This window comes from Albidovulum denitrificans (assembly GCF_002973535.1).
GTDB lineage: Bacteria > Pseudomonadota > Alphaproteobacteria > Rhodobacterales > Rhodobacteraceae > Albidovulum > Albidovulum denitrificans.
Window position 1 is genome coordinate 1 of record NZ_PVEP01000012.1, and the last position, 56,776, is coordinate 56,776.

Annotated in this window: 54 protein-coding genes and 3 pseudogenes (1 of these 57 cut by a window edge); 36 read left to right on the forward strand and 21 right to left on the reverse strand. The window is 66.1% G+C overall.

The genetic code is table 11. From position 1 onward, the window contains the following. On the forward strand, positions 1 to 294 hold a 294-nt coding region (locus LX70_RS18475), incomplete at its 5' end, for an integrase core domain-containing protein (RefSeq protein ID WP_146111612.1). 30 nt (positions 295 to 324) lie between these two features. Then, a pseudogene (locus LX70_RS18480) lies at positions 325 to 780 on the forward strand (IS66 family transposase); the annotation flags it as partial. Here the strand turns inward: LX70_RS18480 and LX70_RS18485 are convergent. From LX70_RS18485 to LX70_RS18525, 9 genes and pseudogenes are all read right to left on the reverse strand, one after another. Then, positions 774 to 1,340: pseudogene (locus LX70_RS18485) on the reverse strand (IS6 family transposase); the annotation flags it as partial. The pseudogenes LX70_RS18480 and LX70_RS18485 sit on opposite strands and share 7 nt — an antisense overlap. Before the next feature lie 146 nt (positions 1,341 to 1,486). After that, positions 1,487 to 2,227, reverse strand: coding sequence for a Ni/Fe-hydrogenase, b-type cytochrome subunit (cybH, locus tag LX70_RS18490; protein WP_105516280.1), 741 nt, complete (start codon positions 2,225 to 2,227; stop codon positions 1,487 to 1,489). A gap of 9 nt (positions 2,228 to 2,236) precedes the next feature. Continuing rightward, positions 2,237 to 2,431 (reverse strand): hypothetical protein, encoded by a 195-nt coding sequence (locus LX70_RS18495; protein ID WP_105516281.1) that lies wholly within the window; start codon positions 2,429 to 2,431, stop codon positions 2,237 to 2,239. A gap of 16 nt (positions 2,432 to 2,447) precedes the next feature. Beyond that, positions 2,448 to 2,936, reverse strand: a pseudogene (locus tag LX70_RS18500) (nickel-dependent hydrogenase large subunit); the annotation flags it as partial. A 128-nt stretch (positions 2,937 to 3,064) separates the two neighbouring features. Further along, positions 3,065 to 4,150: a hydrogenase small subunit gene (locus LX70_RS18505; RefSeq protein WP_105516282.1), complete on the reverse strand. Its 1,086-nt coding sequence runs from the start codon at positions 4,148 to 4,150 to the stop codon at positions 3,065 to 3,067. A gap of 190 nt (positions 4,151 to 4,340) precedes the next feature. After that, positions 4,341 to 6,596: a carbamoyltransferase HypF gene (hypF, locus tag LX70_RS18510; RefSeq protein ID WP_245885135.1), complete on the reverse strand. Its 2,256-nt coding sequence runs from the start codon at positions 6,594 to 6,596 to the stop codon at positions 4,341 to 4,343. A 31-nt stretch (positions 6,597 to 6,627) separates the two neighbouring features. Then, the gene (locus tag LX70_RS18515; RefSeq protein ID WP_105516283.1) at positions 6,628 to 8,040 is read right to left on the reverse strand and encodes a nickel-dependent hydrogenase large subunit; all 1,413 of its coding nucleotides are present in this window, start codon (positions 8,038 to 8,040) and stop codon (positions 6,628 to 6,630) included. Then, positions 8,037 to 9,023, reverse strand: a complete 987-nt coding sequence (locus LX70_RS18520; protein WP_245885136.1) for an NADH-quinone oxidoreductase subunit B family protein — start codon at positions 9,021 to 9,023, stop codon at positions 8,037 to 8,039. Before LX70_RS18520 ends, LX70_RS18515 begins: the two co-directional genes overlap by 4 nt. Next, positions 9,020 to 10,360, reverse strand: coding sequence for a sensor histidine kinase (locus LX70_RS18525; protein WP_425430605.1), 1,341 nt, complete (start codon positions 10,358 to 10,360; stop codon positions 9,020 to 9,022). The genes LX70_RS18520 and LX70_RS18525 overlap by 4 nt, the downstream gene beginning before the upstream one ends. A gap of 282 nt (positions 10,361 to 10,642) precedes the next feature. Between LX70_RS18525 and LX70_RS18530 the strand changes: the two genes are divergently transcribed. From LX70_RS18530 to hypE, 12 genes are read left to right on the forward strand one after another with little or no spacing between them, the layout of a single operon-like run. Then, positions 10,643 to 11,257 carry a HyaD/HybD family hydrogenase maturation endopeptidase gene (locus LX70_RS18530; protein ID WP_245885137.1) on the forward strand — a complete coding sequence of 205 codons (615 nt, stop codon included), beginning with the start codon at positions 10,643 to 10,645 and terminating at the stop codon, positions 11,255 to 11,257. A 31-nt stretch (positions 11,258 to 11,288) separates the two neighbouring features. Continuing rightward, positions 11,289 to 11,609, forward strand: coding sequence for a HypC/HybG/HupF family hydrogenase formation chaperone (locus LX70_RS18535; protein ID WP_105516286.1), 321 nt, complete (start codon positions 11,289 to 11,291; stop codon positions 11,607 to 11,609). 3 nt (positions 11,610 to 11,612) lie between these two features. After that, positions 11,613 to 12,029 carry a thioredoxin domain-containing protein gene (locus tag LX70_RS18540; RefSeq protein ID WP_105516287.1) on the forward strand — a complete coding sequence of 139 codons (417 nt, stop codon included), beginning with the start codon at positions 11,613 to 11,615 and terminating at the stop codon, positions 12,027 to 12,029. Between the two features lie 7 nt (positions 12,030 to 12,036). Continuing rightward, positions 12,037 to 12,870, forward strand: coding sequence for a hydrogenase expression/formation protein (locus LX70_RS18545; protein ID WP_105516288.1), 834 nt, complete (start codon positions 12,037 to 12,039; stop codon positions 12,868 to 12,870). Then, a complete protein-coding gene (gene hybE, locus LX70_RS18550) occupies positions 12,867 to 13,661 on the forward strand; it encodes a [NiFe]-hydrogenase assembly chaperone HybE (RefSeq protein WP_105516289.1) in 795 nt (264 codons plus the stop codon). Before LX70_RS18545 ends, hybE begins: the two co-directional genes overlap by 4 nt. After that, a complete protein-coding gene (locus LX70_RS18555; RefSeq protein ID WP_105516290.1) occupies positions 13,658 to 14,527 on the forward strand; it encodes a hypothetical protein in 870 nt (289 codons plus the stop codon). The genes hybE and LX70_RS18555 overlap by 4 nt, the downstream gene beginning before the upstream one ends. Further along, positions 14,520 to 14,861: a hydrogenase maturation nickel metallochaperone HypA gene (gene hypA, locus LX70_RS18560; protein WP_105516291.1), complete on the forward strand. Its 342-nt coding sequence runs from the start codon at positions 14,520 to 14,522 to the stop codon at positions 14,859 to 14,861. The genes LX70_RS18555 and hypA overlap by 8 nt, the downstream gene beginning before the upstream one ends. Then, a complete protein-coding gene (gene hypB, locus LX70_RS18565) occupies positions 14,861 to 15,736 on the forward strand; it encodes a hydrogenase nickel incorporation protein HypB (RefSeq protein WP_105516292.1) in 876 nt (291 codons plus the stop codon). The genes hypA and hypB overlap by 1 nt, the downstream gene beginning before the upstream one ends. Further along, entirely contained in the window at positions 15,733 to 17,211 is a 1,479-nt protein-coding gene (locus LX70_RS18570; protein ID WP_105516293.1) for a sigma-54-dependent transcriptional regulator, read from the forward strand. Before hypB ends, LX70_RS18570 begins: the two co-directional genes overlap by 4 nt. A gap of 1 nt (position 17,212) precedes the next feature. Next, positions 17,213 to 17,494: a HypC/HybG/HupF family hydrogenase formation chaperone gene (locus tag LX70_RS18575; RefSeq protein WP_105516294.1), complete on the forward strand. Its 282-nt coding sequence runs from the start codon at positions 17,213 to 17,215 to the stop codon at positions 17,492 to 17,494. Then, a complete protein-coding gene (hypD, locus tag LX70_RS18580; RefSeq protein WP_105516295.1) occupies positions 17,491 to 18,627 on the forward strand; it encodes a hydrogenase formation protein HypD in 1,137 nt (378 codons plus the stop codon). The genes LX70_RS18575 and hypD overlap by 4 nt, the downstream gene beginning before the upstream one ends. Further along, positions 18,624 to 19,646 carry a hydrogenase expression/formation protein HypE gene (hypE, locus tag LX70_RS18585; RefSeq protein ID WP_105516296.1) on the forward strand — a complete coding sequence of 341 codons (1,023 nt, stop codon included), beginning with the start codon at positions 18,624 to 18,626 and terminating at the stop codon, positions 19,644 to 19,646. The genes hypD and hypE overlap by 4 nt, the downstream gene beginning before the upstream one ends. 73 nt (positions 19,647 to 19,719) lie before the next feature. On the opposite strand, the gene LX70_RS18590 is transcribed toward hypE, so the two are convergent. The 7 genes from LX70_RS18590 to LX70_RS18620 are packed head-to-tail and all read right to left on the reverse strand — an operon-like array spanning position 19,720 to position 26,474. Then, positions 19,720 to 20,340 (reverse strand): hypothetical protein, encoded by a 621-nt coding sequence (locus LX70_RS18590; RefSeq protein WP_105516297.1) that lies wholly within the window; start codon positions 20,338 to 20,340, stop codon positions 19,720 to 19,722. An 8-nt stretch (positions 20,341 to 20,348) separates the two neighbouring features. Beyond that, complete coding sequence (locus tag LX70_RS18595; RefSeq protein ID WP_105516298.1) at positions 20,349 to 21,026, reverse strand: hypothetical protein; 678 nt, start codon at positions 21,024 to 21,026, stop codon at positions 20,349 to 20,351. 28 nt (positions 21,027 to 21,054) lie between these two features. Then, positions 21,055 to 21,999 carry a carbohydrate kinase family protein gene (locus tag LX70_RS18600; protein WP_105516299.1) on the reverse strand — a complete coding sequence of 315 codons (945 nt, stop codon included), beginning with the start codon at positions 21,997 to 21,999 and terminating at the stop codon, positions 21,055 to 21,057. Positions 22,000 to 22,030: 31 nt separating this feature from the next. Then, entirely contained in the window at positions 22,031 to 23,080 is a 1,050-nt protein-coding gene (locus tag LX70_RS18605; RefSeq protein WP_105516300.1) for an ABC transporter ATP-binding protein, read from the reverse strand. A gap of 5 nt (positions 23,081 to 23,085) precedes the next feature. Beyond that, a complete protein-coding gene (locus tag LX70_RS18610) occupies positions 23,086 to 23,931 on the reverse strand; it encodes a carbohydrate ABC transporter permease (RefSeq protein WP_105516301.1) in 846 nt (281 codons plus the stop codon). A gap of 3 nt (positions 23,932 to 23,934) precedes the next feature. Continuing rightward, positions 23,935 to 24,879, reverse strand: coding sequence for a carbohydrate ABC transporter permease (locus tag LX70_RS18615; RefSeq protein WP_105516302.1), 945 nt, complete (start codon positions 24,877 to 24,879; stop codon positions 23,935 to 23,937). A 41-nt stretch (positions 24,880 to 24,920) separates the two neighbouring features. After that, on the reverse strand, positions 24,921 to 26,474 hold the full coding sequence (locus tag LX70_RS18620) for an ABC transporter substrate-binding protein (RefSeq protein ID WP_105516303.1): 1,554 nt from the start codon (positions 26,472 to 26,474) through the stop codon (positions 24,921 to 24,923). Positions 26,475 to 26,706: 232 nt separating this feature from the next. Here LX70_RS18620 and LX70_RS18625 point away from each other — a divergent pair, with 232 nt between their 5' ends. The 15 genes from LX70_RS18625 (at position 26,707) to LX70_RS18695 (ending at position 43,601) form a co-directional block, all read left to right on the forward strand. After that, positions 26,707 to 28,038 carry an NAD(P)H-dependent oxidoreductase gene (locus LX70_RS18625; protein ID WP_105516304.1) on the forward strand — a complete coding sequence of 444 codons (1,332 nt, stop codon included), beginning with the start codon at positions 26,707 to 26,709 and terminating at the stop codon, positions 28,036 to 28,038. Then, positions 28,031 to 29,047: a thiamine pyrophosphate-dependent dehydrogenase E1 component subunit alpha gene (locus LX70_RS18630; RefSeq protein ID WP_105516305.1), complete on the forward strand. Its 1,017-nt coding sequence runs from the start codon at positions 28,031 to 28,033 to the stop codon at positions 29,045 to 29,047. The genes LX70_RS18625 and LX70_RS18630 overlap by 8 nt, the downstream gene beginning before the upstream one ends. After that, positions 29,044 to 30,054, forward strand: coding sequence for an alpha-ketoacid dehydrogenase subunit beta (locus LX70_RS18635; RefSeq protein ID WP_105516306.1), 1,011 nt, complete (start codon positions 29,044 to 29,046; stop codon positions 30,052 to 30,054). The genes LX70_RS18630 and LX70_RS18635 overlap by 4 nt, the downstream gene beginning before the upstream one ends. After that, on the forward strand, positions 30,054 to 31,337 hold the full coding sequence (locus LX70_RS18640) for an acetoin dehydrogenase dihydrolipoyllysine-residue acetyltransferase subunit (protein WP_105516307.1): 1,284 nt from the start codon (positions 30,054 to 30,056) through the stop codon (positions 31,335 to 31,337). Before LX70_RS18635 ends, LX70_RS18640 begins: the two co-directional genes overlap by 1 nt. A gap of 26 nt (positions 31,338 to 31,363) precedes the next feature. After that, a complete protein-coding gene (locus tag LX70_RS18645) occupies positions 31,364 to 32,365 on the forward strand; it encodes a sugar-binding transcriptional regulator (protein ID WP_245885139.1) in 1,002 nt (333 codons plus the stop codon). Between the two features lie 177 nt (positions 32,366 to 32,542). Continuing rightward, entirely contained in the window at positions 32,543 to 33,298 is a 756-nt protein-coding gene (locus tag LX70_RS18650) for a DNA alkylation repair protein (protein WP_211301753.1), read from the forward strand. Positions 33,299 to 33,351: 53 nt separating this feature from the next. Beyond that, positions 33,352 to 34,290 carry an N-acyl amino acid synthase FeeM domain-containing protein gene (locus tag LX70_RS18655; protein WP_105516308.1) on the forward strand — a complete coding sequence of 313 codons (939 nt, stop codon included), beginning with the start codon at positions 33,352 to 33,354 and terminating at the stop codon, positions 34,288 to 34,290. Continuing rightward, the gene (locus LX70_RS18660) at positions 34,280 to 35,146 is read left to right on the forward strand and encodes a class I SAM-dependent methyltransferase (RefSeq protein ID WP_105516309.1); all 867 of its coding nucleotides are present in this window, start codon (positions 34,280 to 34,282) and stop codon (positions 35,144 to 35,146) included. Before LX70_RS18655 ends, LX70_RS18660 begins: the two co-directional genes overlap by 11 nt. Then, positions 35,143 to 36,777: an FAD-binding oxidoreductase gene (locus tag LX70_RS18665; RefSeq protein WP_105516310.1), complete on the forward strand. Its 1,635-nt coding sequence runs from the start codon at positions 35,143 to 35,145 to the stop codon at positions 36,775 to 36,777. The genes LX70_RS18660 and LX70_RS18665 overlap by 4 nt, the downstream gene beginning before the upstream one ends. Beyond that, positions 36,774 to 38,552, forward strand: a complete 1,779-nt coding sequence (locus LX70_RS18670) for an NAD(P)/FAD-dependent oxidoreductase (RefSeq protein WP_146111657.1) — start codon at positions 36,774 to 36,776, stop codon at positions 38,550 to 38,552. The genes LX70_RS18665 and LX70_RS18670 overlap by 4 nt, the downstream gene beginning before the upstream one ends. Continuing rightward, a complete protein-coding gene (locus tag LX70_RS18675; protein ID WP_105516312.1) occupies positions 38,552 to 40,042 on the forward strand; it encodes an amidase in 1,491 nt (496 codons plus the stop codon). Before LX70_RS18670 ends, LX70_RS18675 begins: the two co-directional genes overlap by 1 nt. A gap of 44 nt (positions 40,043 to 40,086) precedes the next feature. Continuing rightward, positions 40,087 to 40,713 carry an FMN-dependent NADH-azoreductase gene (locus LX70_RS18680; protein WP_170076254.1) on the forward strand — a complete coding sequence of 209 codons (627 nt, stop codon included), beginning with the start codon at positions 40,087 to 40,089 and terminating at the stop codon, positions 40,711 to 40,713. 19 nt (positions 40,714 to 40,732) lie between these two features. After that, positions 40,733 to 41,605, forward strand: coding sequence for a sulfite exporter TauE/SafE family protein (locus LX70_RS18685; RefSeq protein WP_170076255.1), 873 nt, complete (start codon positions 40,733 to 40,735; stop codon positions 41,603 to 41,605). Positions 41,606 to 41,627: 22 nt separating this feature from the next. Then, on the forward strand, positions 41,628 to 42,095 hold the full coding sequence (locus tag LX70_RS18690) for an Rrf2 family transcriptional regulator (protein WP_105516315.1): 468 nt from the start codon (positions 41,628 to 41,630) through the stop codon (positions 42,093 to 42,095). A 138-nt stretch (positions 42,096 to 42,233) separates the two neighbouring features. After that, positions 42,234 to 43,601: a hypothetical protein gene (locus LX70_RS18695; protein ID WP_146111658.1), complete on the forward strand. Its 1,368-nt coding sequence runs from the start codon at positions 42,234 to 42,236 to the stop codon at positions 43,599 to 43,601. 17 nt (positions 43,602 to 43,618) lie between these two features. On the opposite strand, the gene LX70_RS18700 is transcribed toward LX70_RS18695, so the two are convergent. Then, positions 43,619 to 45,181 (reverse strand): glycerol-3-phosphate dehydrogenase/oxidase, encoded by a 1,563-nt coding sequence (locus LX70_RS18700; protein WP_105516317.1) that lies wholly within the window; start codon positions 45,179 to 45,181, stop codon positions 43,619 to 43,621. Further along, entirely contained in the window at positions 45,174 to 46,211 is a 1,038-nt protein-coding gene (locus LX70_RS18705) for a zinc-dependent dehydrogenase (RefSeq protein WP_105516371.1), read from the reverse strand. Before LX70_RS18705 ends, LX70_RS18700 begins: the two co-directional genes overlap by 8 nt. Before the next feature lie 215 nt (positions 46,212 to 46,426). Here LX70_RS18705 and LX70_RS18710 point away from each other — a divergent pair, with 215 nt between their 5' ends. The 7 genes from LX70_RS18710 to LX70_RS18740 all read left to right on the forward strand — a co-directional run bounded on the left by LX70_RS18710 (position 46,427) and on the right by LX70_RS18740 (position 55,453). Then, entirely contained in the window at positions 46,427 to 47,395 is a 969-nt protein-coding gene (locus tag LX70_RS18710; RefSeq protein ID WP_105516372.1) for a carbohydrate kinase family protein, read from the forward strand. Positions 47,396 to 47,455: 60 nt separating this feature from the next. After that, the gene (locus tag LX70_RS18715; protein ID WP_245885140.1) at positions 47,456 to 48,409 is read left to right on the forward strand and encodes a substrate-binding domain-containing protein; all 954 of its coding nucleotides are present in this window, start codon (positions 47,456 to 47,458) and stop codon (positions 48,407 to 48,409) included. A 95-nt stretch (positions 48,410 to 48,504) separates the two neighbouring features. Further along, a complete protein-coding gene (locus LX70_RS18720; RefSeq protein WP_105516318.1) occupies positions 48,505 to 49,998 on the forward strand; it encodes a sugar ABC transporter ATP-binding protein in 1,494 nt (497 codons plus the stop codon). Positions 49,999 to 50,018: 20 nt separating this feature from the next. After that, a complete protein-coding gene (locus LX70_RS18725) occupies positions 50,019 to 51,011 on the forward strand; it encodes an ABC transporter permease (protein ID WP_105516319.1) in 993 nt (330 codons plus the stop codon). Between the two features lie 77 nt (positions 51,012 to 51,088). Further along, on the forward strand, positions 51,089 to 52,039 hold the full coding sequence (locus LX70_RS18730) for a sugar-binding transcriptional regulator (RefSeq protein ID WP_245885141.1): 951 nt from the start codon (positions 51,089 to 51,091) through the stop codon (positions 52,037 to 52,039). Positions 52,040 to 52,244: 205 nt separating this feature from the next. Further along, on the forward strand, positions 52,245 to 53,648 hold the full coding sequence (locus tag LX70_RS18735) for an aldehyde dehydrogenase family protein (protein WP_105516374.1): 1,404 nt from the start codon (positions 52,245 to 52,247) through the stop codon (positions 53,646 to 53,648). An 86-nt stretch (positions 53,649 to 53,734) separates the two neighbouring features. Beyond that, positions 53,735 to 55,453: an AMP-binding protein gene (locus LX70_RS18740; RefSeq protein WP_105516321.1), complete on the forward strand. Its 1,719-nt coding sequence runs from the start codon at positions 53,735 to 53,737 to the stop codon at positions 55,451 to 55,453. On the opposite strand, the gene LX70_RS18745 is transcribed toward LX70_RS18740, so the two are convergent. The 3 genes in view from LX70_RS18745 to LX70_RS18755 are tightly spaced (at most 19 nt apart) and all read right to left on the reverse strand, a layout consistent with a single transcriptional unit that may run on beyond the window. Further along, positions 55,441 to 55,809: a cytochrome c3 family protein gene (locus LX70_RS18745; RefSeq protein ID WP_105516322.1), complete on the reverse strand. Its 369-nt coding sequence runs from the start codon at positions 55,807 to 55,809 to the stop codon at positions 55,441 to 55,443. The genes LX70_RS18740 and LX70_RS18745 overlap by 13 nt on opposite strands. Continuing rightward, positions 55,806 to 56,450: a hypothetical protein gene (locus tag LX70_RS18750; RefSeq protein ID WP_146111659.1), complete on the reverse strand. Its 645-nt coding sequence runs from the start codon at positions 56,448 to 56,450 to the stop codon at positions 55,806 to 55,808. The genes LX70_RS18745 and LX70_RS18750 overlap by 4 nt, the downstream gene beginning before the upstream one ends. A 19-nt stretch (positions 56,451 to 56,469) precedes the next feature. Further along, on the reverse strand, positions 56,470 to 56,776 hold the 3' portion of the coding sequence (locus LX70_RS18755) for a c-type cytochrome (RefSeq protein WP_105516324.1). It continues 137 nt past the right edge of the window; the window shows 307 of its 444 coding nt (coding positions 138–444); its start codon lies beyond the right edge, outside the window; the stop codon is at positions 56,470 to 56,472.

The following is a 56,776-nucleotide window of genomic DNA, read 5'->3' on the forward strand; positions in this document are numbered from 1 at the left end:
AGCGATCGCGGAAGCCAGTATTGCTCGGTGGACTATCAGGCCGAACTCAGAAAGCGCAGCATCCTGATCTCGATGAGCGGCAAGGGGAACTGCTACGACAACGCGATGGTCGAGACGTTCTTCAAGACCATCAAGTCGGAGCTGGTCTGGCCAGTCGCATGGCAAACACGCCAGCAGGCCGAAAATGCCATCGCCAGATACATCGACGGGTTCTATAACCCCGTCAGACGACATTCATCGCTCGGCTACCAAAGCCCCATCGCCTTCGAGAGAAAGGCCCGTGAAGTGAGCTAAACGCTCTCCACAAAAGCCGGGCAAGTCCACTACGATCTCGAACGGCAGATTGCCGGTCAGCCCGCCGAACTGCGCAAGGCGGCGAGGCAACAGCACTCCCGCCCCCAGGTCGACGCCTTCAAGGCATGGGCCGAGGCCCAGCTGGCGCGCATTCCGGGCAAGGGCGAACTCGCCAAGGCATTCCGCTACGGGCTGTCCCGCTGGCCATCCTTCGAGCGCTATCTCGAGGACGGGCGCATCGGCATCGACAACAACCCGGCCGAGCGTGCTATGCGCCCGATCGGGGTCGGGCGCCGCAACTGGCTATTCGCCGGCTCCGATAGCGGCGGCGAGACCCTCGCCCGGGCCATGACCCTGATCGAGACCGCGAAGATGAGCGGACTGGACCCGCAAGCCTGGCTCGCTGATGTCCTCGACCGCATCCATGATCACAAGATCAACCGCCTCGACGAGCTGCTGCCGTGGAATTGGGCGCCAACGGCCTGATCCGCGGCATCAATCGGGCGGTTACGCTTCTCGCGCTTCCGGGTCGTTCGGTGGGACCCTTCGATGCGGTTGTTCAGGCCTTTATCCGCTCGGTGATCGGTACCCGGCGCCAATTCGCGAACTGGTTTGACATAGCTGCGCAGCTTGTCGGTGACGATGACGCGCGGCGCGCCGAACCGGCCGACCAGCCCCTTGAGGAAACGCCTTGCAGCCCTGGCGTTCCGCCGGGGCTGTACCAGAATGTCGAGCATGTCACCGTCCGCGTCGATGGCCCGCCAGAGCCAGTGTTTCTTCCCACGGATCGCGACGACCTCTTCGAGATGCCACTTGCCGCGGACGTCGGGCCTGTCGCGCTTGATGCAGCTGGCGAAATGGTGGCCAAATCGGTTGACCCATTTTCGGACCGTTTCCCGGCTGACGATCACGCCGCGCTCCGCCAGCAGATCCTCGACATCCGCCGTGCTGAGCGCAAACCGATGGTACGCCCAAACCGCGTAGGCAACGATCTCGCGGGGGAAGCGGTAGCCTTTCAAGCGCGGCATCTCGGACGGTGCTTTCATTCCCGATGCTTATCCAACGGAGCATCCCGAACAAGTTGGCAATGCCGACGGGCCATGCCGAGGCCCCGCATCTGGCCCGCTTCCGGTCCTGGATCACCGGGCAGTTCGCTGCGTGAACGCCCCCGGCAGGACGATCGAAGACGGGATCAGTCCGGCCTGTCGTCCTTGAACGTCCGCGTGCCGGAGATCATGGTCGAAACGATGGACTGCCGCGACATGATGTCTTCGCGGATGGCGACATAGATATGGATCATCATGAAGATCACGATCCACCACATGCCCAGATGATGCAGCGTATGCAGGCGCTGGCTGTTCCAGATCAGCCCATGGACCCAGCCAAAAAGATCAGCGGTCAGCGACCCTTCCTGCGCGCCCTCGGCATAAAGCGCGAGACCAGTCACGATCATGAAGCTGACGCCAAGCGTGAAGAAGAAGAACATCGCCAACTGGGCAAGCGGGTTGTGGCCGACGTATTTCTTCGGCTCCTTCGCCAGAAACAGATACCAGCGCACCTCGAACAAGACCTCGCGCCAATATTCGACCCGCCAGAACGGAACGTAGAACAGCTGGCGCGCATGGTGGTTGCCGAAAAAGGCCCAGTAGATGCGGCCGAGGAAGCCGAAGGTCAGGATCATGCCCGCCGCGAAATGGGCAAAGCGGATATAGCCGAAGACGAACTGCTGCACCGCTTCGCCGATCTGCATCGAGGGCGGGGGCGAGCCGATGAAATATCCGCTCACGCACAGGACCATGATCGCCGCGGCGTTGACCCAGTGCCAGATGCGGACCGGCGCCTCATAGACATAGACCGACGTCTGGTGGCTGACCGAGGCGAGGTCCTCGGGCGCCAGGTCATGCGCGGGAACGGTGGTTGAGGGGGATGCCATGGCCGCCCCCTATCCGCGCCGCGACCGCAGAAGAACGACCCCGACAAAAAGCGCCGCGGCAACGGTCAGCACCACGGCGATGGCGTGGTCGGGCTCGCTCACCCAGTGCAGTGCGCCGATCTCGCGCGCGGCCTCGTGGCCCTGATGGGCCAGGGCAGGTCCCGCCAGCAGGGTGGCGGCGGCCGAAAGGGAAAGTTTCTTCATCGCTATGTCTCCTCTCTCAGCGAACCTTGACCCGCGCCAGTTCCTGGCCATCGGGCGACATGACATGGGTGGAACAGGCCAGGCAGGGATCGAAACTGTGGATGGTCCGCAGGATCTCCACCGGCTCTTCCGGGCGTTCCACCCTGGTATCCATCAGGCTCGCCTCGAAGGCGCCGATATTGCCCGCCAGGTCCCGCGGCGATCCGTTCCAGGTCGTCGGCACGACGCATTGATAGTTCTCGATCCGCCCGTCCTTGATCTTGACCCAATGACCAAGCGCACCGCGCGGCGCCTCGGTCGCGCCGACGCCCTTCGCCTCTTTGGGCCAGGTCGAGGGGTCCCATTTGGCGACATTCGCGGTCGACTCATCGCCCGCCTTGATATTGGCCACCAGCTTGTCGAAGAACTGCTTTTGCAACCGGCCGCAATATTCGCTTTCCAGCGCCCGCGCCGCCGTCCGGCCCAGCGTCGAGAATACCGCCTGAAGCGGCAGCCCCATTGCGGATGATGTTGTTCTCATCCACGTTCACCTCGCAGCGCATATGGCCCTCGATCCGGCAGACCGGATCGACCACCACGCGCTGGCCTGCGGTGTCAAGGGTAAAGCCATTCGGCGTCGTCACTCCCATGGCCTCAGCCCTCCACTTTCTCTTGCGTCTTCTTCTGCGCGCGTTTCAGCGCCGAGATGGCGGCATGCACCGCCACGGCGCCGCCCACCACACCGGCGGCGGTCAGACCCACCTTGTCGGCATTCGCCTCGACCCCGAACTGGTTGATGTTGGTCAGCCGGTTGTAGAACGACCCCTGATCCCAGAACCCGTCCTCGGAACAGCCGATACAGCCATGCCCCGACTGGATCGGAAAGCTGGTGCCTTCGTTCCAGCGCACGGTGGAGCAGGCGTTGTAGGTGGTCGGACCCTTGCAGCCCATCTTGTAGAGGCAATAGCCCTTGCGGGCGTTTTCATCGTCCCAGGCTTCGACGAACTGGCCCGCATCGAAGTGCGGCCGACGATAGCACTTGTCATGGATACGCTGGCCGTAAAACATCGCCGGCCGCCCCTGACGGTCCAGTTCAGGGAGACGGTCGAATGTCAGCATATAGGTGATGACCCCGGTCATCACCTCGGCAATCGGCGGACAGCCCGGCACCTTGATGATCGGCTTGTCGGTGATGACCTTGTGAACCGGGGTGGCGCGCGTGGGATTCGGGCTTGCCGCCTGCACGCAGCCGTATGAGGCGCAGGCCCCCCAGCTGATGATCGCCTTGGCGCCTTCGGCCGCATGGCGCAACTGCTCCACAAAGGGCTTGCCGCCGACGATGCAGAACATCCCGTCCTCGTTCAGCGGCGGGTTGCCCTCGACCGCAAGGATGTAGTTGCCCCGGTATTTCTCGATCGTGTCCTCAAGTGCGGCTTCGGCCTGATGCCCGGCCGCCGCCATCAGCGTATCGTCATAGTCCAGACTGATCATCGACAGGACGACATCCTTGGCCAGCGGATGGGCGGAGCGGATGAAGCTTTCCGAACAGCAGGTGCATTCAAGCCCGTGAACCCAGATCACCGGCGTGCGCGGCTTGGTTTCCATCGCATGGGCGATCTTCGGTACGAAGGCGGGGCCAAGGCCCAGGGCGCTTGCCGTCAGGGAACAGTATTTCATGAAACTGCGCCGGGTGATCCCCTGCCGGCGCATGACCTCATAGAACGTTTCGATCTGGCTCAACGCTGGCCCTCCCTCTCCCCTGTCGCGACTGGCGCGCCTCTGCGACAATCAGGAAATCAGGATGGACCACGGTATACAAAGAAAACCGCCCAAGGCGGCGGCGTGGGTGTTGTCGTTTGATTTCAGCTATTTGTGGCAGGATGCCCCTGGCAGCGCCGGTCGCCCGCCTTCCGCACGGCGCCGCCGCCGGTCAGTTTCTTTCCGCCCCGCGCAGCCCACGCGCCGCCGCGATCACCGCCTGGCCAAGCGCAAGCCCGCCGTCATTCGCAGGCGTCACCCGATGGGTCAGGACCGGCACGTCGCCCAGGGCCTGAACGGTCAGGTCATGCAGCAGCGGGTTCTGGAAACACCCGCCCGACAGGACCACCGCCCGCGCCGCCCCGCGCAAGACGAGGTCCCGCGCCACGCCCGCGAAGGCGGCCGCCAGCCCGGCATGGAACCGCCAGGCCAGCAGCCCCCGCGGCTCGCCACGGCGGATGGCACGGCGGACCTCGGCCCAAAGGGGCGCCGGATCGATCAGGCCGCCCGACACCGCAAAGGGCAGCCCCTGCCCCGCCCCCCCGGCCATCGCCTCAAGCCGCATCGCGGCCTCCCCCTCATAGGTTTGCGCGTCGGCACAAAGGCCCAGCACGGCGGCGAAGGCATCGAAAAGCCGCCCGGCGCTTGACGACTGCGGCGCGTTGATCCCGCGCGCCGCCGCCTGCCGCACCGTGTCCAGCGGTCGGCCCCCGAACAACTCATCCGCCCAATCCGTCAGCCCCGCCTGATCAAGCCGCATCAGCGCGTTGCGCCAGGGGTCGCGCGCGGCCCGGTCGCCGCCGGGCAAGGGCGCGGGCCGCAGTGCGGCGTGGCGTTCGAAACCGAGGTAGTCGCCCAGCAGCACCTCCCCGCCCCAGATCGTCCCATCCGGGCCAAGCCCGGTACCGTCCAGCACGATCCCGGCGACAGGGCCGCCCTCAAGCGGCCAGCCGTTCTCGGCCAGGCAAGAGGCCAGATGGGCGTGATGATGAAAGACCTCGACCAGCGGCAGCCCCATGGCCCGCCCCGCCTGCGTGGCGCGGTAGCCGGGATGGGCATCGACCGCCACGACTTCGGCCCGGTGATCGAAAAGCGCGGTATAATCGGCGACCGCCTTGCCGAATTCCTCGGCGCAAAGCGCGTCATCCAGATCGCCCAGATGATGGCCAAGAAGGGCCTGCCCGTTCTTCACAAGGCAGATCGCCCCCTTCATCTGCCCGCCAAGCGCCAGAACCTGCCCCGCGCCCCCGAAGCCGGGCGGCAGGGGCAGCGTCCCCGGCACTCGCCCGCGCGCGCGGCGCAGCACCATGGGCGGGGTCGCGCGTTCCACGCTGTCATCCAGCCGCCGGGCGATGTCGCGGTCATGACAAAGGAAGGCATCGGCGAACCCACCAAGCTTCTTGCGCGCCTCGTCATTACCGACCACCTGCGGTTCACCCGACAGGTTGCCGCTAGTCATCACCAGCGGCCCGCCGAAGGCATCGCAAAGCAGGTGGTGCAGCGGCGTGTAGGGCAGCATGACCCCCAGCGTCGCCATCCCCGGTGCCACGCCGTCCGGCAGAACCCCGCGCGAGGGGACCAGAACGACGGGTGCGGCCGGGTCATGCAGCAGCGCAAGATCGGCATCGCCCAGAACCGCCACCCGCGCCAGATCGGCCGCGCGGCCCATCAGGGCCAGCGGCTTTGACGGCCGGTGCTTCCTGTCGCGCAGCCGCGCGACCGCAGTCGCATTCGCGGCGTCGCAGGCCAGATGAAACCCGCCAAGCCCCTTGACCGCCAGAACCTCACCCGCCTTCAGGCGCAGCGCCGCCTGCGCCACCGGATCGCCCGGCCTCTCCTGCCCCCCGACCTCAAGCCAGAGGCGCGGGCCACAGGCCGGGCAGGCGACCGGCTGGGCGTGAAAGCGCCGGTCGGCAGGGTCGCGATACTCTGACAGGCAGTCCGCGCACATCGGAAAGGCGGCCATCGTGGTCTGCGCCCGATCATAGGGAAGCCCGCGCAGGATGGTGAAGCGCGGGCCGCAATGGGTGCAGTTGGTGAAGGCATAGCCCCCGCGCCGCCCGGCGCCCCGGATCTCGGCCGCGCAATCCGGGCAGGTGGCGGCATCGGGCGTCACCCGCGTTTGCGCGCCCTTGCCCCGGCTTTCGGCAATCTCGAAACCCTCCGGCAGCGCGCCCGCGAATGCCGCCACCTCAACCGCGTCGATGCGGGACAGGCCCGGAGCGCGCGCTGAAATCGCGGCGATGAACGCATCGGTGCCGGGACCCGCCACCTCGATCCCGACGCCCTCGGGATCGTTCCAGACCCGACCACGCAGACCGAATTCGCGCGCCAGTTGCCAGATGAAGGGGCGGAACCCGACCCCCTGCACCTGTCCGCGGACCCGTATCGTTACCCCTTCGGCTTTCATCCTGTTCCAGACGTCCATGACACCGGCGCGGGAAGGCCCCCGGCCGCGCCTAATGTACCGTGCAGACCATGCAGGGATCGAAACTGCGCACCACATGCTGCACGGCCAGCGCCCCCGGTCCGGTGACCGGCACGCCCTCAAGCGCCGCCTCAAGCGGGCCCGGCACCCCGGCGGCATCGCGGGGCGAAAAGTTCCAGGTCGTCGGCGCGATGATCTGGTAGCTTTCGATCCGCCCGCCCTCGACCCGCAGCCAGTGGCCAAGCGCCCCCCGCGCCGCCTCGACCAGACCGGCGCCGCGCCCGGCGCGCGGGACACGGCCCTGGGCGATGAACTGCGCGCCCGGCGCGATCCCTGCAACCAGCCGTTCCATCACCGGCTGCGTCCGGGCCAGTTCCAGCAGACGCGCCGCGACCCGCGCCAGAACGCCACCGCCCGCCAGCGCGCGGGCCAGCGGATGCCCGTCCACCACCTGCCGCGCCAGCGCGCCGACCTCCATCCCCAGCCCGTTCAACCTTGGCGCCTTGCACCAGGTATAGGCGGGCCCTGCCATGGTTTCGTCGGGTTCGGTCAGCCCGTCGAAGGGATGCGCGGTGGCGCCCGTCATCCAGGCATGGCTCAGGTCCTCGGCGATCCCGTCGGGGGCCAGCGGCCGCGCCCCCCCGTCCCAGACACCCGCGGCGAAAACCGGCCCCTCGGCCAGACGATAGGCGCCATAGGACAGGTACCGCCCCGACCCGCGCCCCAGCCGGTCCAGCCCGAGGTCCGCGGCGATCTCAAGGAACAGCCCGACATCCCCGCGCCCCCAGGACATCAGGTCTTCCATGGTCGTCAGTGCCGCGAACGCCTCAAGCGGGCCGCCAAAGACCACCTCTTCCAGATAGCGCCGGAACGCCCGCAGGGTAGAGCCAAGGCGCACCTTCTCACGCGCGCCGGGGGCGCGGGTCACGCCACCGGGCTGAATCGCGAGCGTATGTGGCCATTTCCCGGCCAAAAGGCCCATGACATGCAAAAGCTCTGCCCGCGCCTCCACGGCCCGGCGCTGCGCGCTGCCCTCCATCGCCGTGAACCGTTCGACCGCGCGCGGATGCCAGGGGCGCGCGGCATAGTCGGGACGGGCGGAATCCGGCATGAAGAACAGATGGAAATGCGTCAGGTGATCGGCGACATTCTCCGCCGCGTGGATCAGCGCCGCCATTGCGGCACCCGCCGGTGTCGGCTGCAACCCCATCGCCCCGGCCAGCGCCGCCGCCGCCGCCGCCGACTGGCTGATCGAACAGATGCCGCAGATCCGCGGGGTGATCACCAGCGCATCACGCGGATCGCGGCCCGGAAGCATCCGTTCGAAACCCCGGTAGAGCGGCGCGTTGACCTCGGCCCGCGCCACGACCCCGTCGATGACGCTGAGCGAGACCTCAAGGTCGCCCTCGACGCGGTTGAAAGGTCCGACGACAAGCCGTGTCATTTTGCCCTGCGCAATGTGGGTGGCACCACAACCCGGTCGGCCTTGGCGTTCTTTGCGATCCGCTCGGGCGTCGCGGCCTTGGACAGCGAGGCCAGCGCCATGAACCAGGCCTTTGGCATATCGGTCGGCAACCCGACCGGAAAGCCCGCGATCTTGGGCGTTTCGACAAAGGCATGGGCCGGGTCCTCGAACTGCGGCGCCGTGCAGTTGATGCAGGGATAGCCGCCGCGCGTGCAGGAACCCTCGCCGTTCCAGGGCCGGATATTGCAATCGCCCACCGCCTGCGTGCCGATGCAGCCGAGGTTTTCCATCATGCAGCCGATTTCGGACAGCTCGCCCGCGCTGGCCTTGTATTCGTAATATTCGTTCTTCGGACAGCCGTGATGCACCAGATGATCGGCGTAGAAGCGCGGCCGCGCATAACCGTCAAGCGCCACCACCTCCCCCGCCGCCAGCAGCATCAGCGTTTCGCTGACCCAGCCGGGATGGGTCGGGCAACCGGCCACGTTGATGACCGGGCCGCCGCCGCGCGACCGCCAGTCCGGGGCGAAAAGCCCCCCTTGCAGCCCGCCGTCATATTGCAGCCCCACCGCGTCCGACGGGTTGCCGCCCGCCGCGGTGACACCGCCAAAGGCCGCGCAGGTCCCGACCGCCACCACATGCCGGGCGCGGGGCGCGATCCGTTCGACCCAATACATCAGGCTGCGCCCCGTTCCCGACAGCATCTGGAACCGTCCGCTGCCGCCCGGCCCGCGCGCGATCGCCCCTTCGACACAGAGGATATCCAGCGCGACACGCCCCTCCGCCACCTCCTCCAGAAGGCGTCGCACCTCATCGCCGGTCTCGACCGACAGGGCGGGATGCCACAGCAGCCGGATCCCTGCATCCTCCAGCATCTCCATCGCGCCGGGGCTTTCCGCGCACAGAAGCGACATCGTGCAACCGCCGCAGCCCGAGGCCTGAAGCCAGAGCATCGTGGTCATGCGCCACCTCCCCCCGCCAGCGGCAGTTCAAGCCGGAAGGCCGCGCCATCCTTCGTCTCGGCCAGGGAAAGCGTCCCGCCATGTTCCTCGGCGATCTTGTGGCTGATCGACAGGCCCAGCCCGGTGCCGCGCCCGACCGGCTTGGTGGTGAAGAACGGATCGAAGATCGAGGCCCGCGCGCCCTCGGCCACGCCCGGACCGTTATCGGCCACCACAAGCACAGCCAGGGCCCCCTCGGGGCGGACCGACAGGCGGATCACCCCGCCCTCGCGCCCGTCCAGCGCATCGACGGCATTCTGGACCAGGTTCATCACCACCTGCTGCGCATGACCCATGCGCCCCGCCACCTCGGCCCGTTCGATCGCGGTTTCAAGCCGCACCGGCTGCTTCATGCCGCGCAACACCCATTCCGCCGCGATCCGCGCGGTTTCGCCCAGATCGAAGACGACCGTCTCACCCGAACCGTCCGAGGAGAGCCGGCGCAAGTCCTCGACAATGTCGCGCACCCGTTCGGCACCGTCGCGCGCGCCATTGATCGCCTCGCGCAGGTTGGCGATCTCTCGGTCCAGCCGCAAATCGCGGCGCAACGCGATCAGCTCATCCCGGCTGGCACCGTCCTGAACGCGGGCGAAATAGCTTTCGAACTTGCCGACGTAGCGCTCAAGCGCGTGGGTGTTGGCGTAAACGAAGCTGATCGGGTTGTTCAGCTCATGCGCGACCCCGGCCAGAAGCCTGCCGAGGCTTGCCAGCTTTTCATTCCTGACCAGAAAGGATTGCGCGGTCTTCAGGGCGTCATGGCTCTCTGTCAGCTCGGCATAGGCCTTGCGCAGCGCACCAAGCGGTCGGCCAGTCAGGACATAGCCATCGACCCGGCCCCGGTCGTCAAGGCGCGGCGCGACCGACAGGTCAAGCGGCTCCGGCCCCTGTGGCGTGACAAGATCGCATTCGAAACTCGCGCCCCGCCGCCGTTCGCGCACCTTCTGCAACACGGTGGTCAGCATCGGGTGCTGACCTGCGCCGAACATGTCCTCCAGCGGCGCGCCAAGCGCCTCGGCCTCGCTCCGCCCGGTCATCGTGACGACCGAGCGGCTGACCTGCGCGATACGCCCGGCCCGGTCCGCCACGATCAGCACATCCGACATCGAGGACAGGATCGCGGTCAGGAATCCGCGCATCTCCATCAGTTCGGCATTCTGCCGCTCCAGCCGTTCCTGATAATCGACAAGGTTCGCATAGGTGCGATCCATCGCCGACAGGACCTCGATCCAGGCGTCGTCGCTGAAATGGGGCGGACGGGCGGGTCCGGTGGCATCGCGGCGGGCGTTCATGCGGGCGATGCTAGGCGCAACGTCCCGCGCTGCAAAGCGGATTCCGTGGGGCGGAAATCGCCTCCAGACGCGCCGATTGGAAGGTTTCTTTCCACTCTTTCCCGGACATGGCAAACACCCTTTCGGACCCCGACGGGCCGGACGCATCCGACCCGGCGGTTTTTCCCTGCCCTCTCAACCCCTTGCCGGATAATCACCGGGCAGGGTGTTTCCACCCTGCCCAATCCGAAAACGATGCTGTCACTTGGTATCAAAGGTGAAAGCCATTCGACCAGTCTTGGGGAGGAGCGCGTGTCGAAACCTGTGCTGATTCTAGGCATCGGCAACGTTCTTTGGGCCGATGAGGGCTTTGGCGTCCGCTGTGTCGAGGCGCTGGCCGAGACCTTCAGCCTGCCGCCGAACGTGCGCCTTCTCGATGGCGGGACGCAGGGTCTTTATCTTCTGCCGTTCCTGGAAGAGGCCGAGGCGCTTCTGGTCTTCGACGCGATCGACTACGGGCTGCCTCCCGGCACCATGAAGGTCATCCGCGACGACGCGGTACCCGCCTTCATGGGCGCCAAGAAGATGAGCCTGCACCAAACCGGCTTTCAGGACGTCATCGCCACGGCGACGATGATGGGCTACCGCCCGCCCGAAATGGTGCTGATCGGCTGCCAGCCGGTTGAGCTTGACGATTACGGCGGCGGCCTGCGCCCCCTGATCTCGGCCCGCATCCCCGACGCGCTTACCCTCGCGCGCTCCATCCTCGGCGAATGGGGCATTCCCGTTACCGAAGGGCGCACCGACAGCGAATTCCTTGCCGATCCGTCGATCCGCCGCGACGCCTACGAACGGGGTCGCCCCTCGGAAGCAGAGGCTTGCCGCACCGGGGACGAGCGGTTTTTCCCGGAAGGACCGCAGCGATGATGGGCCGGCAACCGGACGAAAGGGCGCGCTGATGTGCATCGGCATCCCCATGCGCCTGACCGGGGTGACGGGCATCGTCGGCCATGCCCTGAACGGGGACCGGCCCGAAACCGTCGACCTGTCGCTGGTCCCCGAAGCCAGAGCGGGGGACTGGGTGCTGAACTTCCTTGGCACCGCTCACGCGATCCTGCCCGAGGATGAGGCGCAAAAGATCCGCGCCGCCCTCGACGGCCTTTCCGCAATCATGCGGGGCGAGGGGCCGGGCGCCGCCTTTGCCGATCTTGAGGGTCGCGAACCGTCGCTTCCCGCCCACCTTCAGGCCGCGCGCGACGCCGGTCAAAGCACAGGCTGACCCATGCACGATCACGCCCCCCACAACCTGCCCCCCGCGACGGGAATCCATCCACTGATCGCAAGGCTTGAGAGTGCGTTTCACTATCCGCGCCTCGGCTCGGCGCATGACGTGACCGAATTCCTCGCACGTCCCGGTCCGCATTGCCTGTTCATCCCCGGCGACCCGCGCCGCAACCTGGAAACGGCGGACGCGGCCGTGATCCTGCCGGAACTGCGCCTTGCGTTCCAGAACGCCTTCGACTGTGCCGTCATCGACGATGCGATCGAGGCCGCCCTTCGTGAAGAGTACCGCGCGCTGAAAACCCCCGGCCTGCTCTTCTTCCGTGGCCCGGCCTACCTTGGCGCGATCGAAAAGGTCCGCGACTGGTCGGATTACCTGGCCCGGACCGGGCATCTCCTGTCCCTCGAAACCGCGTGAGGCCGTCATGGTTAACCCGTTCACGATCCCGCCCACGGGCTTCGGCCCCGGCTCGCAGCCCGACCCTGAGGGAGAGCTGCACTACATGACCATGCCCTCGGGCATGCGGACCTATGCGCCCCATGTGCCGGACAGCGAGGATCAGGCAGCACTTGTCGAAGCCACCGCCATGCTGGCGGAGATGGCCGCCGCCTGCGAGATCGTCGCGCAAGGCGCCGCGCCCGCGGGCTTTGACCTCTCCACCCTCGGCCCTCAGGCCCGCAAGGTCATGGCCGACGCGCTGGGGCAGGGTGAGGTCAGCCTGAAGATCCGCGGCATTCCGGCGCTGATGGTGCAGGAAAGCGTCTTTGCCGGGGTCTGGATCTGCGCCGCCAATGGCATCGACCGGGTAGAGATCGCGCCCATCCCGTCGCAGGCGCTCAGCGCGGCACATATCGCCCACCGGCCCGCGGCGGGAACGCAGGCGAGGCGGGTCGCGGGCCTGGCCAATGCCCCGGCGGTCCTGACCGAACTGCTGGACAAGTCGCAAAGCCGCCCGGCGGGCGGGCCGCCCCATATCGTCAACCTCTCGCTTCTGCCCCACACGCCCGAGGACCTTTCCTGGCTGGACGAAGCGCTTGGCGAGGGCGCGGTCACCATCCTGTCGCGCGGCTATGGCAACTGCCGGATCACCGCGACGGCCCAGCCCCGCGTCTGGAAGGTGCAGTTCTACAACTCGATGGACACGCTGATCCTCGATACCTACGAGGTGACAGAGATGCCCGAGGTCGCCCTTGCCGCGACCGAGGACCTGACCGACAGCGCCGCCCGCATCCGCGCAGTGATCGAGGCCATCCGATGACCGCGCCCTACACCACCCCGGGGTTCGAAGGCAGCTACCTTGGCGCCGCCGACAAGATCAGCCCGCTTGCGATCATGGAATGCAAGATCTGCTGGACGCCCTATGACCCGGCCGAGGGCGACGATACGCGCCAGGTTTCCCCCGGCACCGCCTTCACCGATCTGCCCGACGACTGGACCTGTCCGGGCTGTTCCGCCCCCAGGGCGCAGTTCCTTGTCCGCGAGGACCCCGGCGCCGCCACCGCCCCCCTTCTGGCCGAGATGGCGCACCGGACGGCGGCACTGGTGGCGGATTTCACCGAGGTCTTCAATGGCAAGATGCGCGACCTGCCGATGGTCAACCACGCGCTTCACGTCGAGGCGGTGGCGTTCCGGCCCCATGAGGGTGGCTTTCTCGGCGCCCTTGTCGCGCCCTGGTTCCTGAACCTCATCTTCCTGCCGCCAGAGGGCTATCCGCTGAAGGAAGCGACCGCGAAAGAGGTGATCCGCTTCCCGTCGGGGGAGTATGAATTCCTGCACAACGCGCGGGACCAGACCGGCCCTTACCTTGCCTGTTCGCTTTTCTCGCCGATGGGCGACTTCACCAGCCAGCTTCAGGCCGTGGAGGTCGCCCGCGCGGCGATGGTCGAACTTTTCAAGGCCGGGAACCGGGCCGAAACCGACCGCGCGGCCGAGATCCGCGCGATCCGCACCGCGGACCTGGCGCCGCCGGAGACGGAACCCGCGCCGGAGACCGCGCCACACTCCGACCCGTCGCGCCGCACGCTGATCACCGGGGGACTTGGCCAATGACGCTTTCGGCCGTCACGCTGACGCTTGGCCCGAAGGGGCCGACCCTTGTCTCCGCCCCGCGGATGCCGGTCGAGGACATGGTCATCGGTCGCCCCGTCGCCGAGGTCGCAGAGCTGTTGCCGCGCCTCTTCAACCTGTGCCGCATGGCGCAGACTGTGGCGGCGAAACTGGCGCTTGGCCTGCCCGCGACGGAAGATCCGATGCCGGAGATCATCCGCGACCATGTGCTGAAGCTTTGCATCACCCTGCCCCACGCCTTCGGCCTGCCCGCCCTTGCGGTGCCAGAGCCACAACTCTTGCCACACCGCCATCCCGCCGCGATGCTTCTCGGGCCGGGGGGGCTTCCCGACGACCTTGACGATCTGCGCGGCCCGCTGGTCCCGCTTTTTCAGCACCTCGCCCGGACCTTTCCGCCCGGCGCCGCCACGACCACCCCCTTGCCCGCGCCGCTCCATCCCCTTGTCGGGGGCGCGTTCGAAAACTCTGCCGCCGGTCGGCAGGCGGACCACCCCCTGCTCCGCCGTATCGAAAGCAGCCACGGGCGCGGCCCGCTCTGGCGCCTTGCCGGGCTTCTCGCCGATCTCGACGCCGCGCTGGCGGGGCGGCTGGGCGGTGCAGAGCTTGTCGATGGCATCGCCACGGTCCCCGCCGCACGCGGCACTTATGCCCTGCGTCTGACCCAGTCCGGCGGCCTTGTCACCGGCCTGATCCGCCGCACGCCGACGGACCACATCCTTGCCCCCGGCGGCGCGCTGCGTCAGTCGCTGGCCCGGCTGCCGGACGGGCGCCGCGACCTTGCGCAACAGGTCGTCGCATTGCACGATCCCTGCGTGCCGGTGACAGTGAGGGAGGTCGAGGATGCATGAGATGAGCCTGGCCGAAGGCATCCGCAGCATTGTTCAGGATCAGGCCCGCACCCACGGCTTCACGCGGGTAAAGACCCTGCGGCTTGAGATCGGCCGTTTTGCCGGGGTGGAGAAACCGGCCCTTGCCTTCGCCTTCGACGTGGTGATGCGCGGCAGCCCGGCCGAGGGCACGCGCCTTGAAATGATCGACCTGCCCGGCCGCGCGCTTTGCTATGACTGCATGAAGACGGTCGAGATCGCCGAACGGCTGGACCCCTGCCCCGACTGCGGCGGCGGCAAGCTGATCCCCGAGGGCGGGGACGAGATGCGGATCAAGGATATGGAGGTGGCGTGATGTGTACGGTGTGCGGATGTTCGGAGATGGTCACCGCCGACGGCAAGGTGATGAGCCATGAGGAGGCGGATCGCCTTGGCCTCGATCACCACCACGCCCCGGCCTTCCGGCCCGAAAGCGCGCCGCTGCCGTTCCCCCATGTCCATGCCGGCGGCCATGACCACCACCATTACGGCACCGGCGCGGCCGGGGTTTCGGTGCCGGGCATGACGCAGGATCGCCTGATTGAGGTCGAAACCTCGATCCTTGCCAAGAACGACGCCATCGCGGCAAGCAACCGCCGGGTTCTCGGCGCGCTCGGCGTGCTGGCGCTGAACCTCGTCTCCTCGCCCGGCGCGGGCAAGACCACGCTGCTGTGCCGGACGATCGAGGCCTTGGGCGACACCCCCCTTGCGGTGATCGAGGGCGACCAGCAGACCAGCGCCGATGCCGACCGCATCCGCGCCACCGGCGCGCGGGCGCTTCAGATCAACACCGGAAAGGGCTGCCATCTGGACGCGCAGATGGTCGGCCATGCTATCGACGACCTGCGCCCCCGACCCGGCTCCTGCCTTTTCATCGAGAATGTCGGCAACCTCGTCTGCCCCGCCGGGTTCGATCTGGGCGAGGATGCCAAGGTTGCCATCCTGTCGGTGACCGAGGGCGAGGACAAGCCGCTGAAATACCCCGACATGTTCACCGCCGCGCGCCTCGCGATCCTGACCAAGCTGGACCTCGCCCCGCATTGCGACGCCGACCTTGCCGCCTATGAGGCGAACCTGCGCCGCGTCAATCCGAAGATCGAGATCCTGCGCCTGTCCACCCGCACCGGCGAGGGGATCGACGCCTGGATCGACTGGCTTCATGCCCGCCGCGCGGAGAAGGCCGCGCCATGACCACCCCGCGCCCCGCGATCCTTCTGGTCGATGACGAACCCCACAGCCTTTCGGCGATGCGCATGGCGCTTGAGGATGAATTCGACTGCCTCACCGCCTCGGATGCCGAAAGTGCGGTGGCGAGGATGGAGGAGGAGTGGGTCCAGGTCGTGATCTGCGACCAGCGCATGCCCGGCCGGACCGGGGTGGAACTGCTGACCGACCTGCGCGAACGCTGGCCCGACGCGGTGCGCATCATCATTACCGGCTATACCGACCCCGCCGCCATGGCCAGCGCGATCAACGACGCAGGCATCCACCAGTTTCTGACCAAGCCATGGCACCCCGAACAGTTGTTGATGACAGCCCGCAACGGCGCCCGTCTCTTTCAGCTCGCGCGGGAGAATGAGAGGATGGCGCTGGACATGCGGCTGCTCGCCTCATCGGCGCAATCCAAGCTTGACAAGCGCCGGGCCGCCCTGCGCGAGGGGCTTGGCTTCGACACGATCCTGCGCTCTCCGCACAGCCCGATGAACGCCGTGATCGAGGCGGCCCGCCATTACGCGGGGTTCGACATTCCCGTCCTTCTGACGGGGGAGCCCGGCACCGGGCGCGGCCCGCTGGCCCGGGCGATGCACCTGGCCTCGCTGCGCTCTGACAGGCCGTTCAACGCGCTTTCGCTGTCCGGCCTGCCGGAAGATCTGGCGATGATGGAGCTTTTCGGCGCCCGGCGCGCGGCGGGGTCGGGCGGGGCCAACCGCATCGGCCTGGTCCGCAAGGCCGACCGGGGAACGCTGTTCCTTGAAGGGATCGAACATGCCACCCCCGCCCTGCAACTGGCACTTTGGCGGCTGGTCGATGAGGGGACCTATTCCCCCGGCGGCGGGCAGGAAACGCTGACCACCAACCTGCGCCTGATCGCGGGCGCCGGCACCGACCTTGCGATGGCCGTGGCCGAGGGGCGGTTCCGCCCCGATCTTTACTATGCGCTGGCGGTGGCCGAACTGACGCTGCCGCCCCTGCGCGCCCGGCGCGGCGATGTGGCGCTTCTGGCGCAAAGCTTCCTGGACGACCTAGCCGCACGGCACGGCAAGACCGCGCATGGCTTCACCCCCGCCGCGCTGGACTTCCTTGAAAACTGGGACTGGCCGGGCAACCTGAAGGAGTTGCACAACGAAGTGACCCGGATGCTGGTCTTCGCCCGCGACCCGATGCTGGGCGCCGAACTGATCTCGCGCCAGATCCTTCAGGCCGACCCTTCAGACGGCGGCGCCGACCGCAGCGCCGAGGCGGTGCTGACCGCGTCCGGCACGCTCAAGGACCGCACCGACCTGATCGAGATGCGCATCCTGCGCGAAACGCTTACCCGGCTGCGCTGGAACAAGTCCCGCGCCGCCGTCGAACTGGGTCTTTCGCGCGTCGGCCTGCGGGCCAAGCTTGATCGCTACGGCATCGCCGAACCGTCCGACCACGCCCCCGAAGAAGAGGAAACCTGACATGTGCCTCGGCATCCCCGGCCGCATCACGGCCATCACCAGTCCCGACCGCCTCATGGCCATGGCCGAGGTTTCGGGCGTGCGCCGCGAAGTCAACGTCGCCTGCGTCGCCGGGAACCGGCTGGACGATCTGGTCGGCCAATGGGCGCTGATCCATGTCGGCTTCGCCATGTCCCTGATCGACGAGGATGAGGCGGAAAAGACCCTTCTGGCGCTGAAAGACCTGGGCGAGGCGCAGGAAACGCTGGAACAGATGGCCGCCAGCCAGGAGGCGCTGCAATGAAATTCGCATCGGAATTCCGCGATCCCGCCGCCGCGCGCGCGCTTCTCTCGGCGATCGCCGCCAGGGCCGACCAGATCGGCGCAACCCGCGCGCATCCGATCCACATCATGGAGATCTGCGGTGGCCACACCCATTCGATCTTTCGCTACGGCCTCGACAAGCTGATCCATGAAGGGGTGGAGTTCATCCACGGCCCCGGCTGCCCGGTCTGCGTCCTGCCAATGGCCCGTGTCGATGAATGCGTGGAGATCGCCGAACGGCCGGGCGTGATCTTCACCACCTTCGGCGACGCCATGCGCGTCCCCGGCCACCGCAAGTCCCTGTTGCAGGCGAAGGCGGACGGGGCCGACATCCGCATGGTCTATTCGCCGCTTGACGCGCTGGAACTGGCGCGGCGCAACCCCGAACGCGAGGTGGTGTTCTTCGGCCTGGGGTTCGAGACCACGACCCCCTCGACCGCGCTGTCGATCCAGCAGGCCGCGCGCGAGGGGCTGGCGAACTTCTCCGTCTTCTGCAACCACATCACCGTGCCAGAGCCGATCAAGGCCCTTCTCGACGATCCTGACATGGTGCTTGACGGGTTCATCGGCCCCGGCCACGTGTCGATGGTGATCGGCACCCATCCTTACGACTTCATCGCCCGCGATTATGGCAAGCCGCTTGTCGTCGCGGGGTTCGAGCCGACCGACCTTCTGCAATCCGTCCTCATGGTGCTGACCCAGATATCCCTCGGCCGCGCGGCGGTGGAAAACCAGTATGCCCGCGTCGTGCCGGAACATGGCAACCCGGTCAGCCTTGCCGCGATCGAGGATGTCTACGAACGCCGGCCCAGCTTCGAATGGCGCGGCCTGGGCGAGATCGACGCAAGCGGCCTGCGCATCCGGGCGAAATACGCCGCCTACGACGCCGAAGAAAAGTTCGGCATCGGCTATGCCGCGGCGTCGCGCAACGTGCCGGAAATCGAGGGCTGCGCCTGCGGCGCCGTGATGACCGGCAAGCTGAAGCCGACGCAATGCCCGCAATTCGGCACGGGCTGCACCCCCGAAATGCCGCTTGGCGCGCTGATGGTGTCGTCCGAAGGCGCCTGCGCGGCCTATTGGCAATATGCCGGCGCAAGGACCGCCGCCGAATGACGCTGCGCGACATCCATGTGACGATGGCCCATGGCGGCGGCGGCAAGGCCATGCGCGACCTGATCGACGAGGTCTTCACCGCAGTCTTCCAGCCGCCCGGTAGCGAAGATCAGGCCCGGCTGACGAATGACGCGCTTAGCGAGCCGGGCGCTAGGCTTGCCTTCACCACCGACAGTTTCGTGGTGACCCCGCTTGAGTTTCCCGGCGGCGACATCGGCAAGCTTGCCATCTGCGGCACCGTGAACGACCTTGCCGTCGGCGGGGCGCGGCCGCTTTGGCTTTCCGCCGCCTTCGTCATCGAAGAAGGCTGTGAGATCGCGCTGCTTCGCCGGATCGTCGCGACCATGGCGGAGGAGGCCGCGAAAGCCGGGCTGCGCATCGTGACCGGCGACACCAAGGTGGTTGAACGTGGCAAGGGCGACGGCGTCTTCATCACCACCGCCGGGATCGGCGTCATCCCGCCCGGTATCGACATCGGCGCCGCGAAGATCCGCCCCGGCGATGCCGTCATCGTCAACGGTGTCCTCGGCGATCATGGCGCGACGATCCTTGCCGCGCGGGGCGACCTCGCGCTGTCCGCCGATCTGGTGTCGGATTGCGCGGGGCTGGGGCATCTGATGCAGGCGGCCCTTGCCGCCGCGCCGGGCATTTCCGCCGCCCGCGACTGCACCCGCGGTGGTCTTGCCAGCGCGCTGAACGAGATGGCGGCAGAGGCGAACGTGACCGTGGAGCTTGAGGAAGCACGGCTGCCGCTGCGCCCCGAGGTCGTCGGGATGTGCGAAATCCTCGGCCTTGACCCGCTCTATCTGGCCAATGAGGGGCGGCTGGTGCTGTTCTGCCCCGCCGATCAGGCCGACGCCGCCCTTGCCGCGATGCGCGCCCTGCCCGAGGGCGCGGGCGCGACCATCATCGGCCACACCCTTGAACGCTGCGGCGCGCCCGTCACCCTGCGCACCGCCTTTGGCGGCGCCCGCATCGTCGACATGCTGATCGGCGAACAACTGCCGCGCATCTGCTGAGACCCGGCACCGGAAGGATCGGGGGCGCGGCTTCGGCCAGGGTCACCCCGACATGCGCCGCCGCCCGCCTTTCTCAATCGCGCCCGCCGACCAGCGGCGTTGCCGCCGTGCCGGGCAGTTCCGCCTGCCCCTCGGGGCGGGCATGGAAGAGGGCCGGGAATTTCCAGTCCGGCTCCTCGCCGCAGAAAAGGTCCAGATAGGGGATGGCGAGCGAGGGGTCCTCGCCCACATTCTCGCGAAAGCTCCACCAGGTGCGCAACTCGTGCAGCACCTCGTTGGGATGTTGTTCGCGGTGGTAGTCGGAGTTCAGCACCAACCCCCGCACGTTCAGGCAGAAGCCGACGTAAAGATAGCCCTCGGGCCAGAAATAGGCGGGGTTGGAACTGTCCGCATGGGCCGGAAGTGCGACGCCGGTCACCGGCTTTTCGCGGATCAACTCGCGCAGCATGAGGCCCGCGGCAAAGCCGACATAGGCCGCGTTCTGCCCCGATTCCGCCGGCTTCTGGCGTTCGAACGCCGCCAGCCACGCGGCGAAGACGGCGGCCAGCCCATCGTCGCTGACATCATAGGTCGTGCCGGTTTCGGCGGTTGTCTCCTGCATTTGCAGGTGAAAGGCCCGGATGAACCAGCGCAGGCGCTGCGCCTCCTTGTGCAGGGGCTGGGCGTCGCTGAAGAGGGAGACGGGTGGTGCCATGGCTTCCCTCACAGATGTTGGGCGAGCATCCGAAGACGCGCGTTCAGCTTGTCGGTATCGGCCGGATCGCCCGGCTCTGCGGGGATGGAACGGCAAAGGGCGGCGGCCATGTCGAGCAGCCGAAGCTCTTCCTCCGCACTGTCCGCCCGCGCCGTCAGCAGCCAGACGATAGCCGCCGTCAGCAGGCTTTCGGGCGTATGGCCGCCCGGCGCCGCCTGCACCACCGGGGCGGCCGGCAGTTCCCCGATCGCGGCCGACGTCAGGACCGCCCGGCAGGCCAGCGCCGGCCGGGTCCCTGCATCGGACGGCAGCTTCCTGAGCGCTGCGACCGCGACCGCCTCGCTGAACATCCAGTGCGGCCGCGCCGCCGCGCGGGCCGACAGGTAATCCCAGGCGAAGCCCATCATCCGCGCGCAGGCATCGGCCCCCTCTGCCGCGCCGTTCACAAAGCCGGAGGCGGCGGCAAGCTGGTCGCGGTCCAGCCGCGACACCACATCGCCGACCGTCGCCTGCTTCATCGCATGAAGCGTGTCCCGGACGGCATGGCGAAACGGCTCCGGCACCATGCGCGCCACCGGCTCAAGCGCCTCTTCCGAAAGGTCGGCAACACCCGAAAGCGCCCGCAGCGCATCGCGCAGGGGGGCCTTCAGGCTTCGCGGGATCGGGGGCAGGTTGGCTTGTTTCATCGCTTCGCCGCTGTCATCTGCCCCAAGCTTAGCCGCGGGTGGGGCAAGTTTCCATAAACTTCAGCGTCTCTTCCAGCGAAGAGATCACCGCCTGCGAGCCAAGCCCAAGCGCGTTCTGCGCCGATGAGGCCTGGGCCAAGCGGATGCATTCCTCCATGTCGCGCCCAAGGTGCAGTCCGGTCGCGAAACCCGCATTGAAGCAATCGCCGCAACCGCAGGAACAGACCACCTCGATCCGGTAGGCCGGAAGGTCGATCCGCCCGCCCTTCTGGTCGCGATACATCGCCCCGTCCGCGCCAAGCGTCAGGATCACCGCCCCCGCGCCCTGATCGAGAAGGAAGGACGCGATGTCCTCAAGATCGGTCAGACCCGACAGCGCCATCGCCTCTTCCTGCGAGGGCAGGAAGAAATCGGTATGCGGCAGAAGTGGCCGGATCAGCGGAAAATCGTCCTGGGTGGAGGCGAAGACATCAAGCGTGGTCGTGATGCCGCGCGCCTTGGCCTCGGCCAGAACCTCGGCGTTGCGGCCCTTGTCCATCGCATCCATCAGGCCGACCCCGCCGATATGCAGGATGCGGGTATCAAGCACCCGGTCGATCTGGTCGTCATCGACATAAAAGGCGCCGGTCGCGCCCAGCTTGTGCAACGCCGGGCGCTGCCCGTCAGGCCGCGTGGTCACGATGGAGGAAGAGGTCGCCACCCCCTTGCAGTGCTGCATCAATTCCGTGTCGATGCCGAAATCGCCCAGCCTTCGGCGGACCCAGTCGCCCATCAGGTCATCGCCCAGCCCGCCCACGGCCTGCACGTTCAGTCCGTGCTTTGCGGCCACGATCGCCGCACAGCCCGCCGCGCCGGAGACCGCGATGGCGAAATCCTCGACGAAGAAGGTATTACCACCCGGCGGGATCGCGGTGACAGGGCGGCACAGCGCGTCGAAGGTGTAAAACCCCATCGAGGTATAGTCGAAACTCATCCGTTCCTCCCCTTCCGGCGTGTGACGCGGCCTAGCGCAGGCGCTGACCGGAGCCGGTTTCGAATAGATATATCCGGTCGGGATCGAAACGCACGCTCTCCCCCTGCCCCAGTGCCGCGCGATAGGCCCGGTCGGCTTTCACCTCGACAAGGCTCTCCCCCACCTTCAGCGTCAGATAGGTCACGTCGCCCGTGGGTTCCACACCGTAGACATCGCCCCCCAGATGCGCACCCTCGGCGGTGACCCGGCAATCCTCGGGGCGCACGCCCAGCGTGACCTGCCCGTCATGCGCACCGGGCAACCCCTCGACCCGGATGCCCGGCGCCTCGAAGGTCCCCCCCGACAGCCGCCCCTCGATCAGGTTCATGGGTGGCGCGCCGATGAAGCTGGCGACGAAGGTATTGGCCGGATCGTTGTAGATCTCATCCGGCGTGCCGATCTGCTGGATCGCGCCCGATTGCATGATCACGATCCGGTCGGCCAGCGTCATCGCCTCGATCTGGTCGTGGGTGACATAGACGGTGGTGATCTTCAGCTCGCGCTGGATATGCTTGATCTGCACCCGCATCGCCTGACGCAGCTTCGCGTCAAGGTTCGATAGCGGCTCATCCATCAGGAAGACCTGCGGCTGGCGGACGATGGCGCGGGCCAGGGCCGCGCGCTGGCGTTGACCGCCCGACAGCGCGCCGGGCTTGCGGTCCAGATAGTCGGTCAGTTCCACCAGCTCCGCCGCACGGCGCACGGCGGCGTCCTGTTCGGCCTTCGGCACCCCCCGCATCCTGAGGGGGAAGCGGATATTCTCATAGATCGACATGTTGGGATAAAGCGCGTAGCCCTGAAACACCATCGCCACGTCCCGGTCGCGGGCGTCGATGTCGTTCATCACCTCGCCGTCCATGCGGATCTCCCCCTCGCTGGGGTTTTCCAGCCCGGCGATCATCCGCATCGTCGTCGTCTTGCCGCAGCCGGACGGCCCGAGGAAGACGATGAACTCTTCATCCGCGATGTCGATATTAACGTCCCGGACCCCCCAGAACGCGCCCCATTTCTTCTGGATATTGGAAAGTTCGATACGAGCCACGTCGGTTATCCTTTGACTGCGCCCATCGTCAGCCCGCGCGACAGGTGCTTCTGGATCGCGACGACGACCACGAAGACCGGAAGAAAGGCGAGAAAGGCGACAAGGGCGATTGCATTGTAGATGATCCCGTCCGACCCGCCGGTGAAATTGGCCAGCGCGACGGACATCGTATAGGCATTGGGGGTTGAGGCGATCAGCAGCGTGAACAGGAATTCGTTGATCGCGAAGATCATGGCGATGACCGAGGCGGTGATGATCCCCGGAAGGATCGCGGGAATGATGATCTCCCACAGGATGCGCAACTCTCCCGCGCCGTCGGTCTTGGCCGCGTCCTCAAGCTCTTTCGGGATGTCGAGCATGTAGGACCGGATGATCCAGGTCACGAAGGACAGGTTGATCGCGGCATAGATCAGCATCAGCGCCCAGATCGTGTCCAGAAGGCCAAGGTTGCGGAACAGGAAAAAGATCGGCACGGCGACGATCGCGGGCGCCATCATCCGGGTCGACAGGATGTAGAACCCGATGTCTTCACGCCCCCGGTATTGGAAGCGCGACAGCGAATAGGCCGCCGGGATGGCAAGGATCAGGTCGATGATGACCGACCCGAAGATCGCCGCGACCGAGTTGCGGAGGTATTTCCCCATCGGCCAGTCTTCCCAGATCATGTGCCAGGCATCGAGAGAGAAGGTCGGGAAATAGATCGGCGTCGGCGTGATGATCTCGGTCCGCGGTCTCAGCCCGATGGACAGGAACCACAGGACCGGCACGACACAGAACAGCGCCCAGCCACACAGGATCAGATAGCGCAGGACAAGGTTCTCGCCGCGGGATTTCTTGCGTTTCGCAGCCATGGCTCAGCTCCTTGCCGAAACGAATGCGCGTTTCACCACCATCTGCGCGATCACGATGGTCAGGATCAGCATGATCACCGAGGCGGCAGAGGCATAGCCGAAGTTGAAGAACTTGAAGCCTGTCCGGTAGATGAAATAGCTGATCGTTTCGGTCCCGAAGGCAGGCCCGCCCTTGGTGACGATGAAGACATTGGTGAACATGGTGGTGATGTCGATGGCCCGCAGGATCAGCGCGACCGCGATCACCGGCTTCATCATCGGCAGCGAGATGTTGAAGAAGATCGCGGGCCAGGACGCGCCGTCCAGCCGGGCGGCTTCCTCCACCTCTTCGTCCTGGCCCTGAAGCGCGGCGACGAAGATGATGAACAGGAACGGCGTCCACTGCCAGACATCGGCCAGGATCAGCAGCGCCCGGCTCATCCAGGTCGAGGACTGGATCGCGAGGTTGGCGTCGATCAGGCCGATGCGGATCAGGATGTCGGAAAAGATCCGCCCGTCCAGGAAGACAAGCTTGAAGATGAAGGCCACCGCCGAGGGCATGAACAGCATCGGCACAAGGAAGATGATGCGCCAGCCTTTGACCCATGGGTCGCGATAGGCGTGAAAGGCCAGCGCAAGCGCGATCACGCATTGCAGGACAAGCGCGATCGACCCCATGACAAGCGTGTTCCAGAGTGCGCCCCAGAACTGATAGTCGCCGAAAAGCTTCTGGTAATTGGCAAAGCCCACCGGCTTCCACGGGCCGAACTTGACCTCATGAAAGCTCTGGATGATCGCGTAGACCCCCGGATAGAGGGTGATCATCAGAAGGTAGATCACCGCGGGCGCGACAAGAAGATAGGGCAATGCGGCCTTCAGACGCTTGCTGCGCCTCTTGAAGCTGCGCGGCGCCGGGCGTGCCGGGACGGCTTGCGCCATCCCGGCCCCCGACAGGGGGGAGTTGCTCATACCAAGACCTTTTGCTTTGGCGGCCCTGCCGGGCCGCCCTGTCAGAAGGGAAGGGCCTTGCCTTCACCGACGTAAAGACCCGGCGCGGTTTCCGCGTAGTTTACCGGGTCGTTGCCCTGATAGAAGCCATTGCTTTCCATGATCGACTTGACCGCGGCGGCAGCGTTGTCCAGCGCTTCCTTGGCGCTGATCTGGCCGACGACGGCGCGGTTGATCTCATTCCCGATGGCCTGCTCGATCGGGAAAGCCCCCGGCAGGCGCGGCGAACACCAGGCATGTTCAAGCGAGTCGCCCCAGACCTTCGCGGGCTGCGACACCTCCTGAAGGTTCGGGTTCTGAAGCACCGACTTGTAACCGGGCGCCACACCGTTCGCATTCGCCTCGTTCATCGCCATGATGGACGAGGTGGTCAGGAAGGCCAGCATCAGGAACGCCCCTTCGGGGTTCTGCGCTGAGGCCGCCACGCAAGAGGTGGAGCCCGCGACGTTCGGCGGCGCGAACCGCCCGCCCGCGATGCGCGGTTCGTAGATCGTGACGAAATCGCCGACGATCTGCGACTGGTCGGGGCGCATCGCCTGCGTGCCGCTGTCCTGCCAGGAGATATTGGTCGCGACCTGCCCGCCCAGCCAGGCGGCGCGGTTCTCCGGCCAGCCGGCACCGGCCATACCTTCGTTGGCGTTTTTCGACAGGGCCAGCAGAATCTCCATCCCCTTCATGCCCGCGTCGCCGTTGAAGATCGGCTCCCAGTTCTCATCGAACAGCATCATCCCGGCCTGGGCGGAGATATGTTCCCAGGTATAGGTCGACCAGAAGCCCGGCGCGGCCATGATCCCGATCCCGGACACCCCCGGCTCAACCTTGTTCAACTCACCCGAGAGGCGGATCAGTTCGTCATAGGTCGGCACCGAATTGGCCTTGTCGATCGGACCGCCCAGCACCTTCTCGACATAGCCCTTGCGCAGGTGGACCATCTGGATGTCGCAGTCGAACGGGATACCGTACATCTGGCCGTTGAAATAGCCGTAGTTCAGCCGGTAGGTGTCATAGAAGTCGTCCAGCGGCAGCTTCCACTTGTCGGCGAATTCCTGCAACGGATGCAGGAAGCCGGGTGCCGCGAAATCGCCCAGCCAGGGCGAGAAGAACTGAAGCGCGTCGAATGAGGCGTTGCCGGAAATGAACTCGGCCAGCGCCTTGTCGTAGAAGCTGTCATCCGGGATCGGCACCAGTTCCACCTTGATGCCCGACAGCGCCTCGAACGGCGCCAGCCCTTCGGCCGCCGATTCGGCATCCGCCGCGCCGACCGCGAAACGCACGGTCGTCCCGGCAAGCTGGGCGCGCACGGCGTCCCAGTCGACGGTGCGGATCCAGTCCTTGCTGCTGTCCCAGATCGGCTTGTCGTCCGACATGTTGTAAAGCTTGCGATAGTCCTCGCGGACGTATTGCGAGATCGAGATCTGATCCAGCACGCTCTGCGGGTCCGGCAAATCCGTGGCCGCAAGCAGTTTGCCGCCCCAGACCGACCCGCATGACGCGACGCCGAGGGCCGAGCTGCCGCGCATGAATGAGCGGCGCGAAAGTCTTCCGGTGAATGCCATCTGGTTTCCTCCCTTGATGGTTCCAGGACCGCCCCCTCCCCGCCACCTCCGGCACCGTGATCGTCGGCGCCCCCTCTCATGGCGAAGTCGGGAACATTTTTTTGTCCGACGATACTCTTGTTCTCAAATCCGCTCTACGTCAAGGGTCACGAGCCATGTATGGAACATTTTTATTGACCACCTATCAAAAGTTCATCTAAATATTCTCAACCCAATCCAGGAAAGCGCCCCCATGTCTTCGAACATCGCCCTCACCGGACTCGCCAAGGATCTCGCCGCCCGTGCCGCTTCGGGCAAACCCGTGCGCATCGGCCTGATCGGCTCGGGCGAGATGGGGACGGACATCGTCACCCGCGCGGCGATGATGGACGGGGTAGAGGTCGCGGCGATCTCGGAACTCAACATCCCGAACGCCCACAGGGCGGTGTCGATCTCCCATCAGGAAGACGGCCACAGCACCGACGCCGCGACCACGGACGCGATCAATGCCGCCATCGAAAGCGGCAAGACCGCGATCACCGACAATACCGACGCGCTGATCGATTCGGGCCTGATCGACGTGGTCATCGACGCGACCGGCGTTCCGGCGGTGGGGGCCGAGATCGGCCTGCGCGCGATGGAACGGGGCAAGCATCTGGTGATGATGAACGTCGAGGCCGACGTCACCATCGGGTCCTACCTGCGGCGCGAGGCAGAGCGGCTGGGCGTCATCTACAGCCTCGGCGCCGGGGACGAACCATCCTCCTGCATGGAGTTGATCGAATTCGTCTCGGCCATGGGCCACAAGATCGTCTGCGCGGGCAAGGGCAAGAACAATCCGCTGAACATCGACGCCACGCCCGATGCCTATGAAGCCGAGGCCAAGGCACGCCACATGAACCCGCGCCTTCTGGTCGAATTCGTCGATGGCTCGAAGACGGCGGTGGAAATGGCGGCCATCGGCAACGCCACCGGCCTGATCCCCGATGTCGATGGGATGCACGGCCCCGCCGCTGGGCCGAAAGAGCTTGCCAAGGTGCTGATCCCCGAAAAGGACGGCGGCATCCTGTCCGGCATCGGCCGGGTCGACTATTCCATCGGCAAGGGCGTCTCTCCGGGCGTTTTCGTGATCGCCGAGGCGGAACACCCGCGCATCCACGAACGCATGGCCGACCTCAAGATGGGCGACGGGCCGTATTACGAATTCATCCGCCCCTATCACCTGACCTCGCTGGAAGTGCCGCTGACCTGCGCCCGCGCCGTCCTTTACGGCAAGGCCGACATGGTCCCGCTCGACAAGCCGGTGGTCGAGGTCTGCGCGGTCGCCAAGCGCGACCTGAAGCCGGGCGAAACGCTCGACCAGATCGGCGAATACACCTACCGCGCCTGGGCGATGGAAGTGTCGCGCGCCCAGGCCGCCAGGGCGCTGCCCGCCGGGATGCTGACCGGCGCGACGGTCACTGCCCCGATCAGGAAGGGGGAGCTTGTCACCGGGCTGAACGCAAAACTTCCGAACACCCGCATCGTCGAACTGCGCAAGCGGCAGGACGAAATGATCTACGGGAAGGACCTTATCAATGGCTGACGCGGCCACCGACACCAACACGCCCTACGCGATCCGCACCTACAGCCCCCAGCGGCTCAAGGATGCGCTGCACAAGATGTTCCTGATCCGCAAGTTCGAGGAAGGCGCAGAGGACAGCTATACCCGCGGCCTGATCCACGGCACGATGCACCTGTCCATCGGGCAGGAGGCCTCGGCCGTCGGATCCTGCATGTCGCTGAGCGATGAGGACAAGATCACCTCCACCCATCGCGGCCATGGTCACTGCGTCGCCAAGGACGCCGATCTGGGCAAGATGTTCGCCGAGTTCTTCGGCAAGGAGACCGGCTATTGCAAGGGGCGCGGCGGGTCGATGCATATCGCGGACCCGTCGAGGGGCAACCTCGGCGCCAACGGCATCGTCGGCGGCGGCCTGCCCATCGCGGTCGGCGCGGCCCTGTCGGCCAAGCGGCTTGGCACCGGGGCGGTCACCGTCTGCTTCTTCGGCGACGGCGCCAATAACGAAGGCGCGTTCCATGAATCGCTGAACATGGCGGCGGTCTGGAAATTGCCGGTCGTCTTCGTCTGCGAAAACAACCGCTACGGCATGTCCACCTCCACCGCCCGGTCCACGGCCGTGAAGCAGATCGCCGAACGCGCGGCGGCCTATTCCATGCCCGGCGTCACCGTCGACGGCAACGATTTCTCCGCCGTGACCGAGGCAGTCGATGCCGCCGTCGCCCGCGCCCGCCGGGGCGAGGGGCCGAGCCTGGTGGAGAACATGACCTATCGCTGGCGTGGCCATTCCAAGTCCGACCGCAACCGCTATCGCACCAAGGAAGAGATCGCCGAGTGGATGGAGCGTGACCCGATCGTGGCCATGTCCAAATTGCTGGTCGATCACAAGATCCTGACCGAGGCCGAGGTCGGCGCGCTTGAAGAAGACGCCGCCCGCATCATCAGGGAGGCCATCGACTTCGCCGCCGCCAGCCCGGACCCGAAGATCGAGGAAGCCACCCGCGACGTCTATACCGAAGGGGCCGCGGCATGAACGCCCAGACCAGGACCGAGATGCGCGAACTTTCCTACGCCGAGGCGATCCGCGAGGCGATGGACATCGCGCTTGCCAGCGACGACCGCGTCATCCTGATGGGCGAGGATATCGGCGTCTATGGCGGTGCCTTCCAGGTGACCGGCGATCTGGTCGAGAAATACGGGACCGACCGCGTGATGGACACCCCGATTTCCGAGCTTGGCGGCGCCGGTGTCGCCGTCGGCGCGGCGCTGACCGGCCTGAAACCGATCTTTGAATTTCAGTTCTCCGACTTCGCCGCCCTGGCGATGGAGCAGATCGTCAATCAGGCCGCCAAGGTGCGTTACATGCTGGGCGGGTCGGTCTCTGTCCCCCTTGTCATGCGCTTTCCTGCCGGGTCCGGCACGGGTGCTGCCGCCCAGCATTCGCAAAGCATCGAGGCCTGGCTGGGCCATGTCCCAGGCCTGAAGGTGGTGCAGCCCTCGACCCCCGAAGACGTCAAGGGCATGTTGCTGGCCGCGCTGGAAGACCCCGATCCGGTGATGATCTTCGAACACAAGATCCTTTACAAGATGAAGGGTCACGTCCCCGAAGGCCACTACACCACCCCGATCGGCAAGGCCGCGATCCGGCGCGCGGGCAAGGACCTGACCATCGTCGCGACCTCGCTGATGGTCCACAAGGCGCTGGCCGCCGCCGAAACGCTCGGCCCCGAGGGCATCGACGTTGAGGTCATCGACCTGCGTACCATCCGCCCGATGGATCGCGAGACGGTGCTGGCCTCGGTCCGCAAGACAGGTCGGCTGATCTGTGTCTATGAGGGCGTGAAAACCCTTGGCGTGGGCGCAGAGATTTCGGCCATGGTCGCCGAAAGCGATGCCTTCGATTTCCTTGATGCGCCCATCGTGCGCCTCGGCGGCGCCGAATGCCCGATCCCCTATAACCCTGAGCTTGAAAAGGCCGTCGTCCCGCAGGTTCCCGACATTCTCGACGCCGCGCGCAATCTTGCCGAGGGGCGCATCTGATGCCCATCGAAGTCATCATGCCCAAGGTCGACATGGACATGGCCAAGGGCAAGATCGTCACCTGGCATGTCTCCGAGGGCGATACCGTCACCAAGGGCGAACCGCTGTTCGACATCGAGACCGACAAGGCCGCGATGGAGGTCGAGGCCGCCGACAGCGGCATCCTGCATCACGCCGTCCCCGAAGGCACAGACGTGCCAATCGGCAAACCCGTCGCCTGGCTCTATGCCGAGGGCGAAGAGGTGGGCGACCCGCCCGCAGGCCTTGCCCCGGCGGAACCGGATGCGCCCGCCGTGAAGGACGATCCGGCCCCAAGGGCGGATGCCCCCCGCCCCGGTGCCACGCGCCGCGAACCGGACGCGGGCGAAAAGCAGCGCGCGACGCCCCGCGCCCGCGCGCTGGCGCGCGACGGCGGGGTCGACATCGACGCCATCGCAGGCACCGGCCCCCGTGGCCGGGTTCAGGCCGGGGATGTCGCGGCCCTTCTCGACCGCGGTCCGGCCCAGCTTGGCGCCGCCACCTTCCGCGCCGAAACCGGGCCGCTTTCCGTCACCCGCAGCAAGGGCGGCACCGGAACGCCCGTCGTGATGATCCACGGCTTCGCCAGCGATGCCACCTCCTGGGCGCCGCTTGAGGCGCATCTGAAGCATCGCCCGGTCATCCGCATCGACCTGCCGGGCCATGGCAAATCGCCGAAACTGAAAGTCGCGAGTTTCGCCGCGCTCCTGCAAGAGGTCCGCCGCACCTTCGACGACCTGAACCTCGACCAAGCCCACCTGATCGGCCACAGCCTTGGCGGGGCGCTGGCGCTTGGCATCGCCGATACACGCGCGCGGGGCATCGCCTCTCTGACGCTGATCGCGCCGGCGGGTCTTGGCCCCGATATCGACGGCGCCGCCCTGTCGGGCATCTGCCGCGCCAGCCGTGCCGAAAGCCTCGGCCCCTGGCTGCGCAGGCTGGTCGCCGATGAAGACATCATCACCGACAGCTATGTGCGCCTTGCCATGGCCGGGCGCAGCGACCCGAACCTGCGCGCCGCCCAAAGCGCGATGGCAGACACCCTTTTCCCCGACGGGGTGCAGGCCGTCGATCTGCGGGCCGCGCTTGACCGCCTCACCCCGCCCGCGCGGATCATCTGGGGCAAGCGCGACGCGATCATCCCCTGGCGCCACGCCCTGCGCGCGCCGGGCCGCGTCGCACTGCATCTTTTCGACGGCATCGGCCATATGCCGCAGATCGAATGCGCCGAAGAGGTTGGAGTGCTGCTTCGATCGCAGATATAGTCGCCCGGAGGTTACGGGGCGGAAAGATGGCGATGCCGAAGGACAACAAGACCAGGGCGGCGGAGACGGGCGGGGAACGGAAATCCCCCGGCTCAAGCGACACCCTTCGGGTGCGCGCCGCCTGGCTTTACTATATCGAGGGCATGACCCAGTCGGACGTGGCCGAAAAGCTTGGCGTCAACCGGGTGATGATCACGCGGCTTCTGTCCGAAGCCAAGAAGCGCGGCGAGGTGGTGATCCGCATCATGTCGCCGCTGGCGCCCCTGATCGAGTTGCAGAACAAGCTGGAAAACCGCTTCGGCCTTGAACGCGCAATCGTCGCGCCGCTTGAGGATGAAAACGACGCCCCGACCCGCGTCATCGCATCGGCCGCCGGGGTCTATGTGACCGAGACGATGCACAACAACATGACCGTGGGCGTGGGCTGGGGCCAGACCATGCACACGATGCTGCAATTCATCGAGGGCCGCCCTCTGGAAGGTGTGCGCGTGGTCTCCCTTCTGGGTGGCATCGCGCAGGCCCGCCGGTCGAACCCGGCGGAGTTCGCCTGGCAGTTTGCCGAATTGTTCGATGCCGAGGGCTTCCTGATCTCCGCCCCCGCGCTGGTCGATTCGATCCAGACCCGCCACGCGCTTCTGGAACATTGCGGCCTTGAGCAGATCCTGCAAATGGCCGATTACTGCGATGTCGCGCTGTTGTCCTGCGGCGGCATCTCGACGCTGACCACCTCCTACCGGCTCGGCCATGTCTCCGAGGCAGAGCGTCAGTCGCTGATCGAGGCGGGGGCGGTGGGTGATCTGCTTTACAACTTCCTCGACAAGAACGGCGTGCCGGTGGACCACCCCGTCAACGACCGGTCCATCTCCATGTCCATCGACCGGTTGAAGCGCATCCCCAACAAGGTGCTGATCTCCGGCGGCGCCGAGAAGATCGAGATCATGCAGGCGATCCTGAGCGCCGTGAAGCCAAGCGTCCTCATCACCGATGAGGCGACGGCAAAGCGCCTTCTCGACACCGCCCCGGCCTGAGATCCGGGTCGCTGTCGGCGACCCCAGGCGGGGCGGCTGTCGCGGGCGCCGGACCATTCCCCTCATCCGGGTCGTAGCGCCATCGGCGCCAGTGATCTTCCGAGTTGACAATGGTTAACCAAATGGTAACAGATACACCAACTGGTTTGATTGATTTGATTATAGGAATTTCTCGCTGTGATAGTATCAGCCGCCGCCCCTGAATTTCAGCGGTCCGTCGACCTGTCCCGCGCGACGGTCGAATCGCGTGTCCTGGGTGAAATCCTGAAAATCGACTTCGCGGTGCTTCTGAAGGCCATCGCCCCGGCGATGGCGCCGGTCGATTTCGGCAAGGAAGGGATCTCGGGCAAGATGCGCCTGGCGGGTGCGGCCTTGCGCGATCACCTGGGGGCCGATGGGCTTCGGACGCTGCAAACCCATGTCAGCGACACGGTGCGGGGGCTGGCGATCTATGGTCTCGCGGTCGATCTCGACACCGCGGACATTCCCGCCGTTCTCGACACTGTCCGCCCGTTTGCCGCCGACAGCCATTTCGGCGTCCGGGAATGGGCCTGGCTTGCGGTGCGGCCGCGTCTGGTGCGCGACCTCGACCAGAGCATTGCCGCGCTTGCGCCATGGACGCTTGAGCGTAACCCCCTTCTGCGCCGTTTCGCGGTCGAGGCGCTGCGCCCGCGCGGTGTCTGGTGCAAGGCCATCGCCGAGCTGCGCACCGCGCCCGAACGCGGGCTACCGCTTTTGCAGCCGATGCGCGCGGAGCCGGAGAAATACCCACAGGATTCCGTGGCGAACTGGCTGAATGACGCGGCCAAGGATCGGCCTGACTGGGTCGAGGATCTGTGCCGGTCCTGGCTGCATCACAGCGATGGCGCCAGAAGCACGGCGCGGATCGTCGCGCGCGCCACCCGGTCGTTCAAGGTGCCGCTCAAAGCCTGATGCCACCACTGTTCTTTTCCCGGACCGCCCGGCCCGGCAGGTGAGGTTTGAAGATGAAAGACCAGGTTCGAAAGTGGAAGAACGCACATCTGAACGTCGTGCCGAAGCCGGTGATCCGCCATGTTGCCCTGAAGCGGATGGCCGCGCGCGATTTCTCCACGCCGGGCATCCGCTACAAGATCGCCTCTACCCAGGAAGAACTCAGGCACGCCTTCGCGCTTCTGGAACGGTCCTATGTCGAACGCGGCATCGCCGGTTCCGGGCAGATACGGATGAAGATCCTGAACATCCTTCCGACGACGACCACCTTCATCGCCCTGCGCGGTGACGCCGTCGTCGGGACCGTGTCGCTGATCGAGGATTCCGAACTGGGCCTGCCGATCGAACAGGTTCACGCCGAGGATGTGGCCCGGGTGCGCAACAGGCACCGCAAACTGGCCGAGGTCGGCGCGCTGGCGCTTGAAAAGACAGAGCGCCGCTCTGCCATCTCCATCATGTTGTTCAACATGCTGTATCGCTGGGCGCGCAACTGGCGCCGGGTCGATGACCTTCTGATCGGCATCCATCCTTCGGCACGGCATTTCTACGACGCCGTACTTCAGTTCCGCCGGATCGGCGCCACCCGTTCGTATGAGACGCTGAACGGCGCCGCCTCGGTCCCGATGGTGCTGGATGCGGCCGGGGCGCAGATGCGGTTTCACCGGCTCTATTCCGGCAAGATCATAGATCGGGGCGCCGGGCTGTCCTTCTACGATCTGTTCTGCGCGCCCAGCGACCGCTTCGATTTCTCCTGCCACCCGGATTTCAGAGCCCTCTCTGCCGCGACCAGCCCGCTTCAGCAGGGCGATGTCAGCGCGATGGTCAGCGATCTGGCGCGTCTGGAAGGCGGGCTTGCCGAAACGGAGATCCGCGTCCTGCAAAAGTACTTCCCGAAGCTCAACCTCACCCTGACCGACGCCACGCGGCAGCCGGAGACCTCCCATGCTTGGTGATATTCCCCGCGCGCTTTGGTATGAGGCCACCGCACGTGACCCGCTGCCCCGCCAGCCGGAGCATGAGCTGGTCATGAACGATGCCGGCACCGTGTCCGACTATACGTCCTGCGGGACGGAAGGCGGCGCGCTTTTTGGTCCCTATCTTTACAATGCCGCGCAGGTCTCTGCGCGGGTACGCACCGGGGATCTGGTGCTGGACCTCGGCTGCGGGTCGGGTCAGCTCCTCAACCTCATTGCTCGATGGAATCCGGCGACGCGGTTTCGCGGGATCGATCTTGCGCCCAACATGCTGGCCGAAGGGCGCGCGGCCGCCGCGGCCGCCGGTCTGTCCAACGTCGATTTCGTCGAGGGCGATTTTTCCACGCTTGACGGTATTGCGGACGGATCGGTGGATGCGGTGATCTCGTCCATGGCGCTGCACCATCTGCCGGACCGCGGCGCGCTGACCCGCTGCTTTGACGCCATCGGAAGGGTGCTGCGTCCGGGCGGCGCGCTTTACCTGATGGATTTCGGACGGCTGCGCAGCGACAGATCGCTTGAGATCTTTGTCGCCAAGGTTGCCGTGTCCGAGACAAAGGCCCTGACGCAGGACTATCGCGCAAGCCTGCACGCCGCCTTCACGCCCGGCGATTTCCAGACCGAGATCGCACGGCTGTCCCGACGGAATGTCGCGTTCTACCGGACGCCCCTTGCGCCCCTGGCCATGGTCGCGGCGACGCCTGCACGCAACATGGTGCCGGGCGGGAATGCCCTGTTTCATCAGGCGGTGCGCCGGTTAAGCCGGACGCGCCGGGCGGAACTGGCGCAGTTGCGCATGTTCCTTGGCCTCGGCGGCCTCAGGTTCCCGCGATGAACCAGCACGCTTCGACCTGCCCCCGCCCGACAGCCAGGGACGATGTCCGGCGAAAGCTTGAAGACGCGCTGCGCGGCTGCACCCAGAGCGGCCGGCTTGTCGGTGCGGACGAAGCCGCCGCGCGGATGCAGGACACCTGCGTTCACACTCGCGAGGGGCGGCCGCTGGTCCTGGCCATTCGCGACAGCGAAGAGATAGCGCACGCGCTGGCCCATGCCCGCGCCGCCGGGGCAACGGTTCATCCGGTGTCCAGCGGGCGCAACTGGGGCTACGGCACCGCGCGGCCGGGCCGGGGCGTGGCCGATCTGATCCTCGATCTGTCGCAGATGAACAGGATCCTGTCCTTCGATGACGACCTCGGCATCGTGCGGGTCGAACCCGGCGTGACCCAGGGCCAGTTGGCGGCCTTTCTGGCAAGGAAGGGCGCGCGGTTCATGGTACCGACGACCGGCGCCGGACCCGATTGCAGCCTGATGGGCAACGCGCTTGAGCGGGGCTATGGCATGACCCCGATCTCGGACCATTTCCAGGCCGTTCTTGGCCTTGCCGCGATCACCGCAGAGGGCCGCCCCTACCGCTCGGCGCTTCAGCAGGGCGATGCCCCCGGCCCCTATCGGTGGGGTGTCGGCCCCTATCTCGACGGTATTTTCAGCCAGTCCGGCGGGGCCGTGGTGACGGAGATGGTGCTGCAACTCAAACCCCGCCCCGAGCGGGTCGAGATGTTCGTCTTCTGGCTGTCCAGGGACAGCGGGCTCGGCGAGACAGTTGAGGCGATGCGCGCGCTTTGCACAAGGTCCGGGCTTGAAATCGGCGGCATCAACCTGATGAACGCCGCGCGGATCGAGGCGATGGCGGGCGCCTCGGCCACGCGCGGCTGTCCCTGGGTAGGGACCGGCGTGGTGTTCGGCCGGCGCCGGGTGGTCCGGGCGGGGCGGGGCGTGATCCGGCAGGCGCTGCGCGGAAAGGTCCGGGCGCTGCGCTTCGTCAATGAGGATACGCTGCGCCTTGCCCGCCGCGCGACCGGCCTGCGGCCCCTGGCCCGGCTGATCCCCGCGGCGCTGCATGACATGGTCAGCTCTGTCGGGGCGGCGCATGAGGTACTTTCCGGCCACCCCAATGCCTTCGCGCTGCAACTGGCCTATGCCGGATCGGACCGGCCCTTCCCCAAGGCGGGCATCGGCGCCGACCCGGCGCAGGACGGCTGCGGCCTGCTGTGGTACGCGCCGATCGTGCCGATGCGCGGCGATGCGGCCCGCACCTATGTGGACTTTGTGACCCGCACCTGTGCCACGCACGGCTTCGTGCCGCCGATCACCTTCTCGACACTGTCGTCCTCGGCGTTCGACAGCACGGTGCCGCTGCTTTTCCCACGCGACGCGGAAAACAGCGAGCGCGCCATGTCCTGCCTGCGCGCCCTGATCGCCCAGGGCCGGGCGCTGGGGTTCGAGCCCTATCGCTTCCACGCCGACCTGATGGATGAGGCAACCTCTGCCGCCCCCGATCACTGGTGGCTGGCCGAGCGTGTGCGCGCCGCGCTCGATCCCGACCGCGTGATCTCACCCGGCCGGTATGCGCCGCCGACCGACGTCTTTGGCCTGAACGCGGATTTCATCGAGGGACGATCACAGTGACTTCCATCGCACTCCTTGGCGGCGGGCTGGCTGGAAAGCTGGCCGCGCTCTACCTCGCCCGCAGCATCCCGGACGCGCGCATCACGCTTGTCGACCCGGAACGGGACGGGCTGCCCGTCGTCGGGGAAAGCACGGTCGAGGTGACGGTGCAGTTCTTCAAGGCTCTCGGGCTGGGGACCTATCTTGAAGAAGAACATCTGCACAAATACGGCCTGACCTACTATTTCCGCCTGCCGCCGGGCGCGGCGGGCGCGCCGACCCCCGACTATGTGCAGCATGAGGCGCCGGGCGTCATCCGGCTGCCATCCTACAACCTCAACCGCCATACGTTCGACCGTGAGCTTGAGGCGCGCATCGCCCCGCAGGTGACGCGCATCGCGGGCAAGGTGCAGTCGGTCGACCTCGACTCCGGCCCCGCGCCCCAGGTCCATATCCAGCGCAACGACGGCACGGCCGAGGTGCTGGCCGCCGATCACGTCATCGACTGCTCTGGCCGCGCGCGCCTGCTGGCACGGCAGCTCGACCTGCACAAGGCGCCGCCCTGTCAGCGCAATTCCTACTGGTTCCGGCTGAAGGGCTTCGATCGCGCGATCCTTGAAGGGATGGCCCTCGCGAAGCTGCGCCAGCATTGCTTCGGCTCCTACTACGTCACTCACCATTTCTACGGCGACGGCTACTGGATCTGGATCATCCCCATGCGCGCCCCGGAAGGCGGCGACATGGTAAGCATGGGCATCACCTATCGCGGCGATGTGTCCGGTGAACAGGCCATGGGCCTGGACAGGTTCTGCGCGATCCTCGACCGGGATCACCCGGCGCTGGCGCGGCTTGTCCGGTCGGGCGAGATGGTCGATCAGTCGCGCTACTTCAACTACATGTACGAGGCGTCATCCTATTATTGCCGCAAGGGGCGGTGGTTCCTTCTCGGCGACAGCGGCTTTACCTTCGACCCGGCCAACAGCGCGGGGATCGCCTATCTCGGCCATCAGATCCCGCAGATCGCCTCGATGATCCTCAAGGCGCGCGCGGGGGCGCTGACGCCCTGCTATGTCGAAGCGCTTGAAGGCCATCTGACGGCACAGCTGGCGCTTCAGGACCAGTGGTCGCACTGGTATCACATCATGGATGACCCGGTGCGCATGGCCTGGACGCTGCTCCTGGCCAATATGGGGTATTTCCACCTCGTCGTACCCAATTACATGTCCGGCCGGTTCCTGAACGCGGGCGTGGCGCGACAGGTGGCGGGCCTGCTGCGACGACATTGCCCCAAGACCCAGCCGCCGGTTGAGCCCTTCCCCCGGATCATGGTGCATCTGGCCGAAACCTCCGATACCGAAGAGATCGTCGCCCGCATCCCGGCGCTTTACGAAAGGACAATCCCGTTTTCCTACTACCGTCCCGACAACATCGCGCGCGGACGGCTGATCGCCCGCTATTTCAAAAAGCGCGCGATGCTGCGGATGGTGGCGCTTGGGATGCTGTCACCGCTCCGCCGCCCCGCGCTTTGGCCGCTTGCCCTGGTCGAAACCGGGGCCGCCCTGGGCGATCTGGCGAAGGCCGCCACGATCGGGCTTGTCCCGTGGATCTACGAACGCGCGGAAAGAACGGGGGCGGCGGATGCCAGCGCGTTCCAGCCGCCGCAGGCCTTCCTGTTCCCGCAGGGGGATCACGAAAGGGGATCACCGGCAGCGGCGCCGATTTGCCCCGTGTCCGGGACGCCGCAGACGGGGCAGCCTTCCTTGCCAGACCGACAGATGGCAGGGGCGCAGTCGTGATGATTGCCCCGACGCGACAGCACGGCGCCCCGGTGGCGGGGCCGCCCGCGACCGCGCGCATCGCGCCACAAAGCGCGCTGATCGCCGCCGGGCGCGCCACGTCAGAGGCGCTGACCCGCGAGGCGCTGGACCGCCTGGCCGTCGCGGGGCCGCGTCTTCGCGCGCTAAGCCACAGCAATGCCGACACCGCGCTGACCGATGCGCGGCGCGCTGACGCCATCGCACGCAGGCTTGGGCAGGCCGCCCTTGACGACATGCCGCTTCTCGGGCTGCCGATGACAGTGAAAGAGGGGCTGAAATGCGCGGGCGCGCCCTGGACAATGGGCAGCAGCGTCTTCCGTGGCCGGATCGCGACCGAAGACGGGACCGCCGTCGCACGGCTGCGCGCGGCGGGTGCCGTGATCGTCGGCCAGGGCAGCATGGCCGAGATGGCGCTTTGGACCGAGACGACGAACCGGCTGACCGGGCGCGCCTGTCACCCGCTTGACCCGTCGCGCAGCCCCGGCGGCAGCAGCGGCGGGGACGCCGCGCTGGTCGCCGCAGGCGCGGTAAGCGCCGCGCTTGGGGCGGATGGCGGCGGCTCGGTGCGTATCCCGGCGGCGTGGTGCGGCCTTTATGCCCACAAGCCCAGCATGGGTCTGGTCCCGCTGACCGGGCATTTCCCCATGGACCGGGGGCCAAAGGCCGAAGGCGCGGCACTCGCCCGCTATTTTGCCCCTGGCCCGATGTGCCGCGCTGCCGGGGATCTGTGGCCGATCCTGAAAGCCATCATGGGGCCGGACGGGGTGCAGCCCGGGATCGAAAGCCCGCTTGCCGGTCCGACCCCCGACCCCGCCCTGATCGACGGGACGGACATCTGGGTCCTGTCGGCCCCGACGTTGCGCCTTGGCTCTGCGGTCGAGGCTGCCCAGCGATGGGCAGTGTCGAGGGCGGCAGAGATCCTCCAGCGCCGGGGCGCGCGTCTTCGTATGGCGCCGGTGCGGCTGCTTGAGCGGGGCTTTGAGCTGTGGATGGCCCGGCTGATGACGGCGGAGGAGCGCCCTGTCGATCTTTCGCGCCTGCTGGGCGGCGGCACCAGGGTTCCGCTCCTGCGCGAGGCGGGTCGGCAAATCCTTGGGCGCGGGCGTCACAGCTTTCCGGCCTTCGTGCTGGCGGCCCTGTCGCGGGCCGACCCGCGCCCTGCGGGACACTGGCACAAGCTGGCGCACGCGGCCGACCGTCTTGAGGCCGAGGTCACAGATATGCTCGGCCCCGGCGGCCTGTTGCTTTGCCCGCCGGTCACCGGCCCCGCCCCGCGTCACGGCAAGACCCTGATGCGTCCCTTCGACATCGCGCTTTCGGCCATTTTCAACGCCCTTGGCCTGCCTGCCACCGTCGCCCCGGTCGCGCCTGGGCAGGACGGCCTGCCCCGCGCCGTCCAGATCGTCGCGCCGCGCCGTGCCGATCACCTGTCGATCTCGGCAGCCCTCTGTCTGGCGCAGGACGCCTGACCGATCCCCGAAACCTTTCCAACCACCACTCAATGGAGACTACCATGACCAAATCCCTGCTTTTCCTGACCTTCTCGCCCCGCAGCGACTCGACCTCTTCGGCGCTGGCGCGGGCGTTCGTCGATCAATGGGCGGCCGCCAACCCGGATGCGCCGGTCGTCGAGCATGACCTGGGCCAAACCCCGATCGCCGGTCCCGATCAGCCGTGGATCGAGGCGAACATGACGCCGAAGGACCAGCGCAGCACGGCCCATCACGCGGCCCTCGCCGCCAGCGACAAGGCGATTGCCGAGCTTCATGCCGCCACGCATGTCGTGCTGGCCACGCCAATGTTCAACTTCTCCGCGCCCTGGCAGCTTAAGGGGTACATTGACAACCTCGTTCGCGTGAACGAGACCTTCGGCTTCGACCCCAAGACCGGCCCGACCCCGCTGCTTGATCCGAAGAAGAAGATGAAGGTGATCTGGAGTTCGGCCTTCGATTATACCGCAGGGACAGACATGAACGCGCTGGATCAGTTGACGCCCTATATCTCCACCATCTTCGGCTTCATGGGGCTGCGCGACATCTCCTTCGTCGCCTCCGGCAATGCCTGGGCTCCCGCCGAGGTCGCCCAGCAATTCCGTTGCAAGGCCCAGACCGAGCTTGGTAATGCCGCCGCGGCCTGGTGACGGCGCTTCGGGGCGGGCGGTGGCGAGGTTCGCCGCCCGTCCCTTCGACGCGGCGCGGCTGGGGCTGGCGGCGCTGCTGCTGGTCCTGTTCGCGCAGGGACCGGGCCTCAGCGGGCTTGTGGAACAATGGTGGCTTGTCCTCGTCGGTCTTGGCGGCGCGCTGGTCGCAAACTCCACCGGGATCGGCGGCGGGGTCGTCTTTGTCCCCGCCTTCGACGTTCTGGCGCTGCCGGAAGACCGGATCGTCGGCACCAGCCTGCTGATCCAGTGCTTCGGGATGAGCATGGGCGCCCTGACCTATCTCTCGCGCGGCAGCATCCCTGCCCTGCCCAGGCTTGAAGACGGCGGCACGGCGCGCCTGTCATCGGCCGGGATCGTCCTGACCGTCCTGCCCGCCGCCCTCGTCGGGTATTGGCTGGCCACCCTGGGCGGGTTTCGCCCCGACTGGCCGCTTGCGCTGATCTTCAAGGTTCTGTCCCTCGGCCTTCTGGCGGCACTGCTGGCCACGCAATTCGCCCGTGTCCTGACCCACCGGCCCCTCGCCATGGGGACGGATGGCGCCATGTTGTGCCTTGTGGGCCTGATCGGCGGCGCCTTTGTGGGCTGGATTTCGATTGGTGTCGGCGAGTTGCTCGCGATATACCTGATGTTGCGCGGCCTGCGCGCGGTCGAGGCCGTCGGCCTTGCCGTTATCGTGACGGCGCTTTGCGTCGTATTGGCGCGTATCGGTTTGCCGGGGTCGCAGGGCGTTGAGGTTGACGTCGCGCTCCTCGTGGCACCAGGCGCGCTTTTGGGTGGTTTCCTTGCGCCATTTCTGCTCGACTATGTCGGTGAAACCCGTGTGAAATGGTTCTGTGCCTTTTGGATAGTGGTATCACCGATGTTCATGTGACCTTCAGGAAAGACGCTCTGCGATGGAACGCGACGGCGAAAAGACACGGAAATTCGACGGTGTCGATCAACGTTTCGCCGTGGCGACACATGCAATGTGCGTTCTGGCGGTCCGCGGGCAGGCAGTATCCAGCGCGCAGTTCATTTCGGAAAACATCTCGGTCAGCGCGATCATCATCAAGCGTGTCATGCGCCCGATCGTTCTGGCCGGCTATGTCGAGGCGGTCGTCGGCGCCGTGGGCGGCTATCGCCTGATCCGCGACCCCGAGGAGATCAACCTTTGGCAATTGCTTGAGGCGATCCAGGGCAGCGGTCCGTTTTCCAAGCGCTTCGGGATGCCGCAGTCCAATTGCGACGAGGGGCGCGCCATAGACCGGGTCGTCTATGACCTTTATTCCTCGCTCGACGCGATGATCGAAGAGCGGTTGCGGGCGGTATCCCTGGCCTCCATCCTGCAATCGGCCATGTCGCTGCTTCCGCCCCCCGAATAGCGCCCCGACGACCGAAGGGCGCCCCGCGCGAAAGCGCCCTTGCAGAGCGGCGGCGACACCGTCGGGAAAGCGTTGACGGGGCAACGGATACATGTTCATGTCCCCTTCGTTGACGTGATTCATTTCGGAGAATTTATTGTGGCCAGTGTGGACTTTACCGGCATTTATCTTGCCGCGGCCGATGATTTTGTCTGGGGCCTTGGCGGCGTCTATGACGAGGCGGTTGACGTTACCTTCAGCGGGATCATGGCGATTGATGCGCCCTCGGCGCTGGCCGTCGCGGCGGTCTCCCTGTTCGATGCGACGGTGGATGTGACCGGCATCATTCTCAGCACCGCCGACGCCGGGGCGATGGTGGATCTGCCCCTTCCCGTAGCGGAAGGCGAAGCACCCCTTTCCGGTCCCGTGGATGAGCTGATCGCGGCGGGCTCTCTGCTTGGCGATGCGCGGATCACCTTCGACGGCATCGTTCAGTCCGAAATCGCGGGCGGCGGGGCGATCGGCGCGTTTTCCGGGATGGGGGATGCGCTGGTCGAGACGGGCGGGATCGTGTCCTCGGCCAACGGGTTTGCCATTCGAACCCAGGCCGGGCTGGGCGTCGCCACAACCCAGACCGTTGGCCTCGTTCTGGCCGGTGCGGGGGAATGCGCGGTCATGAATGAAGGCGGAGTGGACGGGCTGGTCACCAATCTTGGACTGATCCATGCCTATGGCAGCGACATGGCAGGCATCCTTGCCACGGCCCGGATCGACTTCACCTTCTCCGGCAACCGCCAACCTGCCCTCGCAGGCTCCTCCGCCGAGGTCGTCAATCACGGAACGGTCCTCGCCTCCGGCGACGGCGTGCGGGTCGAGGTTCAGGGCGACGCCAGCGTCACCAATGCCGGGACGATTTCCGGCGGCACGGCGGGCATCCGGGTCATCGATATGGATGGCAGCGACGGCAGCGGCCTGGCCGAGATCATGAGCAGCGGCACCATCCTGTCCCAGGGTACGGCGATTGCGGTCGAGGGCGATTTCGCGCGCGCCGAGATCACGCTCAGCGGGCAGGTCCTCTCCGGGACCGGAACGGCGATCCACACCGGGACGTCAGACGACGTGATCTCGGTTCAGAACGGCGCCTGCGTGATCGGCGATATTGCCACCGGCGATGGCGATGACATCGTCCTTTTCGAAGACGCCGTGACCTTCTGCGGCGTTGTTTCAACCGCGGGCGGCGATGACGAGGTCCACCTTGGCGCCGCCGGTGGCACGGTGATCGGCGGGGACGGCAACGACCTGCTTTTCGCCGGGTCCGGCATCGACCACTTCGTCTTTTCCTTCACCGAGATGGGAACGGACCATGTCTATGGCTTCGACCCGACGGTCGACAGGCTGGTGTTCGACACCACCCAGTTCTCGTCAGTCGTGGTGGGCGACGACCTTCTCATCACCCTTGGCGCGACCGAGATCGTCTTGCATGACACGACCACCCTGGCGGCGGACACGCTGCTTCTGGTGGGCTGAGCCCGGACCACGCCGGATCACGTCAACGCCTTGGCGAACAGCCCCTCGACCTCCCGCTGAACCGCGTCGGTCAGCCTGCCGGAAATCGCGATGTCGGTGCGCCGCCGGATCAAATCCTCGGCGCTTCCGACCCGCTCGTTTCGGATCAGCCAGAGAAGCTCTTCGCGGCTGTAATCCGGCAGGCTTTCCAGGGGCCGGTCGGCCCCCAGCCCGGCGGCCACAAGCCCGGCCCGCGTGCCATAGCGCGCCAGCAAGACCCCGGCCCGCGCCACGTCGATCCCCGCCCGTTCCGCACAGGCGGCGACCCATTCCGCGCGGCCTTCGGCGCCGGGGAAGTCCTTGCCGCCGCCAATCTGCATGTCTTCGGTGCCAACCCTGCGCACATGCCCCAGCCGTCGCAGGATGTCGTCCGTGACCAATGCGCCAAACGCGCGGAATGTTGTCCATTTTCCGCCGATCAGGCACAGGACAGGCACCCCCGAGGGCAGCGATTTTTCGGCAACGGAATGGTCGCGCGTCACAAGGCCGATGTCCCCATCGGCCCGCGGCAGGGGCCGGACGCCGGAAAAGCGGAACAGGATCTGGTCCTCCGTCACCGGGATCGCCGGGAAAATCTCCGCCACGACGGCGCGCAGATAGTCGGCCTCACCCTCATCACAGACCGCCGCATCCGGGTCTTCGATCTTGATATCGGTCGATCCGATCAGGACCCGGCCCATGAACGGGTAGACCAGATTCACCCGCCCGTCGGCCGTCCCGAAATAGACCATATGCCCGTTCAGCGCCTTCAACAGCGCGGCATTCTCCACCACCAGATGCGCGCCCTTGGAGCCGCCCATCAGCTGCGTCGGAATGCCCAGGGCCGCATTGACCCGGTCGATCCAGGCCCCCCCGGCATTGACGATGATCCGGGGCCGCACCCTCTGTTGCCGCCCCTCATGCAGATAGGTCACGACACCGTCGGACTGCCCTTCGACCATGACGTGATTCAGCGCCCGTGAGGACGGGTTCAGCACCTCACCATCCAGCACCAGTTCAAGGCCCAGGCGTTCCGCATGGCTGATCTGGCCTTCGTAATAAAGCCCGGCACCGATGATCGCGGGATCAAGGCCCGGCACCGTACCATCTAGCGCGGCGCGCGACAGCATCCGGTGCTTCGGCATCCTGGCGAAGCTGCGGCCGTAGATATCGTAAAGCGTCAGCCCAAGATGGGTGATCCAGCCGCCCCGGTCCGCCATCTTCGCCTTGATCCGAAAGAACCGCAGGATCGAGGGCAGGATGCCGCCATATCGGCTCCGCAGGGGCAGGATCGACGGCAGCGGCCGGACGTAATGCGCAGCGTTGGAAAGCAGGCGGTTCCTCTCCTCCGCGCTTTCCCGGACCAGACGAAACTCCCCCGTCTCAAGGTATTTCAGCCCGCCATGCATCAGCCGCGACGACCCGGCCGAGGCGCCCGCGCAAAAGTCGGCACGCTCCAGCAACAGGCAGTCCACACCTTGCGCGCAGAGATCGCGAAACGTGCCGCAGCCGTTGATGCCACCGCCAAGGATCAGGACATCGACGTCCCGCACCTCAGCCATCGCGCAGCGCCACCTTGATCGCCGCGCCGCTTTCGGCAACGGCCAGCGCGTCGGCGATGGCGTCAAGCGGATAGCTGTGGGTGATCATCGACTTCAGGTTCAGCCTGCCGGTGGCAACCATGTCGAAGCACTGGTCGAAATCGCGGCGCGACAGGCCGAAGGCGCCGGTGACGGTCAGCTCGCGATAGTGGATCGCGTTCACGTCCATCTCGGCAACTTCCCCCTTCGCGAAACCCGCGAAAAGACTGATGCGCCCGCCAAAGGCGGCAAGGTCGGTGGCCTGACGCGCCAGCGCAGGCACGCCGATGGCGCAGATCACGACGTCCGCGCCCCGCCCCCCGGTTTCCGCGCGGATACGGAGGGCGACATCCTCGGCCGTGGGGTCGATGGTGGCGTCGGCCCCGGCGGCAAGTGCGGCATCGCGCCGGTGGCCGTTCGGGTCCGAGACGATGATGCGTTTCGCGCCCCGATGGCGGGCGATGTGGACATGCATCAGCCCGATCGGACCGGCGCCAAGGATCGCGACGCTGTCGGCCGAGGAAACGCCGACCTTGTTCTGCCCGTTGACGACGCAGGACAAGGGCTCCACCAGCGCAGCCTCTTCGAAGGACATATGGTCGGGCAGATGCCGCAGGTTGCCGGCCGCGACCGCCTGGGCCGGGATCCGAATCAACTCGGCAAACGCGCCGTCGATCTCGTACCCGACCGCGCTGCCCTGGGTGCAAAGGTTCTCTCGCCCGGTCTTGCAGAGGTCGCAATGCCCGCAGGCGATGAAGGGGCAAAGCCCGACGCGGTCACCGACCGAGAGGCCCGCATGACCACCCGTCTCGACCACCTCACCCGAGAATTCATGCCCCAGAACAGAGGGATAGCGTACCCCGGTGGTCTTGCGCCCGCGATAGATCCGAATGTCGGTTCCGCAGATCGTCGCCGCGCGCACCCGAATCACCACATCGCCGCTTCCGGCCTTGGGGGTGTCGATCTCTTCCAGGGAAATTTCGTTCGGGGCCTTGAGAACAGCGGCTTTCACGATCGCGCTCCACGTCAAACAGTTGTCGCAGTCAGGTTACTATAGTTTGTACAAATGTTGCCAGAAGAAAGCGTTAGTTCGCATAAAAATTCTCTATACTGGCATGATAACCCTATCATTCAGGGAATCCGGCGCATGAAGCCGCAACATTTATGTTGACAGAGCAGCTTATGTTCACTCACTCTTCTGACAAGACGAGGGAGGAGATCAACAAAGTGTCTTGTGACTATACATCTGTTGGATTTTACACCTTCGACTGCCTCGGCTGGCCGTTCAGCGTCGTCCCGCCCGGCGGCGGCACCGTCCTTCTTGATGAGGTTGCCCTTGCCGTGTCCGGCGCGGCCGGGACCTCGGCCATCGTCGGCGCCAAGCTTGGCCTGACGACCCGCGCGGTCGGGGGGATCGGCGCGGACATGATGGGCGACTGGGTGCAACAACGCATCGCCGCGTTCGGCATCGACCAGACAGACCTGCGCCGCTATCCCGGCGTGCCGACGTCAAGCTCCATCGTGCTGACCCGCGCCGACGGCTCGCGCCCGGCGCTGCACGTCAAGGGCGCGACCGGCGCCTTCGTGGTTGAGCCTGAGCGTTTCGATGCCGTCACCGACACGAAGATCTTTCACCTTGGCGGCGTCGGCCTGATGGACGCGATGGACGGCGCACGCAACGCCGCCCTGATGGAGCACGCGAAGGCGCGCGGCTGCATCACCACCGTCGATGTCTTCGCAGGCTCGCAGGACGACCTGCCCGATGTGAAGGCGGTGCTGCCCCATACCGACTATTTCATCCCCTCGATCGAAGAGGCCGAGGCGCTGACCGGCCTGAAGGACCGGGCAGAGATTGCGCGGTTCTTCCTCGACCTCGGCGCGCAATGCTGCGTCTTCACGCTGGGCGCAGAGGGCGCCTACTACCACCACAGAAACGGCACGGTTTTCGAGGTGCCGGCCTTCCGCATCGACCTCAAATGCACCTGCGGCTGCGGCGATGTCTTCAACGCGGGCTTTGCCGCCGGTCTGATCCGCGGCATGACCCCGGAAGAGACGGTGCGCTTCGCGCAGGCCTGCTCCGCGCTCAACGCGACGGGCCTCGGCTCACAGGCCGGGATCGTCGATTTCGACCAGGTCCAAGCCTTCATGTCCACCGCCGCGACCCTCACGGCGGGGACGGAGAACGTGGCGCGCTGAAAGGCCGCCGCCCCAACCGGCACGCTCGTGCCTCAAGCCAGTTAACAGGAGGAGAGTAAAATGAAATCGAAGGTGAAACTCGGGATTGCCGCGGCCTGCATGGCGGCGCTGTCCCTGCCGATGGCCGCGTCCGCGCAAGACCAGGCCGACCTCATCACGCCCATCGACAAGAAGTTGACCTTTGTCTTCGTCCCGAAGGTCATCCACCCCTGGTATGACGTCGTCGCCGAGGGCGCGGCCTTTGCGGCCGAGGAATTCAAGCAGCGCGGCATCGATATCGACGTGATCTGGGACCAGCCGCCGCAGGCCGACGTCGTCGATCAGAACCAGCGGATCGAGGCGAATATCGGCCGCCATCCCGATGGCCTTGCCATTGCCTGCCTCGACCGGGCGACCAACGTGCAACTGATGAACGAGGCCGTCGAGGCCGGGATCAACGTGGTCAACTTCAACTCCTTCTGCGATGACGCCTTCCCCTTCATCGGCCCGAAAAGCAGCGTCCAGGACGGCTATGACCTGGGTGAGCGTCTGGCCGAGATCCTCGGCGGCAAGGGCAAGATCGCGATCCTGTCGGGCAGCCTGACCGCATCCGACCATGTCGAGCGTATCCAGGGCTTCAAGGACGCGCTGTCCAAGCACCCGGAGATGGAGATCGTCTTCGAACAGCCCGATGACGACATCCTCGAAAAGGCCGTCGAGCTGACCGAAAACGTCCTGTCGGCGCATCCCGACCTTGACGGGATCTTCGGCTCCAACGCCTCCAACCCGATCGGCGCCGCGCGGGCGGTTCAGAACGCGGGCAAGGCGGGTCAGGTTCATATCGTCGGCATGGATGACCTGCCCGAGGCCGTGGATTTCGTCTGCTCCGGCGTGATCGACGCGCTGAAGGCGCAGCGTCAGTGGGACATGGGCTACTGGGCCGTGACCTACCTTGTCGCGATGAACGAAAACCACACCTACCCGATGTTCCACGACACCGGCTCGCGCTTCCTGACCAAGGAAGACTGCAAGTAAGGTTCCTCCCGACCGGGTCGCGCCAGACGCGGCCCGGCCTACCATGGCTTCGGGCCGACACCCGGCCCGAAGCGCACCGGAAAGGTTTCCCCGCGATGAACACCCCCGCCCCCGTTTTCGAGGCCCGCCGCGTCTCAAAGTCCTTTGGACCCGTGAGCGCGCTGAAGGATGTGTCGATCACCCTTTTCCCGGGTGAGGTTCATTCCATCATCGGTGAAAACGGCGCCGGGAAATCTACCCTGATGAACATCATCTGCGGCCGTTTCCAACCGACCGAAGGCCAGCTTTTCGTCGACGGGAAGGAGGTCCATTTCCACCTTCCGAAAGACGCGCAGGCCCATGGCATCGCCATCGCGCCGCAGGAGATCAGCCTTGTCCCGCACCTGAGCGTGGCCGAGAACATCATGCTCGGCGCCCATTGCGGCCCGGCCCTTTCGATCGACTGGCGCAAGACCCGTGCCGAGGCCACGCGGCATCTGCATGAGGTCGACAATTCCATCGACCCGGCGGCCCGCGTCTCCTCCCTCTCGAAGGCCCAGCAGCAACTGGTGCAGATCGCCCGCGCCGCCGCGACCGAGGCCCGCGTCCTGATCTTCGATGAGCCCACCGCAACCCTGACCTACCGCGAGGAAGAAACGCTGATGTCCTATATCGAGGCATTGGCGCGTGAGGGGCGATCGGCCTTTTACATTTCCCACCGCCTTGACGAGGTGCGCCGCCTGTCCCACCGCATCACCGTCCTGCGCGACGGCGTCCATGTGGGCGAACTTGCGCCAGAAGAGGCCAGCCGCGAGCGTATGGTCACGATGATGGCGGGACGGCCGCCAAAGGCCGGGGCGCAGCCCCTGCGCGATCTTCCCTCGACCGACACCGTGTTGAAGGTCGAGGGGCTGACCCGCGCGCATGAATTCCGCGACCTGTCCTTCAGCCTGCGCAAGGGAGAGATCCTTGGCGTCTCGGGCCTTGTCGGTTCCGGTCGCACCGAAATGGCCAAATGCATCTTCGGTGCAACCCGCGCCGATGCCGGGCGGATCGAGCTGAACGGCAAGCCGGTCAGCTTTCGCGGTCCGCTTGAGGCGATCCGGGCCGGGGTCATCTACCTGCCCGAGGAACGCAAGCAGGAAGGGATCTTCCCGCTTCTTTCCATCGCCGAGAATACCGGCCTGCCGACGCTGGACCGCTTCACCGGCCTTCTGCACCTGCGCAATCGAGACATGATGGCCGAGGTGGAAAAGCTCGCCGGTCAGATGAAGGCCAAGTTCAATTCATTGCGCGACCCGATCACCAGCCTGTCGGGCGGCAACCAGCAGAAATTCATCATCGCCCGCTGGCTGATGCGGGACGCCCATGTGCTGATCATGGATGAACCGACCCGCGGCATCGACGTGAACGCCAAGTTCGAGATCCAGTCCGTCCTGCGCAAGCTGACCGAGGAACGGGGGCTGTCGATCATCGTCATCTCCTCCGAGATGGAAGAGCTTCTGGATGTCGCGGACCGCATCATGGTGATGCACGAAGGCAAGGTGAAGGGTGCAATCGACCGACGGGAGGCCTCGCAGGAGGGGCTTCTCCAGATGGCGATGAGCTGAGCGAAAGAGGAAACGAGACCATGGCAAGCGCCAACACTTCCGAACTGTCGACACCGGCGCCGCGCAGGCAGGCATCGCTTCTGTCTCGTTTCTGGGCCTGGGAAGGCAGCGGCGTCCTTGTCGCGCTGGTGGCGCTCACGGCGGCCCTGACGCTTGCGACCGACAACTTCCTGTCGGCCTACAACGTCTCGGTCGTGCTGCGGCAGGCCGCCTTCGTCGGTCTTGTGGCGCTTGGCCAGACGCTTGTCCTTCTGGTGGGCGGCATCGACCTGTCTGTCGGCGCGGCGGCCGGGCTATCCTCGATCGTCGGGGCGATTGCGCTGACGCAATGGGGCATCCACCCGTACCTCATCATTCCCTTCACGATGTTCTTCGGCTTTGCCCTTGGCGCGCTGAACGGGGTCTTCGTGGCGGGACTGAGGCTTAACCCCTTCATCGTGACGCTGGCGACGTGGGAGATTTTCGCGGGCCTGACCCTTGTCATCACCAAGGGCTATCCGATCCGGCCGCTGGGCGATCAGTTCGGCATTTTCGGCAAGGGAGAGATCTGGGGCATTCCGGTGCCGGTCATCATCTTCTTCGCCTCGGCCATCTTCCTGATCTGGATGCTTCGACAGACCCGTTTCGGCCGCAACATCTTTGCCGTCGGCGGCAACCGTGACGCCGCGATCCTTGCCGGTATCCGGGTGCGCCTTGTGGAATTCACGGCCTTCGGCATGGCCGGCATGTTCGCGGCACTCGCCGGTATCCTCTTTGCCAGCCGGATGGATGCGGGCCAACCCTCGGTCGGCGAAGGCTGGCTGATGGGTGCGATCACGGCTGCGATCCTTGGCGGGACGTCGCTGCGCGGCGGTCAGGGCTCCATCGTCGGCACCGTGCTTGGCGCGCTTCTTCTGGCGGTGCTGGGCAACGGGACCGTGCTTCTGAACGTCTCCGGTTTCTGGCAAAGGGTGATCGTCGGCGGTGTGGTTCTTGTCGCCGTTCTGGTTGACCTCTTGCGCAGAAAGGACTGAACTCTGCCCGGCAGGATGGCATGACCCGTTCCGCACACGCTATGAACAGGCAAACCGGCACGAAGAGGCGAGGCAGAGTGAGCGACACGGACGTCAACGACGACCTCAAGACGCGGATCGCATGGCTTTACTATGTGGAAGGCATGACGCAGGACGAGGTCGCCCAAAGCGTCGGCCTGACCCGCGCCCGCGTTCTCCGCATCCTGGCCAATGCCCGTGGCGACGGCAGCGTCCAGATCCGCGTGACGACAAAGCTGTCGGGCTGTGTGGAGCTTGAGCGGAGGCTGGAGGATGTCTGGGGCCTTGACCGCGCCATCGTCGTGCCGACGCCCGAGGATGCGGGCAAGATCAACCGGATCGTCGGGTCGGAAGTGGCGCAATACCTCAACACCTCGCTGCGGCCCGACATGTCGATCGGCCTTGGCTGGGGATCGACCCTGACGGCTGGTGTGCCGCTGATCGAACAGAAGCCCGCCAACGGCACCAAGGTGATCTCCCTGCTGGGTGGGCTGACGCGGGTGTCGCAGGTCAACCCTTCGGAATTCGCCTGGCGCGTGGCCGACCGGCTGTCGGCGGAATGCTTCCTGATGGCAGGCCCCGTCTTCGCCCCCGATGCCAAGACGCGCGACGCGCTGATGGCCCATGGCGGCATCGTCGAACTGGCGGAACGGGCGCGGTCGCTGGACATGGCGTTCCTGTCGCTGGGCGACCTGACACCGCATTCGATCTTCGTGAAATACGGCCTTCTCTCCCAGGAAGAGATCGTCTCTCTCGAACGCGCCGGGGCGGTGGGCGACGTGTTGTGCCGTTTTGTCAATGCCGAGGGGGAGATCGTCGATCACCCCGTCAACGACCGCGTTTTCGCCGTCCACCCGCACGACCTGCGCCGGGCGCGAAAGCTGGTCCTCGCCTCGGGCGGGTGGAACAAGGTCACCATCATCCGCGCCGCGATCAGGATGCTGCGCCCGTCCGTCCTTATCACCGATGAGGATGTCGCGCGGCGGCTGTGCGAGGTGCCGGGGGCCTGACGGCGCGCAAGGCCCGCCGATGCCGGGACAAGCGAGGCCCGTTTGGCGCGGACAGATCCGGGATGTCCGGGCAGAATGCTGATTATCAACAACAAATTTGGCGCGGCAGGCGAAACTTATGGCGCGGCAGCCAGAGACGGCAGCAGGGACCCTCCCCCATCCTCTGCATGACCCCGGCAAGACGTCGGCGATGCGGGAGGATATCATGGACTACAGGATGCTCATCAACGGACAGCTGGTGTCGGGCGACCATATGCTCGACGTCATCAATCCGGCGACCGAAGAGGTTTTCGCGCGCGTCCCCCACGCGACCGAGGCGCAGCTGGACGAGGCCGTCACCGCCGCGACCGCCGCGCAGAAGGCATGGGCCGGGACCAGCATGGCCGAGCGCCGCGCGAAGATCGGGGAACTGGCGGCGGCGATCGGCGCGAAAGCCGCCGATCTGGCCCGCACGATCACCATGGAACAGGGCAAGCCCCTGCCCGAAGCCACGGGCGAGGTCGAATGGAGCCAGGGCTATCTTCTGCACACTGCGCAGCTGGACCTGCCCGATCGGGTCATCCAGGACGATGCGCAGTTCCGAATCGAAACCCGGCACAAGCCCCTGGGCGTGGTCGGCGCCATCGTGGCGTGGAATTTCCCGCTGCTGCTGGCCTGCTGGAAGATCGGGCCGGCCCTGATGGCAGGCAATGCGATCATCCTGAAACCCGCGCCGACGACGCCGGTCACCGCACTGATGCTCGGCGAGATCTGCGCACGGGTTTTCCCAGCGGGCCTCGTCAACATCCTGACCGACAACAACGACCTTGGCCCGAAGATGACCGCCCATCCGGGCATCGCCAAGATCGGCTTCACCGGGTCCTCTGCAACCGGCAAGCGCATCATGGCCAGCGCCGCCGACACGATGAAGCGCGTCACGCTTGAGATGGGCGGCAACGACCCGACCATCGTCCTGCCCGACGTGGACGTGCGCGCGACCGCCGAGAAGGTCTATGGCGGCGCCTTCTTCAACGCCGGTCAGGTCTGCCTCGCCATCAAGCGCGCCTATGTCCATGATGCGATCTACGATGAATTCTGCGATGCCCTTGCCGATATTGCCAGCCAGGCGGTGGTCGACGACGGGATGAAGCAGGGGACCACGGTCGGCCCGATCCAGAACAAGGCGCAGTTCGAGAAGGTGAAGGGCTACCTTGAAGATGCCCGCACCAGCGGCCGGATCATCGCTGGCGGCGAGGTGAAGGGCGGCAAGGGCTATTTCATCAGCCCGACCATCGTCCGCGACGTGACCGACGGCCACAAGATCGTGGACGAGGAGCAGTTCGGCCCGATCCTGCCGGTCATCCGCTTCGACGATGTCAACGACGTGATCGCGCGCGCCAATGCCTCGGACTACGGACTTGGCGGGTCGGTGCATTCGGCGGATGTCGACAAGGCGACGGAGATCGCGGGGCGCATCGACTCCGGTACCATCTGGGTGAACCAGCAGTTGAACATCGGGCCGCATATCCCGATGGCCGGTTTCAAGGGATCGGGCCTGGGCGTGGAGCAATCGGTCGAGGGACTTGCGGAATACACGCAGATGCAGGTCATCAACGTCGCCCGCGGCTAGGGTCGCGACAAAGCTGCGTCAGCCGTTCCGGTGCCGACAGCAATACCCGCGGCGAACCGGCATGGCGTTTCAGGGAGGAGACCCCCATGTCCCACGCAATGGCCGCCAGCGCGGCACCCCGGGATGGCCTGTCGCATGTGACAGGCCCAACCGAACCGCCGCTGAAGAACGCCACGATACCGCAATTGCTGCGCGAGGCGGTCGCGTCCCATGGCGACAGCGAGGCGCTGGTCTTCCGCGAAAGCGGCGACCGGCTGAGTTACCGTGACTTCGCCCGCCAGGTGGACCGATGCGCGGCAGGGTTTCTGGCGCTCGGGATCGGCAAGGGTGATCGCGTCGGCGTCTGGTCGCCCAACCGTCTTGAATGGGTGATCACGCAATTCGCCACCGCCCGGATCGGCGCGATCCTCGTCAACATCAACCCCGCCTATCGCCTGTCAGAACTCGACTACGCGCTGAACAAGGTAGGGTGCCGGGCGCTGGTCACGGCGCAAGCCTTCAAGACGTCGGACTATGTCGGCATGATAAACGAGCTTGCGCCCGAACTGGCCGGGTCGGGCGACGGGCCGCTCAGCTCCGCGCGGCTGCCCGACTTGCGCCATGTCGTCGTGATGGGCGCAAAAGCCGGGCCGGGCATGATCCCGTTCGAAGGCCTGCTTGCCATGGCGACGCCCGCGCTGATCGAGGATCTCGACCGCATCGACGCCACGCTGACCCCGCGTGACCCGATCAATATACAGTTCACCTCCGGCACGACCGGGATGCCCAAGGGCGCGACGCTGTCGCATTTCAACATCGTCAACAACGCGCGATTCGTGACCGACCGGATCAACCTGACGGCCGGGGACCGGCTGGTCATTCCGGTGCCGCTTTATCACTGCTTCGGCATGGTGATGGGTGTGCTTGGCGCGGTCAGCAAGGGCGCGAAGATGATCTTCCCCGGCGAAGCCTTTACCCCGGTCCAGACCCTCGACGCAATCGCGGCCGAGCGCGCGACAGTCTGCTACGGCGTGCCGACCATGTTCGTCGCCATGTTGCAGGAGCTTGACCGGCAACACCGCGACCTGTCGAGCCTCAGGACCGGGATCATGGCCGGAGCGCTCTGCCCGATCGAGGTGATGAAGCGGGTCAATCGCGACATGCACATGCATGAGGTCACGATCTGCTACGGCATGACCGAAACCTCGCCCGTCTCGTTCCAGAGCTTCACCGACGACCCGACCGAAAAGCGATGCGAGACGGTGGGCCGCATCCACCCGCATCTTGAGGTGAAGGTCGTCGATGCCGACGGCAATATCGTGCCCGTGGGCGGGAAGGGGGAGCTTTGCACCCGCGGCTATTCCGTGATGGCGGGATATTGGGGCGATAAGGCCGCGACGGCCGCCGCCGTGACCGATGGCTGGATGCATACCGGCGATCTCGGCGTTCTGGACGCAGAGGGCTTCTGTTCCATCGTCGGCCGGGTGAAGGACATGATCATCCGCGGCGGCGAGAACATCTATCCGCGCGAGATCGAGGAATTCCTGATCCGCCATCCCGATGTCAGCGATGTCCAGGTCTTCGGCATCCCCGACAAGACCTTTGGCGAGCAGGTCTGCGCCTGGATCGTGGCCAGGCCCGGCAGCAGCATCGCGCCCGAGGCGCTGCGGGACTACTGCAAGGGCCAGATTGCGCATTTCAAGGTCCCGCACCATGTGCGCATCGTGACCGACCTGCCGATGACGGCAACAGGCAAGCCGCAAAAGTTCGTGATGCGCGACCGGATGGTCGAAATGCTCAGGGCCGAGGCCGCTCAGAACCCGTGATCGTCCAGATGGCAGGCAATGCAACGCCGGGTCGGCCCGGCGGGTCGGCCCGCCGCGTGTTCCGCCACATGGCAGGACTGGCAGAGGCCGTGGAACTGCGCCTCAAGGAACGGGGCGGCCTTCGGATCGGTGACATGGCAGGCCATGCAGGTCTGGCCCGTCCTGTGATCGGCGAATTCATGATGGCAGGTCGCGCAGGGCTGGCCGAAATGCGACTCATGCGTGAAGGTCATCGGCAGGACGGCGAGGCCGCCCCCGAAGCGTGGCGCCCGGTCAGGTTGCGGCCCGGCCACGGGCAGACCGGCGACAACCAGCCATGCCCCCGCAAGAAAGAGCGCGCCCAGCAACCACTTCATGGCGTCCCGTCCCGGATCAGAAGAAACAGCACGCACGCCATCGCGCCAATGATCAGATAGCCGCTGACCGATGCGGCGGGCGCATGGGCAAGCCGCGCCCAGTACCGTCGGCCCGACACGCAGGCAACCAGCACCCCGGCAAGCACTCCCGCCTGCCACCACGCCGGAAGATAAAAGCCGCTCAAAACGACATGCAGGGCTGCCATCCCGACGGTGACGAAGCCCAGGATCCGGTGCGCCTTGCGGAACTGGCGATAGTGCCGGTGTACCCGTAGCCGGTCAGGCATCCGCGCCAGAACGCTTAGCACCGCAAGCGCGATCAGCCCCGCAAGGCCAAGCCACATGTGGGCAGGGCCGCCGGGAAGAAGATAGAAGCGAACCGTCCCATCGCCCGCCAGAAACCAGAACGCATGCAGGATCGCGGTGCCAAGCACCCAGTATCCCAAAACCTCGTGCCGCCGCACCGACCGTTTGCGCGGGACGGGTATCATCTGGAAGAGAAGGCCCGCGAAGGCCAGAAGACCAAGCGCATTGCCCAGGTCCCAGAACCAGCCGCCGCCCCGGAACGGTTCGGCAAGGAAGGACGTCGCGAAAACCGCGGCGATGACGCCCGCAAGAACAGCTCCGCGAAAGCCGGTCACCACGGCCGTTTCCCGCCGGTCACGGCCAGGGATAGGTGGCGATTTCGATGCCCGACTTGCGAAGCTCCGCAACCACCTGACGGCGATAGGCCACCAGATCGCCGATCGGTTCCGCCCGCCGCCGGGTGACCTCCTCTGCCGTGAAATGCGCGCCGTTCTCGGACCACTGGTCGAGGATGTAGTTCATCACCTCGGCGATCTGCGCGTCGGTCATGCTGTTGGCGACGACGCCCGGCACATGCATCACATAGGTTCGGCCGATCTCTGTCCCGACGATATGCCCGACCGAATCGGGAAATCCCGGAATGCCGCCCTCAACCGTGCCG

What these genes read in the sequence shown, in the direction of transcription:
- cybH (WP_105516280.1), bottom strand. Translation starts at nt 2,227, where the DNA reads ATGGCATCCCCCTCAACCACCGTTCCCGCGCATGACCTGGCGCCCGAG.
- LX70_RS18495 (WP_105516281.1), bottom strand. Translation starts at nt 2,431, where the DNA reads ATGAAGAAACTTTCCCTTTCGGCCGCCGCCACCCTGCTGGCGGGACCT.
- hypF (WP_245885135.1), bottom strand. Translation starts at nt 6,596, where the DNA reads ATGGACGTCTGGAACAGGATGAAAGCCGAAGGGGTAACGATACGGGTC.
- LX70_RS18515 (WP_105516283.1), bottom strand. Translation starts at nt 8,040, where the DNA reads ATGACACGGCTTGTCGTCGGACCTTTCAACCGCGTCGAGGGCGACCTT.
- LX70_RS18520 (WP_245885136.1), bottom strand. Translation starts at nt 9,023, where the DNA reads ATGACCACGATGCTCTGGCTTCAGGCCTCGGGCTGCGGCGGTTGCACG.
- LX70_RS18535 (WP_105516286.1), top strand. Translation starts at nt 11,289, where the DNA reads ATGTGCATCGGCATCCCCATGCGCCTGACCGGGGTGACGGGCATCGTC.
- LX70_RS18540 (WP_105516287.1), top strand. Translation starts at nt 11,613, where the DNA reads ATGCACGATCACGCCCCCCACAACCTGCCCCCCGCGACGGGAATCCAT.
- LX70_RS18545 (WP_105516288.1), top strand. Translation starts at nt 12,037, where the DNA reads ATGGTTAACCCGTTCACGATCCCGCCCACGGGCTTCGGCCCCGGCTCG.
- hybE (WP_105516289.1), top strand. Translation starts at nt 12,867, where the DNA reads ATGACCGCGCCCTACACCACCCCGGGGTTCGAAGGCAGCTACCTTGGC.
- LX70_RS18555 (WP_105516290.1), top strand. Translation starts at nt 13,658, where the DNA reads ATGACGCTTTCGGCCGTCACGCTGACGCTTGGCCCGAAGGGGCCGACC.
- hypA (WP_105516291.1), top strand. Translation starts at nt 14,520, where the DNA reads ATGCATGAGATGAGCCTGGCCGAAGGCATCCGCAGCATTGTTCAGGAT.
- hypB (WP_105516292.1), top strand. Translation starts at nt 14,861, where the DNA reads ATGTGTACGGTGTGCGGATGTTCGGAGATGGTCACCGCCGACGGCAAG.
- LX70_RS18570 (WP_105516293.1), top strand. Translation starts at nt 15,733, where the DNA reads ATGACCACCCCGCGCCCCGCGATCCTTCTGGTCGATGACGAACCCCAC.
- LX70_RS18575 (WP_105516294.1), top strand. Translation starts at nt 17,213, where the DNA reads ATGTGCCTCGGCATCCCCGGCCGCATCACGGCCATCACCAGTCCCGAC.
- hypD (WP_105516295.1), top strand. Translation starts at nt 17,491, where the DNA reads ATGAAATTCGCATCGGAATTCCGCGATCCCGCCGCCGCGCGCGCGCTT.
- hypE (WP_105516296.1), top strand. Translation starts at nt 18,624, where the DNA reads ATGACGCTGCGCGACATCCATGTGACGATGGCCCATGGCGGCGGCGGC.
- LX70_RS18590 (WP_105516297.1), bottom strand. Translation starts at nt 20,340, where the DNA reads ATGGCACCACCCGTCTCCCTCTTCAGCGACGCCCAGCCCCTGCACAAG.
- LX70_RS18595 (WP_105516298.1), bottom strand. Translation starts at nt 21,026, where the DNA reads ATGAAACAAGCCAACCTGCCCCCGATCCCGCGAAGCCTGAAGGCCCCC.
- LX70_RS18600 (WP_105516299.1), bottom strand. Translation starts at nt 21,999, where the DNA reads ATGAGTTTCGACTATACCTCGATGGGGTTTTACACCTTCGACGCGCTG.
- LX70_RS18610 (WP_105516301.1), bottom strand. Translation starts at nt 23,931, where the DNA reads ATGGCTGCGAAACGCAAGAAATCCCGCGGCGAGAACCTTGTCCTGCGC.
- LX70_RS18615 (WP_105516302.1), bottom strand. Translation starts at nt 24,879, where the DNA reads ATGAGCAACTCCCCCCTGTCGGGGGCCGGGATGGCGCAAGCCGTCCCG.
- LX70_RS18620 (WP_105516303.1), bottom strand. Translation starts at nt 26,474, where the DNA reads ATGGCATTCACCGGAAGACTTTCGCGCCGCTCATTCATGCGCGGCAGC.
- LX70_RS18625 (WP_105516304.1), top strand. Translation starts at nt 26,707, where the DNA reads ATGTCTTCGAACATCGCCCTCACCGGACTCGCCAAGGATCTCGCCGCC.
- LX70_RS18630 (WP_105516305.1), top strand. Translation starts at nt 28,031, where the DNA reads ATGGCTGACGCGGCCACCGACACCAACACGCCCTACGCGATCCGCACC.
- LX70_RS18635 (WP_105516306.1), top strand. Translation starts at nt 29,044, where the DNA reads ATGAACGCCCAGACCAGGACCGAGATGCGCGAACTTTCCTACGCCGAG.
- LX70_RS18640 (WP_105516307.1), top strand. Translation starts at nt 30,054, where the DNA reads ATGCCCATCGAAGTCATCATGCCCAAGGTCGACATGGACATGGCCAAG.
- LX70_RS18645 (WP_245885139.1), top strand. Translation starts at nt 31,364, where the DNA reads ATGGCGATGCCGAAGGACAACAAGACCAGGGCGGCGGAGACGGGCGGG.
- LX70_RS18655 (WP_105516308.1), top strand. Translation starts at nt 33,352, where the DNA reads ATGAAAGACCAGGTTCGAAAGTGGAAGAACGCACATCTGAACGTCGTG.
- LX70_RS18660 (WP_105516309.1), top strand. Translation starts at nt 34,280, where the DNA reads ATGCTTGGTGATATTCCCCGCGCGCTTTGGTATGAGGCCACCGCACGT.
- LX70_RS18665 (WP_105516310.1), top strand. Translation starts at nt 35,143, where the DNA reads ATGAACCAGCACGCTTCGACCTGCCCCCGCCCGACAGCCAGGGACGAT.
- LX70_RS18675 (WP_105516312.1), top strand. Translation starts at nt 38,552, where the DNA reads ATGATTGCCCCGACGCGACAGCACGGCGCCCCGGTGGCGGGGCCGCCC.
- LX70_RS18680 (WP_170076254.1), top strand. Translation starts at nt 40,087, where the DNA reads ATGACCAAATCCCTGCTTTTCCTGACCTTCTCGCCCCGCAGCGACTCG.
- LX70_RS18690 (WP_105516315.1), top strand. Translation starts at nt 41,628, where the DNA reads ATGGAACGCGACGGCGAAAAGACACGGAAATTCGACGGTGTCGATCAA.
- LX70_RS18700 (WP_105516317.1), bottom strand. Translation starts at nt 45,181, where the DNA reads ATGGCTGAGGTGCGGGACGTCGATGTCCTGATCCTTGGCGGTGGCATC.
- LX70_RS18715 (WP_245885140.1), top strand. Translation starts at nt 47,456, where the DNA reads ATGAAATCGAAGGTGAAACTCGGGATTGCCGCGGCCTGCATGGCGGCG.
- LX70_RS18720 (WP_105516318.1), top strand. Translation starts at nt 48,505, where the DNA reads ATGAACACCCCCGCCCCCGTTTTCGAGGCCCGCCGCGTCTCAAAGTCC.
- LX70_RS18725 (WP_105516319.1), top strand. Translation starts at nt 50,019, where the DNA reads ATGGCAAGCGCCAACACTTCCGAACTGTCGACACCGGCGCCGCGCAGG.
- LX70_RS18735 (WP_105516374.1), top strand. Translation starts at nt 52,245, where the DNA reads ATGGACTACAGGATGCTCATCAACGGACAGCTGGTGTCGGGCGACCAT.
- LX70_RS18740 (WP_105516321.1), top strand. Translation starts at nt 53,735, where the DNA reads ATGTCCCACGCAATGGCCGCCAGCGCGGCACCCCGGGATGGCCTGTCG.
- LX70_RS18745 (WP_105516322.1), bottom strand. Translation starts at nt 55,809, where the DNA reads ATGAAGTGGTTGCTGGGCGCGCTCTTTCTTGCGGGGGCATGGCTGGTT.